The organism is Streptomyces sp. NPDC057616 (assembly GCF_042800575.1).
Taxonomy (GTDB): domain Bacteria; phylum Actinomycetota; class Actinomycetes; order Streptomycetales; family Streptomycetaceae; genus Streptomyces.
On sequence record NZ_JBHVGU010000048.1, the window covers coordinates 8,425 to 64,183 of the forward strand.

54 protein-coding genes and 2 riboswitches (1 of these 56 cut by a window edge) are annotated in these 55,759 nt (G+C 71.9%); of the genes, 31 read left to right on the plus strand and 23 right to left on the minus strand.

The window, feature by feature from the left end; translation table 11 throughout:
* The first annotated feature begins 197 nt into the window (after positions 1–197).
* Positions 198–314: riboswitch (SAM riboswitch) on the plus strand.
* Positions 315–475: 161 nt separating this feature from the next.
* On the plus strand, positions 476–1,837 hold the full coding sequence (locus tag ACFU97_RS39795) for an aminotransferase class V-fold PLP-dependent enzyme (RefSeq protein ID WP_384266488.1): 1,362 nt from the start codon (positions 476–478) through the stop codon (positions 1,835–1,837).
* A 54-nt stretch (positions 1,838–1,891) separates the two neighbouring features.
* On the opposite strand, the gene ACFU97_RS39800 is transcribed toward ACFU97_RS39795, so the two are convergent.
* Positions 1,892–2,173 carry an Lrp/AsnC family transcriptional regulator gene (locus tag ACFU97_RS39800; protein ID WP_384266490.1) on the minus strand — a complete coding sequence of 94 codons (282 nt, stop codon included), beginning with the start codon at positions 2,171–2,173 and terminating at the stop codon, positions 1,892–1,894.
* Positions 2,170–2,904: a rhomboid family intramembrane serine protease gene (locus ACFU97_RS39805; protein WP_384266493.1), complete on the minus strand. Its 735-nt coding sequence runs from the start codon at positions 2,902–2,904 to the stop codon at positions 2,170–2,172. Before ACFU97_RS39805 ends, ACFU97_RS39800 begins: the two co-directional genes overlap by 4 nt.
* 166 nt (positions 2,905–3,070) lie before the next feature.
* Here ACFU97_RS39805 and ACFU97_RS39810 point away from each other — a divergent pair, with 166 nt between their 5' ends.
* The 5 genes from ACFU97_RS39810 to ACFU97_RS39830 all read left to right on the plus strand — a co-directional run bounded on the left by ACFU97_RS39810 (position 3,071) and on the right by ACFU97_RS39830 (position 8,423).
* Positions 3,071–3,310, plus strand: a complete 240-nt coding sequence (locus tag ACFU97_RS39810; RefSeq protein ID WP_020137397.1) for a hypothetical protein — start codon at positions 3,071–3,073, stop codon at positions 3,308–3,310.
* A 34-nt stretch (positions 3,311–3,344) separates the two neighbouring features.
* Positions 3,345–4,688, plus strand: coding sequence for an NYN domain-containing protein (locus ACFU97_RS39815; protein ID WP_384266496.1), 1,344 nt, complete (start codon positions 3,345–3,347; stop codon positions 4,686–4,688).
* 223 nt (positions 4,689–4,911) lie between these two features.
* Positions 4,912–5,946, plus strand: a complete 1,035-nt coding sequence (locus ACFU97_RS39820; RefSeq protein ID WP_384266594.1) for an NlpC/P60 family protein — start codon at positions 4,912–4,914, stop codon at positions 5,944–5,946.
* A 236-nt stretch (positions 5,947–6,182) separates the two neighbouring features.
* A complete protein-coding gene (locus ACFU97_RS39825; RefSeq protein ID WP_384266498.1) occupies positions 6,183–7,199 on the plus strand; it encodes an NlpC/P60 family protein in 1,017 nt (338 codons plus the stop codon).
* 33 nt (positions 7,200–7,232) lie between these two features.
* Positions 7,233–8,423 (plus strand): hypothetical protein, encoded by a 1,191-nt coding sequence (locus ACFU97_RS39830; RefSeq protein WP_384266501.1) that lies wholly within the window; start codon positions 7,233–7,235, stop codon positions 8,421–8,423.
* An 18-nt stretch (positions 8,424–8,441) separates the two neighbouring features.
* Here ACFU97_RS39830 and ACFU97_RS39835 read toward each other — a convergent pair whose 3' ends face one another.
* Entirely contained in the window at positions 8,442–9,671 is a 1,230-nt protein-coding gene (locus tag ACFU97_RS39835; protein ID WP_384266502.1) for a glycosyltransferase 87 family protein, read from the minus strand.
* 146 nt (positions 9,672–9,817) lie between these two features.
* Between ACFU97_RS39835 and ACFU97_RS39840 the strand changes: the two genes are divergently transcribed.
* A complete protein-coding gene (locus ACFU97_RS39840; protein WP_384266504.1) occupies positions 9,818–10,960 on the plus strand; it encodes a glycosyltransferase family 4 protein in 1,143 nt (380 codons plus the stop codon).
* Between the two features lie 83 nt (positions 10,961–11,043).
* On the plus strand, positions 11,044–12,633 hold the full coding sequence (locus ACFU97_RS39845) for a GMC oxidoreductase (protein WP_384266596.1): 1,590 nt from the start codon (positions 11,044–11,046) through the stop codon (positions 12,631–12,633).
* Positions 12,634–12,652: 19 nt separating this feature from the next.
* Here the strand turns inward: ACFU97_RS39845 and ACFU97_RS39850 are convergent, their stop codons facing one another.
* The gene (locus ACFU97_RS39850) at positions 12,653–14,449 is read right to left on the minus strand and encodes an AMP-dependent synthetase/ligase (RefSeq protein WP_384266506.1); all 1,797 of its coding nucleotides are present in this window, start codon (positions 14,447–14,449) and stop codon (positions 12,653–12,655) included.
* Positions 14,450–14,743: 294 nt separating this feature from the next.
* Here ACFU97_RS39850 and ACFU97_RS39855 point away from each other — a divergent pair, with 294 nt between their 5' ends.
* From ACFU97_RS39855 to ACFU97_RS39880, 6 genes are all read left to right on the plus strand, one after another.
* A complete protein-coding gene (locus ACFU97_RS39855; RefSeq protein ID WP_384266508.1) occupies positions 14,744–15,541 on the plus strand; it encodes a metallophosphoesterase in 798 nt (265 codons plus the stop codon).
* 126 nt (positions 15,542–15,667) lie between these two features.
* Positions 15,668–16,111, plus strand: coding sequence for an SRPBCC family protein (locus ACFU97_RS39860; protein WP_384266510.1), 444 nt, complete (start codon positions 15,668–15,670; stop codon positions 16,109–16,111).
* Between the two features lie 70 nt (positions 16,112–16,181).
* Positions 16,182–17,351 (plus strand): ArsA family ATPase, encoded by a 1,170-nt coding sequence (locus ACFU97_RS39865; RefSeq protein WP_384266513.1) that lies wholly within the window; start codon positions 16,182–16,184, stop codon positions 17,349–17,351.
* 57 nt (positions 17,352–17,408) lie between these two features.
* On the plus strand, positions 17,409–17,906 hold the full coding sequence (locus ACFU97_RS39870) for a DUF5304 domain-containing protein (RefSeq protein ID WP_384266515.1): 498 nt from the start codon (positions 17,409–17,411) through the stop codon (positions 17,904–17,906).
* A gap of 118 nt (positions 17,907–18,024) precedes the next feature.
* The gene (locus tag ACFU97_RS39875; protein WP_384266518.1) at positions 18,025–18,978 is read left to right on the plus strand and encodes an ROK family glucokinase; all 954 of its coding nucleotides are present in this window, start codon (positions 18,025–18,027) and stop codon (positions 18,976–18,978) included.
* 76 nt (positions 18,979–19,054) lie between these two features.
* On the plus strand, positions 19,055–19,822 hold the full coding sequence (locus ACFU97_RS39880) for an endonuclease/exonuclease/phosphatase family protein (protein WP_384266520.1): 768 nt from the start codon (positions 19,055–19,057) through the stop codon (positions 19,820–19,822).
* Here the strand turns inward: ACFU97_RS39880 and ACFU97_RS39885 are convergent.
* Both ACFU97_RS39885 and ACFU97_RS39890 read right to left on the minus strand, forming a co-directional pair.
* Positions 19,819–20,391 (minus strand): hypothetical protein, encoded by a 573-nt coding sequence (locus ACFU97_RS39885; protein WP_384266522.1) that lies wholly within the window; start codon positions 20,389–20,391, stop codon positions 19,819–19,821. The genes ACFU97_RS39880 and ACFU97_RS39885 overlap by 4 nt on opposite strands.
* Positions 20,384–21,163: an alpha/beta hydrolase gene (locus tag ACFU97_RS39890; RefSeq protein ID WP_384266599.1), complete on the minus strand. Its 780-nt coding sequence runs from the start codon at positions 21,161–21,163 to the stop codon at positions 20,384–20,386. Before ACFU97_RS39890 ends, ACFU97_RS39885 begins: the two co-directional genes overlap by 8 nt.
* Before the next feature lie 157 nt (positions 21,164–21,320).
* Here ACFU97_RS39890 and ACFU97_RS39895 point away from each other — a divergent pair, with 157 nt between their 5' ends.
* From ACFU97_RS39895 to ACFU97_RS39915, 5 genes are all read left to right on the plus strand, one after another.
* A complete protein-coding gene (locus ACFU97_RS39895) occupies positions 21,321–22,082 on the plus strand; it encodes a lysophospholipid acyltransferase family protein (protein ID WP_384266601.1) in 762 nt (253 codons plus the stop codon).
* A 61-nt stretch (positions 22,083–22,143) separates the two neighbouring features.
* On the plus strand, positions 22,144–23,337 hold the full coding sequence (gene macS / locus ACFU97_RS39900; protein WP_384266603.1) for a MacS family sensor histidine kinase: 1,194 nt from the start codon (positions 22,144–22,146) through the stop codon (positions 23,335–23,337).
* Positions 23,334–24,011 carry a response regulator gene (locus tag ACFU97_RS39905; protein ID WP_384266524.1) on the plus strand — a complete coding sequence of 226 codons (678 nt, stop codon included), beginning with the start codon at positions 23,334–23,336 and terminating at the stop codon, positions 24,009–24,011. Before macS ends, ACFU97_RS39905 begins: the two co-directional genes overlap by 4 nt.
* Positions 24,012–24,120: 109 nt before the next feature.
* Positions 24,121–25,149: a 6-phosphofructokinase gene (locus ACFU97_RS39910; protein ID WP_384266526.1), complete on the plus strand. Its 1,029-nt coding sequence runs from the start codon at positions 24,121–24,123 to the stop codon at positions 25,147–25,149.
* Between the two features lie 94 nt (positions 25,150–25,243).
* Positions 25,244–26,239, plus strand: coding sequence for a 2-hydroxyacid dehydrogenase (locus tag ACFU97_RS39915; protein ID WP_384266528.1), 996 nt, complete (start codon positions 25,244–25,246; stop codon positions 26,237–26,239).
* Here ACFU97_RS39915 and ACFU97_RS39920 read toward each other — a convergent pair.
* Both ACFU97_RS39920 and ACFU97_RS39925 read right to left on the minus strand, forming a co-directional pair.
* Positions 26,191–28,086, minus strand: coding sequence for an anthranilate synthase family protein (locus ACFU97_RS39920; protein ID WP_384266531.1), 1,896 nt, complete (start codon positions 28,084–28,086; stop codon positions 26,191–26,193). The two genes, ACFU97_RS39915 and ACFU97_RS39920, sit on opposite strands and share 49 nt — an antisense overlap.
* A gap of 115 nt (positions 28,087–28,201) precedes the next feature.
* Entirely contained in the window at positions 28,202–28,258 is a 57-nt protein-coding gene (locus ACFU97_RS39925) for a trp operon leader peptide (protein ID WP_071528813.1), read from the minus strand.
* A gap of 96 nt (positions 28,259–28,354) precedes the next feature.
* On the opposite strand from ACFU97_RS39925, the gene ACFU97_RS39930 reads away from it, so the two are divergent.
* On the plus strand, positions 28,355–29,707 hold the full coding sequence (locus ACFU97_RS39930; RefSeq protein ID WP_384266533.1) for a class II 3-deoxy-7-phosphoheptulonate synthase: 1,353 nt from the start codon (positions 28,355–28,357) through the stop codon (positions 29,705–29,707).
* Positions 29,708–29,861: 154 nt separating this feature from the next.
* Positions 29,862–30,086 carry a bacterioferritin-associated ferredoxin gene (locus ACFU97_RS39935; protein WP_384266534.1) on the plus strand — a complete coding sequence of 75 codons (225 nt, stop codon included), beginning with the start codon at positions 29,862–29,864 and terminating at the stop codon, positions 30,084–30,086.
* On the opposite strand, the gene bfr is transcribed toward ACFU97_RS39935, so the two are convergent.
* Positions 30,083–30,562, minus strand: a complete 480-nt coding sequence (bfr, locus tag ACFU97_RS39940) for a bacterioferritin (RefSeq protein WP_384266537.1) — start codon at positions 30,560–30,562, stop codon at positions 30,083–30,085. The two genes, ACFU97_RS39935 and bfr, sit on opposite strands and share 4 nt — an antisense overlap.
* Before the next feature lie 172 nt (positions 30,563–30,734).
* Here bfr and ACFU97_RS39945 point away from each other — a divergent pair, with 172 nt between their 5' ends.
* A complete protein-coding gene (locus ACFU97_RS39945; protein ID WP_384266539.1) occupies positions 30,735–31,382 on the plus strand; it encodes a sulfite oxidase-like oxidoreductase in 648 nt (215 codons plus the stop codon).
* A 16-nt stretch (positions 31,383–31,398) separates the two neighbouring features.
* On the opposite strand, the gene ACFU97_RS39950 is transcribed toward ACFU97_RS39945, so the two are convergent.
* From ACFU97_RS39950 to thiO, 6 genes are all read right to left on the minus strand, one after another.
* The gene (locus tag ACFU97_RS39950) at positions 31,399–31,896 is read right to left on the minus strand and encodes a DUF4396 domain-containing protein (RefSeq protein ID WP_384266542.1); all 498 of its coding nucleotides are present in this window, start codon (positions 31,894–31,896) and stop codon (positions 31,399–31,401) included.
* Between the two features lie 78 nt (positions 31,897–31,974).
* Complete coding sequence (locus ACFU97_RS39955; RefSeq protein WP_384266544.1) at positions 31,975–32,844, minus strand: deoxyribonuclease IV; 870 nt, start codon at positions 32,842–32,844, stop codon at positions 31,975–31,977.
* Positions 32,845–32,878: 34 nt separating this feature from the next.
* The gene (gene pknB / locus ACFU97_RS39960; protein WP_384266547.1) at positions 32,879–34,798 is read right to left on the minus strand and encodes a Stk1 family PASTA domain-containing Ser/Thr kinase; all 1,920 of its coding nucleotides are present in this window, start codon (positions 34,796–34,798) and stop codon (positions 32,879–32,881) included.
* Positions 34,799–34,916: 118 nt separating this feature from the next.
* Positions 34,917–35,711, minus strand: a complete 795-nt coding sequence (locus tag ACFU97_RS39965) for a thiazole synthase (RefSeq protein WP_384266549.1) — start codon at positions 35,709–35,711, stop codon at positions 34,917–34,919.
* A gap of 3 nt (positions 35,712–35,714) precedes the next feature.
* A complete protein-coding gene (thiS, locus tag ACFU97_RS39970; protein WP_384266551.1) occupies positions 35,715–35,915 on the minus strand; it encodes a sulfur carrier protein ThiS in 201 nt (66 codons plus the stop codon).
* Positions 35,912–37,066, minus strand: coding sequence for a glycine oxidase ThiO (thiO, locus tag ACFU97_RS39975; protein WP_384266554.1), 1,155 nt, complete (start codon positions 37,064–37,066; stop codon positions 35,912–35,914). Before thiO ends, thiS begins: the two co-directional genes overlap by 4 nt.
* Positions 37,064–37,175, minus strand: a riboswitch (TPP riboswitch). Its footprint overlaps the gene before it by 3 nt.
* 53 nt (positions 37,176–37,228) lie before the next feature.
* Here thiO and ACFU97_RS39980 point away from each other — a divergent pair.
* The 6 genes from ACFU97_RS39980 to ACFU97_RS40005 all read left to right on the plus strand — a co-directional run bounded on the left by ACFU97_RS39980 (position 37,229) and on the right by ACFU97_RS40005 (position 42,148).
* Entirely contained in the window at positions 37,229–37,570 is a 342-nt protein-coding gene (locus ACFU97_RS39980; RefSeq protein WP_384266555.1) for a hypothetical protein, read from the plus strand.
* A gap of 45 nt (positions 37,571–37,615) precedes the next feature.
* Positions 37,616–38,857, plus strand: a complete 1,242-nt coding sequence (locus ACFU97_RS39985; RefSeq protein WP_384266557.1) for an NAD(P)/FAD-dependent oxidoreductase — start codon at positions 37,616–37,618, stop codon at positions 38,855–38,857.
* A gap of 66 nt (positions 38,858–38,923) precedes the next feature.
* Entirely contained in the window at positions 38,924–39,289 is a 366-nt protein-coding gene (locus ACFU97_RS39990) for an Rv2175c family DNA-binding protein (RefSeq protein ID WP_384266560.1), read from the plus strand.
* A gap of 140 nt (positions 39,290–39,429) precedes the next feature.
* Positions 39,430–40,086, plus strand: a complete 657-nt coding sequence (thiE, locus tag ACFU97_RS39995) for a thiamine phosphate synthase (RefSeq protein WP_384266562.1) — start codon at positions 39,430–39,432, stop codon at positions 40,084–40,086.
* Between the two features lie 137 nt (positions 40,087–40,223).
* Positions 40,224–41,147: a methylenetetrahydrofolate reductase [NAD(P)H] gene (gene metF, locus ACFU97_RS40000; protein ID WP_384266564.1), complete on the plus strand. Its 924-nt coding sequence runs from the start codon at positions 40,224–40,226 to the stop codon at positions 41,145–41,147.
* A gap of 56 nt (positions 41,148–41,203) precedes the next feature.
* Positions 41,204–42,148 (plus strand): hypothetical protein, encoded by a 945-nt coding sequence (locus ACFU97_RS40005; RefSeq protein ID WP_384266566.1) that lies wholly within the window; start codon positions 41,204–41,206, stop codon positions 42,146–42,148.
* Between the two features lie 50 nt (positions 42,149–42,198).
* On the opposite strand, the gene ACFU97_RS40010 is transcribed toward ACFU97_RS40005, so the two are convergent.
* From ACFU97_RS40010 to ACFU97_RS40025, 4 genes are all read right to left on the minus strand, one after another.
* On the minus strand, positions 42,199–43,677 hold the full coding sequence (locus ACFU97_RS40010; RefSeq protein ID WP_384266568.1) for a phytoene desaturase family protein: 1,479 nt from the start codon (positions 43,675–43,677) through the stop codon (positions 42,199–42,201).
* A 512-nt stretch (positions 43,678–44,189) separates the two neighbouring features.
* The gene (locus ACFU97_RS40015) at positions 44,190–44,825 is read right to left on the minus strand and encodes a TetR/AcrR family transcriptional regulator (protein WP_384266570.1); all 636 of its coding nucleotides are present in this window, start codon (positions 44,823–44,825) and stop codon (positions 44,190–44,192) included.
* Between the two features lie 47 nt (positions 44,826–44,872).
* Positions 44,873–46,957, minus strand: a complete 2,085-nt coding sequence (locus ACFU97_RS40020) for a YhgE/Pip family protein (protein WP_384266571.1) — start codon at positions 46,955–46,957, stop codon at positions 44,873–44,875.
* Positions 46,929–47,651, minus strand: a complete 723-nt coding sequence (locus ACFU97_RS40025; protein WP_384266574.1) for an ATP-binding cassette domain-containing protein — start codon at positions 47,649–47,651, stop codon at positions 46,929–46,931. The genes ACFU97_RS40020 and ACFU97_RS40025 overlap by 29 nt, the downstream gene beginning before the upstream one ends.
* Positions 47,652–47,812: 161 nt before the next feature.
* Here ACFU97_RS40025 and ACFU97_RS40030 point away from each other — a divergent pair, with 161 nt between their 5' ends.
* The 3 genes from ACFU97_RS40030 to ACFU97_RS40040 all read left to right on the plus strand — a co-directional run bounded on the left by ACFU97_RS40030 (position 47,813) and on the right by ACFU97_RS40040 (position 49,994).
* On the plus strand, positions 47,813–48,379 hold the full coding sequence (locus tag ACFU97_RS40030; RefSeq protein ID WP_384266576.1) for an SAV_6107 family HEPN domain-containing protein: 567 nt from the start codon (positions 47,813–47,815) through the stop codon (positions 48,377–48,379).
* Between the two features lie 174 nt (positions 48,380–48,553).
* The gene (locus ACFU97_RS40035) at positions 48,554–49,324 is read left to right on the plus strand and encodes a methyltransferase (protein ID WP_384266578.1); all 771 of its coding nucleotides are present in this window, start codon (positions 48,554–48,556) and stop codon (positions 49,322–49,324) included.
* Positions 49,325–49,601: 277 nt separating this feature from the next.
* On the plus strand, positions 49,602–49,994 hold the full coding sequence (locus ACFU97_RS40040) for a DUF3040 domain-containing protein (protein ID WP_232648209.1): 393 nt from the start codon (positions 49,602–49,604) through the stop codon (positions 49,992–49,994).
* Positions 49,995–50,094: 100 nt separating this feature from the next.
* Here the strand turns inward: ACFU97_RS40040 and ACFU97_RS40045 are convergent, their stop codons facing one another.
* The 4 genes from ACFU97_RS40045 to ACFU97_RS40060 all read right to left on the minus strand — a co-directional run.
* Positions 50,095–52,608 carry a DUF3488 and DUF4129 domain-containing transglutaminase family protein gene (locus tag ACFU97_RS40045; protein ID WP_384266580.1) on the minus strand — a complete coding sequence of 838 codons (2,514 nt, stop codon included), beginning with the start codon at positions 52,606–52,608 and terminating at the stop codon, positions 50,095–50,097.
* On the minus strand, positions 52,605–53,978 hold the full coding sequence (locus ACFU97_RS40050) for a DUF58 domain-containing protein (protein ID WP_384266582.1): 1,374 nt from the start codon (positions 53,976–53,978) through the stop codon (positions 52,605–52,607). Before ACFU97_RS40050 ends, ACFU97_RS40045 begins: the two co-directional genes overlap by 4 nt.
* The gene (locus tag ACFU97_RS40055) at positions 53,978–55,018 is read right to left on the minus strand and encodes an AAA family ATPase (RefSeq protein ID WP_384266584.1); all 1,041 of its coding nucleotides are present in this window, start codon (positions 55,016–55,018) and stop codon (positions 53,978–53,980) included. Before ACFU97_RS40055 ends, ACFU97_RS40050 begins: the two co-directional genes overlap by 1 nt.
* A 242-nt stretch (positions 55,019–55,260) precedes the next feature.
* Positions 55,261–55,759, minus strand: the 3' portion of a protein-coding gene (locus tag ACFU97_RS40060; protein ID WP_384266587.1) for a beta-class carbonic anhydrase. Its footprint extends 47 nt past the window's final position; only the last 499 of its 546 coding nucleotides appear in the window; its start codon lies beyond the right edge, outside the window; the stop codon is at positions 55,261–55,263.

Sequence of the window (55,759 nt, forward strand, 5' to 3'; positions counted from 1 at the left end):
GGTGGGTTCACTCCCCTCCACCCCAACAAGAGTGGTGTGGGGTTGTGGGGGGGCGCCAAACAGTCTGTGGCCCCTCCGCCCCCCCCCCCCCCTTCGTGCCTTCCCCCGCCCTCCCGCCCCCCCCACGAGCGGGATCGCGGTCCCGGAATCCGGACACGGGTTGCGGGACCGCGATCACTTCACGTACGTTTTTTCCAGGTCATGAGTGACAGTCATGAGGCCCCGGCCGACTGTCCGGCAACCCTCCGTCCGTGGCGGGGTGCCCCGGGTGAAGACCAGGCCGTAGGCAGCGAGGTCTACGGCAAGCGCGGATCCCTCGTACACCAGGGGTCCTGGTCGTCGAGGAGCCTTCTGTGAGTCAGCGAATGCGCTAGGGCGTCGAGCCCCGCCTCCGCGTACCCCTTTTCACCTTGTCCCGTGCTCGAGCCGTACCCGCTCGCACGGTGAATCCGCCGACCCCTCACAGGAGTTCGCCATGTCTGTCTCCACCGCTGCCTCCGCCCCCTCCGTCTGTGCCCCGCTGCCCGTCCTGGGCCGGGACGTCACCGTCCCGCTCGTCACCGGCGGCGAGGTCGGCTACGCGGCGCTCGACTACGCGGCCAGCGCGCCGGCCCTGCAGCGCGTCTGGGACGACGTGGCGGCCTACGCCCCCTACTACGGCAGCGTCCACCGCGGCGCCGGATACCTGTCCCAGCTGTCGACCGACCTGTTCGAGAACGCCCGCCGCACGGTCGCCGAGTTCCTGGACTGCCGCGGCGACGACCAGCTGGTCTTCACCCGCTCCACGACCGACTCGCTGAACCTGCTCGCCCGGGCGCTCCCCGCCGGCTGCCAGGTCTTCGTCTTCGAGACCGAGCACCACGCCGGCCTGCTGCCCTGGCAGGACGCCCGGGTCACCTACCTGGACGCGCCGCGCACCCCGCAGCAGGCCGTGGCGACCCTGGAGCGCGCCCTCGCCGACCGTGACCCGTACGGTCCGGCGCTGGTCTGCGTCACCGGCGCCTCCAACGTCACCGGTGAGCTGTGGCCGGTGCGGGAGCTGGCCGCCGCGGCGCACGCCCACGGCGCGCGGATCGTGCTGGACGCCGCGCAGCTGGCTCCGCACCACCCGGTCTCCGTGCGGGAGCTCGACGTCGACTGGGTCGCCTTCTCCGGACACAAGCTGTACGCGCCCTTCGGCTCCGGTGTGCTGGCCGGCCGCGCCGACTGGCTGCGCGAGGCCGAGCCGTACCTGGCCGGCGGCGGCGCCAGCCGCAAGGTCACGCGGCGCGAGGACGGGGGAGTGGACGTGGAGTGGCACGACAGCGCCGCCCGCCACGAGGCCGGCTCCCCGAACGTGATCGGCGCCTACTCCATCGCCTCGGCCTGCAAGGCCCTGACCGAGGCGGGCTTCGACTCCCTGGTCGCGCGCGAGCAGCACCTGATCGGCAGGGTCCGCGAGGGCCTGGCCGACGTCGCGGAGGTCGAGGTCCTGTCCCTGTTCGGCGACGACGCGCCCCGGGTCGGCGTGATCTCCTTCGTCGTCGAGGGCTGGAACAGCTCCCACTTCGCGGCCGCCCTCTCCGCCGAGTACGGCATCGGCGTCCGCGACGGGCTCTTCTGCGCGCACCCCCTGGTGCGCACCCTCCTGGGCAGCGACCCCCAGACCCAGGGCGAGTGCGGCGCCCCCGAGGCCGCGCCCGGCGAGAAGTCCCTCAACGCCATCCGGGTCAGCTTCGGCGCCGGCACTCCCGACGAGCACGTGGACCGCTTCGTCGCGGCCGTGCGGGAACTGGTCCAGCAGGGCGCGAAGTGGCAGTACCGCACGGAGGACGGCCGCTGCGTACCGGCGGTCTGACGACGCCGGGGCCCCGCGTCCGAGGATGACGCGGGGCCGGTCCGGTCAGGCCGGTCAGGAGTCCAGGCCGATGGCGAACGCCGCTTCCAGGTCGTGCTGGGAGTAGGTGCGGAAGGCCACGTGGGTGTCCGTGGCCTCGACGCCGGGGATCTTGCTGATGCTGCCCGGGATGACCTCGGCCAGGTCCTCGTGCTGCCTGACCCGGACCATGGCGATCAGGTCGTACGTGCCGGTGACCGAGAAGACCTCGCTCACGGACTCCAGCGCCGCGATGGACTCCGCGATCTCGGGGATCCGGTCCACGCTGGTCTTGATGAGGACGATCGCGGTGATCACGGCTGGTTCTCTCCCTCAGGGGCCGGAGCAGGGGCGGACTTCACTCTAGCCGTACGGCCGAACCGCACCCAGGCGTAGCAGAAGCCCAGCCCGAAGCCCACCAGGTGGGCCAGATAGGCGACCCCCGGCCCCTGGTCCGCGCGGCCCGCCGCCAGCCACTGCAGGCTCGCCCAGAAGGGCAGGACGACCCAGGCGGGAAAGCGCACCGGGAGGAAGAGGAGGAACGGGAGCAGGCTTGTGACCCGGGCGGTGGGGAACAGGTAGAGAAACGCGCCCAGGACGGCGGAGATCGCCCCGGACGCCCCCACCAGCGACTGCCCGGAGGCGGAATTGGCGGCCGCGTAGCCGAGCAGGGCCAGGTAGCCGCAGCCGAGGTAGAAGAGGGCGAACTCCGTGCGGCCCATCCGCTCCTCGGTCATCACGCCGAAGACGTAGAGGAACAGCATGTTGCCGAGCAGGTGCACCCAGTTGCCGTGGACGAACAGGGCCGTGGCAGGGGTCAGGGCGGCCCTCGGGGAGCCCTGGAACAGCTCGGCCGGAATCACCCCCCACCGGTGGAAGTACGCGCGCTGGGCGGCGAGCAGCGCGTCCCCGGAGCCGTAGGCGTGATTCAGGCCCGAGGCGGGGCCGATCACGAAGACCAGGCAGCACAGGACGAGCAGCGTGCAGGTCACGGGAGCCGACGGATGCCGGCTCGTTCCGCTGACGGTCGGGCTCCGGTGGCTGATCATGGATACAGAGCATGACGCAAGGGGGCGTACTCGCACAGAACGCCTCGCCGCCGTGGACAGGCGGGCGGCGGGTCGCCGCCAGGCCGTAGGGTTACGGCCACACGCTCCAGGGAAGCTGGCGCGTCGCGGACAATAGACGGCCTAGAAGGAAAAGGTACAAGTCACGATGACGGTTCCCCTGCCGACCGCCTCGACACGGTGGCGCTGCACCCTCTGCGGCAACCTCACGCGGTTCGACGTGACCCGCTCGTCGAAGGTGGTCGAGTACGTCCACCTCGATCTGGCCGGTGAGCCGAAGGTCGAGGAGCGCGAGGTGGTCAGTGAGACCATCGAGTCGGTGCGCTGCCGCTGGTGCAACGCGGTGGACCAGGTGGAACTCGTGGACAGGCCGGGCGCCGACTCCTGAGCGGAGCGGCCCCACAGGTAATGGGGTGTGACGGATGGTGGAGACCGCGGGCGGGGGGCCGGGCGACGGCACCGCCGAGGTGCTTGACCGTCCGCTGCCCGACGGAGTGCGCCGCAGGGTCGTCCAGATCGTCTCGGACGGGTTCGGCGGGCTGACCGTCTCCGAACTGCCCGCGCAGCTCAGGCAGTACGCCCGCTTCACCCCCAGCCGCCGGGCCAAGTTCGCGGGCAACGCGATGGCGGCCGCGCTGGAGACCGAGCCCCTGTTCCGGCAGCGGATCGGGGAGAAGCTCAGAGAGGCCCAGCCGGAGCTGGCCGGCGCCCTCGACTCCGGCTCGCCGCCCCCGGCCGCGGACCCGCTCGACGTGGCGGCCGCGGCCTATGTTCTGCGGCCCACCGGCTGGGTGAAGCTCGTGACCGCGGCCGGCGAGGAGGCCCTGCGGGCCGACGCCGAGCGCGCCGACGAGGAGAGCCGGGCCGAGCTGGAGCGGCTGCGCGAGGAGCTCGACCGGGCCCGTGAGCAGACCCGGCTCGACACCGAGCGGCTGCGCGCCGACCTGGACACGGCCCGCAAGGAGGCCGACGCGGCCCACCGCAAGCTGCGTGCGGCCCTCAGCGACGTCAAGCGGGGCGAGGCGGCCCTGCGCAAGGTCCAGGGCGAGATGGACGCCGCACGCGCCGAGGCGCAGGCGCAGGTGTCCGCCGCGGAGAGCGAGTCCCGGCGCCTGAAGGGGCGGCTCGCCGAGGCGGAGGCCGCCCTGGAGGCCACGCGCAAAGCGGCGCGTGAGGGGCGCAGTGTCGAGGACATGCGCGTGCGCCTGCTGCTGGACACCCTGCTGGACGCGACACAGGGGCTGCGCCGGGAGCTGGCGCTGCCACCCGTCTCCGTACGGCCGGCCGAGACCGTCGATGCGGTGGAACCGGGACGAATGACCCCGAAGGACATCGCCGCCCGGGCGCTGTCCGAGCACGACCCGGCGATCCTGGACCAGTTGCTCGCCCTGCCCCAGGCCCACCTGCTCGTCGACGGCTACAACGTCACCAAGACCGGCTATCCCCAAATGCCCCTGGAGAAGCAGCGGTTGAGGCTGCTCGGCCAGCTCTCGCAGCTCGCCGCGCAGACCGGCGCCGAGGTCACCTGCGTCTTCGACGGGGCCGAGCTGGCCGCGCCGGTGCTGCTGGCGCCCCCGCGCGGCGTGCGTGTGCTGTTCTCCAAACCGGGCGTGACGGCCGACGAGTTGATCCGCCAGCTGGTGCGCGCCGAGCCGCCGGGACGGCCTGTCATCGTCGCCTCCACCGACCGCGAGGTGGCCGACGGGGTGGCCAAGGCGGGTGCCCGGCCGGTCGCCTCCGCGGTGCTCCTGAAACGGCTTTCCTAGGGTGCTGTCCCTAAGGTCGAACTTCTAGGTTTAATGCCCGAATTGGTGGGATCGTCACGCAACGTAGTGTCAACCGCGCATCACCGCACGTGAGTTGTGTGTAAAGAATGCATGCTGTGACGAGATTTTGCTCCTGAGGATTTGATCTGATCACGATGGGGTCACTAGGGTCTGGCTCCGAACCTCCGAGCGGGTGATCACTCAGAAGAAGGAGTTCACCTTCGTGGCGACCCACCGTCGACCCAAGCAGCCGAGCCGTGCGCGCGTGACCGTGCTCACCACCGCCGCTGCTGCCGCCGTAGCCATCAGCGCCCAGGCCGCCAATGCCGCGCCCAGTGAGAAGCCCTCCAAGGACGAGGTCAAGGCGAAGGTCGACAAGCTGTACGAGGAGGCCGAGCAGGCCACCGAGAAGTACAACGGCGCCAAGGAGAAGCAGGAGAAGCTCCAGAAGGAGATCTCCACCATCCAGGACAACGTCGCCCGCGGCCAGGAGGAGCTCAACGAGCTCCGTGACTCCATAGGCATGGCGGCGGCCGCGCAGTACCGCTCCGGCACCATCGACTCCTCCCTCCAGCTCTTCCTGTCGTCGAACCCGGACGACTACCTGGACAAGGCGTCCACCGCGGACCAGCTCAGCGCCCAGCAGGTCGAGGCGCTGAAGAAGATCCAGGAGAAGCAGCGCGAACTCGCCCAGGAGCGCGCCGAGGCGTCCGACAAGCTCAAGGACCTCGCCTCCACCCGCACCGAACTGGGCAAGAAGAAGAAGCAGGTGCAGAGCAAGCTCGCCGAGGCGCAGAAGCTGCTCAACACCCTGACGGCCGCCGAGAAGGCGGCGCTCGCCGCCGCCGACCAGCGCGCCAGCCGCTCCGCCGCCGACCGCGTGGACCTCGGCAACACCGGCTCCGCCTCCGGCCGGGCCGCCGCGGCCTTCTCCGCCGCCCAGAGCCGGATAGGTTCGCCCTACGTCTACGGCGCCACCGGCCCGTCCTCCTTCGACTGCTCGGGCCTGACCTCCTGGGCCTACGCCCAGGCCGGCGTGTCCATACCGCGCACCTCGCAGGCCCAGGCCAACGCCGGCACGCGCATCTACAGCGAGAGCCAGCTCAAGGTCGGTGACCTCGTGCTCTTCTACGGCGACCTCCACCACATCGGCCTCTACGCCGGCAACGGCCAGGTGCTGCACGCACCGCACACCGGTGCCACCGTGCGCTACGAGTCGATCGGCAACATGCCGTTCCAGTTCGGCGTCCGGATCTGACACCCGGGCCCGCAGCCCGTATCAAGATCAGCACAGCGTGCCGCCCGAACGGGCGAATTGCGTGAACCCGCACTGACCCCGCGCCCCGCCGATGACCTGCGTCAGCGGCGGGGCGTCACGTTGTGTTGCCCCGGAGGTCTTTGGCCGCCGCCCCGCCGCGGGGCTACTGTCTGCCGCGTTTCCCCGCTCCGGCGGGGAGGCAGTCCTTGTCGCCAGCGGAAGGAGCGCGGCTTCCCGTGGGGTCCCATCGCCGCCTTGCACCGACGTCCGGGTTCAACCGGGGCGCCGGCGCCGCCCTGTGTGTCCTGTCCGCCGCGGCCTCCGCGCTCGGCGCGCTGCCGGCCACCGCCGCCCCGCACGACAACACCAAGGCCGAGGTGGACCGCCTCTACGCGGAGGCCGAGAAGGCGACCGAGGCGTACAACAAGGCAGGCGAGAACGCGAGTACGCTGCGCCGGCAGGTGAGCGAGGCACAGGACCGCATCGCGCGGCAGCAGGAGCGCATCAACACCATGCGGGAGTCGCTCGGTTCGCTGGCCGGCGCCCAGTACCGCTCCGGCGGCATCGACCCGGCCCTGGCCCTGCTGTTCTCCGACGACCCGGCCGACTACCTCGACAAGGCGGCCGCCCTCGACCGGATCGGCGCCCACCAGGCCGGCGAGCTCAGGGATCTGCAGTCCGCGATGCGCGAGCTGTCCCAGGAGCGCGCCGAGGCGGTCCTGAAACTGGCCGACCTGGACAAGAGCCGCAAGGCGGTCGCCGCCCACAAGAAGACCGTCGAGAAGAAGCTCGCCAAGGCACGCACCCTGCTCAACTCCCTTCCGTACGCGGCGCGTGCCGCCTACGACCGCGCCTCCCGGGACGGCCGCGGCGTCATCCCGGACTTCGGCAGCGCCCTGCCCGCCTCGGCCCGCGCGGCCGCCGCGATCGCCGCCGCCCGCTCGGTGCTCGGCATGCCGTACATCTGGGGCGCCTCGGGCCCCTCCGGCTTCGACTGCTCGGGCCTGATGCAGTGGTCGTACGCGCAGGCCGGGATCCATCTGCCGCGCACCTCGCAGGAGCAGCGGTACGCCGGCCGGCGGATCCCGCTCTCCGAGGCGCGCCCCGGCGACCTGATCGTCTACCGGTCCGACGCCAGCCATGTCGCGATGTACATGGGCAACGGCGAGGTGATCCACGCACCCCACCCCGGGGCCGCCGTGCGCTACGACCCGGTGAACATGCTGCCCGTGTCCTCGGTCACCAGGGTCTGACCAACCGCCTTGATCGGCCTTACGATCGGAAAGGTGGCTGGTCGTAGGCGGGCGTCGGGATGCGCGGTGGTGGCGCTCGTGCTGCTGCTCGTCTCCCTCGTGGGCTGCGGCGGCCCGGCCGCCGGTGCGGCCGGGCAGGCCGATCTCCAGCGGGTCCTCGACCGCCGGTCCACGGCCGTCCTCGACCGCGACCGGGCGGCCTTCGCGAGGACGGGCGCGCCCGGCTGGTTCGAGAACCTGCGCGGGGTGCCGCTGGCGTCCTGGTCGTACCGGGTGACGGCCCTGCACGGCAGCGGCGACCGGGCCACCGCCGACGCCGAACTGCGCTACCGCATCGAGGGATACGACAACGCTCCCGTCACCGTCGGGCGCATCCTGACCCTCACCAAGGACCGGGGCGGCCACTGGTACGTGGAGACCGACAAGCCCGCCAGGAAGTCCGCCCAGCAGCTGTGGGACCAGGGCCCGGTGACGGTCGTACGGGGCCGGCACAGCATCGTCCTGGGCACCGGGCAGTCCAGCGAGTCGCTGCACACCTACGCAGACCTCGCCGACGACGCGGTGCCGAACGTGTCCCGGGTGTGGGGCCTGGACTGGACCGGGCACGTCGTGGTGCTCGTGCCGGGTTCGGTGGAGGGCATGGCCGGGCTGCTCGGCTCGCCCGCCTCCCAGTACCGCGGGATCGCGGCGGTCACCACCGGCGAGGTCGGCGGCCCGCCGCAGGCGCCCGCGGACCGCATCGTGGTCAACCCGGACGCGTACGCCCTGCTCGGCCCGGTGGGCAAGCAGGTCGTGCTGACCCACGAGACCACCCATGTCGCCACCCGCGCCCACACCAACGCCGCCACCCCGCTGTGGCTGTCGGAGGGGTACGCCGACTGGATCGGCTACCTGAGCACCGACCGCACCCCGGCCGAGGCCGCGCCGGAACTGGCGCGTGCGGTCGACGACGGGCACGTGCCGTCCGCTCTGCCGACGGACAAGGACTTCGGGTTCAGCGGCGACCCCACGAAGCTCGCGGAGTCCTACGAGGGCGGCTGGCTGGCCTGCCGGCTGATCGCGGACCGGTGGGGCCAGGAGCGCCTCGGGCAGTTCTACCGGGCGGTCGGCGACCACACATCGCGCGCCGGCTCGGTCGAGGACGCGATGAGAAAGGTCCTCGGTACGGATCCGGACGAGTTCACCCGGCAGTGGCAGGACTACCTGCGGACCCAACTCGGCTGATCCGGGCGGCCGGTGGCCTCAGGAGGACGTCGACGCCTCGCGGGTGCGGGTCGCCTGGGCCGGCAGCGGCGGCACCGGCTCGCGCGGCACCGTCGACCGCCACAGCTCCACGGCGGAGAACACGGCGGCTGCGAGCAGCAGGCCGTTGCGCAGGACGAGGAGCGTGATGCCGAGGGTGTCGCTCGTGACGACGTGCTGGAACCAGACGGGGAACTCCAGGACCGTCACGAAGGCGGCCGCGACGACCAGCCACACCGGCAGCCGCATACGGCTGCCGCGGAAGCACAGGCACACGGCCGCCGTCCCGACCAGCCAGACCATGTACTGCGGGCTGATCACCCTGCTCGTGGCCGTGAACATCAGCACCGCCACGAAGGCGGCGTCGGCGAGCGTGTTCGGCAGGAACCGCGTCGCCATCAGCCGCCACAGCAGCAGCCAGCCGAAGGCGATCCCGGTCAGGAAGAGCGCGGCCGAGCTGACCAGGGTGACGTAGGGGCCCAGGAACTCCACCGAGCCGTAGTTCAGCAGCACCTGGCCGTTCCAGCCGAAGTGCCGGGCGACGTGGAAGACGAGGGAGCCCAGCGACTCCACCTCGGTGCCGCGGTTGCGCTGGAAGGTCAGGAAGGCGAGCGAGCCCGGCATGGTCAGCGCGAACAGTGCCGCGATCGCGAGCGCGGTCGCCGCCGCCCACGCCCATGCGCCGCGCCTGCGGGCGCCGACCAGCAGCAGCGCCGGCCACACCTTCAGCATCGCCCCGAAGGCCAGCAGGGCGCCCATCAGGCGGGGACGCCGGGCGCCCGCCAGCAGCCCGGCCACGGCGACGGCGGTGACCATCACGTCGTAGCGGGCGTAGACGGTCGGGCCGAGCAGCGGGACGCCCACCACCCACACCCAGGCGCCGCGCAGCGTCTTGCCGGGGCGCAGGCCCGCGTACAGCAGCAGGAGGAGGACGACGAGATCGGCCAGGAAGGCGAGCACGAAGAAGGCCTTCGCGTACGACAGGAAGCCCAGCAGCGCGGGCGAGAGGATCGCCAGGGCTGCCGCGGGCGGGTACTGCCAGGTGACGTCGGTCTGCGGGAAGGCGCCGTGGCGCAGCGTCTCGTACCAGCCCTGGTAGAACACCGACACGTCGGTGGTGACGTCCGGGCCCGGGAAGACGAACACCTTGAAGACGAAGAGCAGCAGCAACAGCCTGGTCAGGCCCCAGGTCCCCAGCAGCCCCGCCAGGGACCGCCTCGCCGCCGCCATCTCCACCGAGGCCCCCGTCCGTCCGTGTCCTTCTCCGGGAGCCGCGCTCCACCCTTGAGGAGAACATGATGTCCTGCCCGGCTGTGTGCTTGCCATAAACGTGGCCGTGACGAGCTGTGAGCGCCGGTTGGGTAGGGTCGGCGGCGATGCACAAGACCCTGATCGTGACGAACGACTTCCCGCCCCGCCCGGGCGGCATCCAGGCGTTCCTGCACAACATGGCGCTGCGGCTCGACCCCGAGCGGCTCGTCGTGTACGCCTCCACCTGGAAGCGCGGCCGGGAGGGCGTACAGGCCACGGCCGCCTTCGACGCCGAGCAGCCCTTCACCGTCGTACGCGACCGTACGACGATGCTGCTGCCCACCCCGGCGGCCACGCGTACGGCCGCCGGACTGCTGCGGGAGCACGGGTGCACCTCGGTGTGGTTCGGGGCGGCGGCGCCGCTCGGGCTGATGGCGCCGGCGCTGCGCAGGGCGGGCGCCGAGCGGCTGGTGGCCACCACCCACGGGCACGAGGCCGGCTGGGCGCAGCTGCCCGCCGCGCGCCAACTGCTGCGCCGGATCGGGGAGTCGACGGACACGATCACCTATCTCGGCGAGTACACGCGCTCCCGGATCGCCACCGCGCTGACGCCGCGGGCGGCCGGGCGGATGGTGCAGCTGCCGCCGGGCGTCGACGAGAAGACCTTCCACCCGGCGTCGGGCGGCGACGCGGTCCGGGCGCGGCTCGGGCTGACGGACCGGCCGGTGGTCGTGTGCGTGTCCCGGCTGGTGCCGCGCAAGGGGCAGGACACCCTCATCCGCGCCATGCCGCGCATCCTGGCCGCCGAGCCGGAGGCGGTGCTGCTGATCGTCGGCGGCGGCCCGTACGAGAAGGACCTGCGCAGGCTGGCGCACGAGACCGGTGTGGCCGGTTCCGTGCGCTTCACGGGCGCCGTGCCCTGGTCGGAGCTGCCCGCGCACTACGGCGCCGGCGACGTCTTCGCGATGCCGTGCCGCACCCGCCGGGGCGGGCTCGACGTCGAGGGGCTCGGCATCGTCTACCTGGAGGCCTCCGCGACCGGGCTGCCGGTCGTCGCGGGCGACTCCGGCGGCGCCCCGGACGCCGTGCTCGACGGCCAGACCGGCTGGGTGGTGCGCGGCGGCAGCCCCGAGGAGGCCGCCGACCGGATCACCGTGCTGCTGGGCGACGCGGAACTGCGGCGCCGTATGGGGGAGCGGGGACGGGAGTGGGTCGAGGAGAAGTGGCGCTGGGACCTTTTGGCGGAGAAGTTGAAGACGCTGCTCTAGGCGGAAGCGGATAATCCGCCGATGCTGCGCGCATGACAGCAAAACTGATGCAGCGTCAGCTGACGAGACGTCACATACTGGGCATGATGGCCCTCCAGACGGCCGCCGCGGCCGGTCTCACCCGCATCGGTCTCACCTCCGCGCAGGCCGCCGAGGAGGCGGCCGCGGTCGACAACGCGCCCGCCGTCGTGGTCGGTTCGGGCTACGGCGGCGCCGTAGCCGCCCTCCGGCTCGGCCAGGCCGGCATCCGCACCCTCGTCCTGGAGATGGGCCGGCTGTGGAACACCGCCGGCTCCGACGGGAAGATCTTCTGCTCGACGGACGCGCCGGACCAGCGCTCCATGTGGTTCCGCACCCGCACCGAGGCCCCGCTGGCCACGTTCCTGTGGCTGGACGTCGTCAACAAGGGCATCTCCCCCTACCCGGGCGTCCTGGACCGCGTGCACTTCGACAACATGTCGGTCTACCTGGGCCGGGGCGTCGGCGGCGGCTCCCTGGTCAACGGCGGGATGGCGGTCACGCCGCTCCAGTCGTACTTCACCGAGCAGTTCCCCACCGTGGACGCGGCCGAGATGTACACCACCTACTTCCCGCGCGCCCGCTCCATGCTCGGCGTCAACACCGTCGACCCCGCGTGGTTCGAGTCGACGGAGTGGTACCGGTTCACCCGGACCTCCCGGAAGGCCGCGGCCAACGCCGGCCTGAGGACCACGTTCGTGCCGAACGTCTACGACTTCGGCTACATGCAGCGCGAGGCCGCCGGCACGGCCACCGGGTCCGCGCTCGCGAAGGAGGTCATCTACGGCAACAACTACGGCAAGCGCAGCCTGGACAAGACGTATCTGGCCGCCGCGCTGGGCACCGGCAACGTCACCATCAACACCCTGGAACGGGTGAAGGCCATCAGCCGGGCCGGCGACGGGAGCTGGCTGCTCACCGCCGACCGGATCGACATCTCCGGGGCGGTCGTCGAGACCAAGCAGTACAGCTGCACGTACCTGTTCCTCGGCGGCGGCAGCGTCGGCACCACCGAACTGCTGGTCCGGGCCCGCGACACGGGCGCGCTGCCCGCGCTGAACTCCAGCGTCGGGGCCGGCTGGGGCACCAACGGCAACACCATGCTGGGGCGCGCCAACCACATCTGGGACACCGTCGGCGCCAACCAGTCGACCATGCCGGTCATGGGCATCGACGACTGGGCGAACACCGCCAACCCCGTCTTCGCCGAGATCGCCCCGCTGCCCATCGGGTTCGAGACCTGGGTCAGCCTCTACCTGGCGATCACCAGGAACCCGGAGCGGGCGACGTTCACGTACGACGCGGCGAGCGACGGGGTCAGACTCGGCTGGAGCGCCGCGCAGAGCGCCGTCTCGGTGGCGATGGCCAAGAAGCTCTTCGACCGGATCAACGCGGCCAACGCCACGATCTACCGCTACGACCTGTTCGGCTCGGCCGGCAAGGTCTTCGCGGACGACTTCTGCTACCACCCGCTGGGCGGCTGCGTGCTGGGGAAGGCGACCGACGACTACGGCCGGGTCAAGGGCTATCCCCGGCTCTACGTCACCGACGGCTCGCTGGTGCCCGGCTCGATCGGCGTGAACCCCTTCGTGACGATCACGGCCCTCGCCGAACGGACGATGACGCGGGTCCTCGCCGAGGACACCGCGCCATGACGCACCGCGAGCAGGCGTACTACTTCGCGTAGATCGCCTCGATCTCGCCCGCGTAGTCCTTCGCCACCACGTTGCGCTTGAGCTTCAGGGAGGGCGTGAGGTGGCCCGACTCCTCCGTGAACTGGGAGGACAGAATGCGGAACTTCCGCACCGATTCCGCCTTCGACACCGCGGCGTTGCCGTCGTCGATCGCCGTCTGGATCGCGGCCACCAGGTCGGGGTCCTCGCGCAGCGACGCCGCGGTGGAACCCGCCGGCTTGCCGTGCTCGTCGGCCCAGCGGCCCAGGAACTCGTCGTCGATGGTGACCAGCGCGCCCACGAACGGCCGCCCGTCGCCCACCACCATGCACTCCGCGACCAGCGCGTGCGCCCGGATGCGGTCCTCGATCACGGCCGGGGCGACGTTCTTGCCGCCCGCGGTGACGATGATCTCCTTCTTGCGGCCGGTGATCCGGAGGTAGCCGTCCTCGTCGAGGGTGCCGATGTCACCGGTGTGGAACCAGCCGTCGGTGAGCGCCTCGGCCGTCGCGGTCTCGTTGTTCCAGTAGCCCTTGAACAGGTGCTCGCCGTGCAGCAGCACCTCGCCGTCGTCCGCGATGCGGATCACCGAGCCCGGCAGCGGCTGGCCGACCGTGCCGATCTTGGTCCGGTCCCACGGGTTGAACGCGGTGGCCGCGCAGGACTCGGTCAGGCCGTAGCCCTCCAGGACCGTGAAGCCGATGCCGCGGAAGAAATGGCCCAGCCGCTCGCCCAGCGGGGCGCCGCCGGAGATGGCGTACTCGCCCCGGCCGCCGAGCACCGCGCGCAGCTTGCTGTAGACGAGCTTGTCGAACGTCTTGTGCTTGATCTTCAGGCCGAGCGAGGGGCCCGTGGGGGTGTCCAGCGCCTTGCTGTAGGCGATGGCGGTGTCCGCGGCCTTGTCGAAGATCTTGCCCTTGCCGTCCGCCTGCGCCTTGGCGCGCGCGGAGTTGTAGACCTTCTCGAAGACGCGCGGGACGCCCAGGATCAACGTCGGCCGGAAGGAGGCCAGTTCGTCGGTGAGGTTCTTGATGTCCGGGACGCAGCCGAGTTTGATCGGCGCCATCATCGGGGCGATCTGGACCAGCCGGCCGAAGACGTGGGCGAGGGGCAGGAACAGCAGGACGGAGCACTCGCCGGTGCGGAACAGGGGCCGCAGGCGCTCGACGATGTTGCCGCACTCGGCGAAGAAGCTGCGGTGGGTGAGCACACAGCCCTTGGGCCGGCCTGTGGTGCCGGAGGTGTAGACGATCGTCGCCGGGTCGTCGGCCCGCGCCAGCGAGCTGCGGTCCTCGACCATCCCGTCGGTGACGCCCTTGCCGAGGGTGCGCAGCTCCTCGATCCCGCCGGCCTCGATCTGCCAGATGTGCTTGAGGGCGGGCAGCCGGTCGCGCACCGACTCGACGGCGGCCAGGTGGTTGTCCATCTCGACCACGATCGCGCTGGCGCCCGAGTCGGAGAGGATCCACTGCACCTGCTCCGGGGAGCTGGTCTCGTAGACAGGCACGGTGATCGCGCCCGCGCACCAGATCGCGAAGTCCAGCAGCGTCCACTCGTAGCGGGTGCGGGACATCAGGGCGACGCGGTCGCCGGGCTGGATGCCGGAGGCGATGAGCCCCTTGGCGGCGGCGTGCACCTCGGTCAGGAAGGCCGCGGCGGTCACGTCCTGCCAGGCGCCGCCCACCTTGCGGGCGATGACGGCGACATCGGGATGCTGCGCGGCGTTTCTGCGGACGATGTCGGTCAGATTGCCGTCCGCAGGGACCTCGTACAAAGCCGGAAGGCTGAACTCGCGCAAGACTGCTGCTCCTCATAGGGCGCCGGCGCCACGACGTTGTGTGATGCGACGGGGGTCCACGGCTCGGGCAGGTGCTCAGGTGTTCAGAGGTTGAAATCCTGAGCACGACTGGACGGCCCGGACGTTACCCGCCGGTATGGCTTCTTCGACAGGGGGTTCCGGCGAGATGTTCGCTGCGTCACACAGGCTGGTGTTCCTTCGCGTACGGTAGTCCACCCGCTAACTGACTGGCCAGTAACCGCGGGGTCGCCCGCCACTGTTCACGTAGACCGCACACGCTTACTCTTGATCGCCATGGCATCCACACCGGCCGGCAACCGTAAAACACGTGTTCATGTGGTCAGCGACGTGCACGGCAACGTCCGTGACCTGGCCGCGGCCGGCCAAGGGGCCGATGCCCTGATCTGTCTCGGTGACCTCGTCCTCTTCCTCGACTACGCCGACCACTCGCGCGGGATCTTCCCCGATCTGTTCGGCCGGGAGAACGCCGACCGCCTCGTCGAGCTGCGCACCGCCCGCCGTTTCGAGGAGGCGCGCGAGCTCGGGGCCCGGCTGTGGCAGGGCATCGGCGCCGACCGGGCCGCCGTCATCGAGCAGGCGGTGCGCAAGCAATACGCCGAGATGTTCGCCGCCTTCCCCACTCCGACGTATGCCACCTACGGCAATGTCGACATGCCACCCCTGTGGCGCGAGTACGCCGGGCCGGGCACCTCGGTGCTCGACGGCGAGCGCGTGGAGATCGGCGGCCGCACCTTCGGCTTCGTGGGCGGCGGCCTCAAGACCCCCATGCGCACTCCGTACGAGATCGATGACGAGGAGTACGCGGCCAAGCTGGAGGCCGTCGGCGAGGTCGACGTGCTGTGCACGCACATCCCGCCGGAGGTGCCGGAACTCGTCTACGACACCGTCGCGCGCCGCTTCGAGCGCGGCAGCCGGGCGCTGCTGGAGGTGATCCGCCGCACCCGCCCGCGCTACGCCCTTTTCGGCCATGTCCACCAGCCGCTGACCCGGCGGATGCGGATCGGGACGACGGAGTGCGTGAACGTCGGGCACTTCGCCGGGACCGGAAGGCCATGGGCGCTCGAATGGTGAGTGAGCCCTCCCGCCGGAACGCAGGTGGGGGTGAACTCCGGTGCTCACGTGCGCGGTAGCCTTCACGCTGCACACACGTGCGCAGGACGACCTCTCTACCGGCCCGCATCTGGAGGAGCCACAGCGATGGCGGAACACACCAGCTCGAGCATCACGATCGAGGCGGCACCGGCCGATGTCATGGGGGTGATCGCCGACTTCGCCCGCTACCCGGACTGGACCGGCGAGGTGAAGGAGGCGGAGGTCCTCGCGTCGGACGCGCAGGGCCGCGCCGAGCAGGTCCGCCTGGTCATGGACGCCGGCGCGATCAAGGACGACCAGGTGCTCGCGTACACCTGGACCGGGGCGCACGAGGTCTCCTGGACGCTGGTCAAGTCCCAGATGCTGCGCTCGCTCGACGGCTCCTACATCCTGAAGCCGGCGGGCGCGGGCGGCACCGAGGTCACCTACCGGCTGACGGTGGACGTCAAGATCCCGATGCTGGGGATGATCAAGCGCAAGGCCGAGAAGGTCATCATCGACCGGGCCCTGGCCGGACTGAAGAAGCGCGTCGAGTCCGGGGAGAAGTAGGCCGCGGGAGCGCTGTACCGGAAGCCGCCCGCACACGCCCGCGGGCCGGCCTCCGTTACCGTTCAGCCTCATGCGCACCATCCTGATCACCGGCCCCGGCGGCAGCGGTCGTACCACGGTCGCCGCCGCCACCGCTCTGGCCGCCGCCCGCGAGGGAACCCGCACCCTCGTCCTGAGCGCAGACCGCACCGACACCCTCGGCGCGGCCCTCGGCGCGGCGACGGGGCCCGAGCCCACGCGGACCGCCCAGGACCTCACCGCCTGGCGCCCCGACGCCGCCGCCGGTTTCCGGGACGACCTCACCGCCTTCCAGGAACGGGCGGCCCGCGTCCTCGACCTGCTCGGCGCGGCCCGGCTGGACGCCGAGGAGGTCACGCCCCTTCCCGGCGCCGAGGAGCTCAGCTTCCTGCGGGCCCTGCGCGACGCCGCCCTCTCGGACCGCTTCGACCTGCTGGTCGTCGACCTGCCGCCGGTGGCCGACGCGCTCGCCCTGCTCTCCCTGCCCGAGGAACTCCGCCGCTATCTGCGCCGGCTGCTCCCGCCCGAGCGCCAGGCGGCCCGCGCCCTGCGCCCGGTCCTCGGCAAGCTGGCCGGCGTGCCCATGCCCTCGGAGTGGCTGTACGAGACCGCCGACCGCTGGGACACCGAACTCGCCGCCGTCCAGGCCGTGCTCGCCGACCCCGGCACCAGCGTCCGGCTGGTCGCCGAACCCGGCCCGGCCGGTACGGACGCCGTCCGGGGCGCCGGGCTCGGCCTCGCCCTGCGCGGTCTGCGCCCCGACGCCCTGGTCGCCAACCGGGTGCTGCCGGAGCAGGCGGCCGAGGGCTGGCTGGCCGCCCCCGTCGCCCAGCAGCGCAAGGCGCTGGAGGAGTGGCGGGAGTCGTACGACGTCACGGCCGTCGGCCACCTCGGCCGCGACCCGCGCGGCACCGAGGACCTGGCCGCGCTCCCGGTCCCCGGCGTCAAGGAGACGGGCTCCACGGTCGAGTGGACCGTCGAGGACCGGCTCGCCGACGACGGCGTGCTCGTCTGGCGGCTCCCGCTGCCCGGCGCCATACGCGACGATCTCGACCTCATCCGGCGGGGCGACGAACTCGTCGTCGCGGCGGGCCGGTTCCGCCGGATCGTGGCGCTGCCGTCCGTGCTGCGCCGTTGCACCGTCGAGGGGGCCGGACTGCGCGAGGGCGAGCTGCGCATCCGGTTCGCGCCGGACCCCGATCTGTGGCCCGGGACCCGGTGAAGCACATACGCCCGTTCGGGTAACGTCGTAGAGACGAACCGTAGTCAGGAGGTCGTCATGAGCGAAGAGCTCCCCCCGTCCGACGCCGAGGAGCACGAGGCGATCGACGAGGCGCGGGCGACCGACGCCGACGCCTGGTCGACGGCGTGCGCCGAGGATCTCGCGGCGGAGAAGGCCCGCCGCCGTGTCGAGTACGGCCCGCCGCCGGGCTCGGCCGCCGAGGAACTGCGCAAGCTGGTCGACGCCGTCTCGGACAAGCTGTCGTCGATCCAGTCCCCGCTGCTCGGCTCCGTCGCCGGACCCGCCGCGCAGCAGGTGGTGCGCCAGGTCGTCGAGCAGGCGAAGGCCGCCGTCGAACCCGTCATCGAGCGCAACCCGGACGTCTTCGACCACCTCGCCGCCGCGGGCGGCGAACTGCTGGCCGCCTACCGCTCCGCGGTCCAGGCCCAGGAGCAGCGCTGGACGACCCGCGCGGCGGACCTGCGCAAGGACCTCGACGAGCGCCGGGACGACGGCGAGGGCACCGGTCCCGGACAGCGCATCGACCTGGACTGATTCCTCCCTCCCGCACCACCGCCGGGCACCCGTCTGCCCGGCGGGTGGACGACGCGGATGTGACGGCAGGGCCTCGGGTACGGTTGCCGTAGCGGGGCTCGACCGAACTGAGGGATTCATGGGACTCACCATCGGCGTCGATATCGGCGGTACCAAGATCGCGGCAGGCGTGGTCGACGAGGAGGGCAACATCCTCTCGACGTACAAGGTGCCCACCCCGGGCACGCCTGACGGGATCGTGGACGCCATCGCCTCCGCCGTGGAGGGCGCGCACGCCGGGCACGAGATCGTGGGCGTGGGCATCGGCGCTGCCGGATACGTGAACCGGCAGCGCTCCACCGTGTACTTCGCGCCCAACATCGACTGGCGCCAGGAACCGCTGAAGCAGAAGGTCGAGGCCCGCGTGGGCCTGCCCGTCGTCGTGGAGAACGACGCCAACGCCGCCGCGTGGGGCGAGTACAAGTTCGGCGCCGGCAAGGGCCACCGCAACGTCATCTGCATCACCCTCGGCACCGGCCTGGGCGGCGGCATCATCATCGGCAACAAGCTGCGCCGCGGCCACTTCGGCGTCGCCGCCGAGTTCGGCCACATCCGGATGGTGCCGGACGGCCTGCTGTGCGGCTGCGGCTCGCAGGGCTGCTGGGAGCAGTACGCCTCGGGACGCGCGCTGGTCAGGTACGCCAAGCAGCGCGCCAACGCGACCCCCGAGAACGCCGAGATCTTGCTCGGCCTGGGCGACGGCACCCCCGACGGCATCGAGGGCAAGCACATCTCCATGGCCGCCCGCCAGGGCGACCTGGTCGCCGTCGACTCCTACCGGGAGCTCGCCCGCTGGGCCGGCGCGGGCCTCGCCGACCTGGCCTCGCTCTTCGACCCCTCCGCCTTCATCGTCGGCGGCGGGCTCTCCGACGAGGGCGAGCTGGTCCTCGACCCGATCCGCAAGTCCTACAAGCGCTGGCTGGTCGGCGGCAACTGGCGCCCGGTGGCCGACGTCATCGCGGCCCAGCTCGGCAACGACGCGGGCCTGGTGGGCGCGGCGGACCTGGCCCGCGAACCCGACCCGATCATGTAGGTCCGAGGACGCCCGTACGTGATGAGCCCGCCGTGCCCCGCCCCGGGGCGGCGGGCCTCGTCGTATGTTGATCGCCATGGCGACTTCGATCCCGCTGCCCAACTCCCGCACGGAACCCGACGGTTCCGCCGTCATCCGTGTGCTCAGCTACAACATCCGCTCCATGCGCGACGACACCACGGCCCTGGCCCGGGTGATCGGCGCCTGCGCCCCCGACCTCGTCCTGATCCAGGAGGCGCCCCGTTTCTTCCGCTGGCGCAAGAAACTGGCCCGGCTGGCGGCGGCCTCGGGCCAGGTGATCCTCACCGGCGGGGCGACCGCGGCGGGCCCCGCGATCCTGTGCACCCTGCGCGCGACCGTCGAACGCACCGAGGACGTGCTGCTGCCGCTCACGCCCGGGCAGCACCGCCGCGGTTTCGCCACGGCCGTCGTCCGGTTCGGCGGCGCCCGGATCGGCGTGCTGAGCTGCCACCTCTCGCTGCAGAAGGACGAGCGCCACGAGCAGGGCGGCATGCTGCTCGACCGGCTCGCCGGCCTCGGCGTGGACCACGCGGTGGCGGGCGGCGACCTCAACGAGCGCCCCGGCGGCCCCACCTTCCAGCGCCTCGCCACCGATCTCCAGGACTGCCGGGCCGTCGCGCCCTGGGGCGGCGAGAACACCTTCAACCCGGTCACCCCCTTCCAGCGCATCGACGCGATTTTCGCGACGAAGGGCGTCGAGGTGCTCGGCTGCGGGGTGCCGCTGGAGCAGCCGGGGGTGACGGAGACAGACCTGAGGGCGGCCACGGACCACCTTCCGGTGCTGGCCGCCCTCAGAATTCCCGCCGATGTTCCCGCCGCTTAGACGACCGCTCCGCGCCCCGGGTCGTCGTCCTCCTCGTCGTCCGTCTTCATCCGCACCACCAGGGTGACGAAGCCGCCGACGAAGCCGCCGATGCTGAGCGTGGCGAGCCACCAGGTCATCTCCCAGCCGAGCACCACCGCCAGCAGGAGCAGGATCGGGCCGCCGATCACGCCGAGCCAGGCGAACTTCGCGGTCGTGTCGGCGGCGGGCAGGTCGGGCGGCTCGGGCGGGACGAAGTGGCCCTCGTCGTCCTCGTCGAAGTCGTCCTCCGACGGCTCGGCGGCCTTGAAGTCACGGGGGCCCACGCCGGGCGCGAAGGAGACCGAGCCGCCCAGGGGCTGCGCGGGCTTCTCCGGCTTCGGCTTCGGGGCCTCGTCCTCCGGCTGGTCGTTGGTCTCCGCCTCGAGCAGCGCCAGGTCCTCGATCGGCTTGAAGGGCTTGGAGCCCGGCGGATCCTTCGGCTCCTCGCCGTAGCCCGCGACGATGGCGGCCCAGGCCGCCGCCTCGTCGAAGGGGACGTCCTGCTCGTCCGGCTCGCGGCCCTCGCGGTCCGAGTCGTGCTCAGCCACCTACGGCCGTCCCTTCCTTGCCGACACCAGGTGCGATCCGGCCGATGAACGCGACGCTCTCGTCGAAAATCCGGTCCGCGTCATGGTCCAACGTCGCGACGTGGTAGCTCTGTTCCAGCACGATCTCGGTCACGTCCCGCGACGAGACCCGGCTGAGGATCCGCGCCGAGTCGGCGGGCGGGACCACGTGGTCCCGCGGACTGCGCAGCACCAGCAGCGGCTGGGTGACCTGCGGCAGTTCGCGGTCGACCAGCCGGAAGAAGTTCCGCAGCGAGTGGGCCGCGTGCAGCGGCACCCGGTCGTAGCCCAGTTCGGTGCTGCCCTCCTTGGCGATGTCGCTCGCGATGCCCGGCGTCGTCCGTACGAGATGACGTGCCACCGGAAGGGCGTAAGGGGAAAGGCCGTGCATGCGGTTCGCCGGGTTGACGACCATCACTCCGCGGACCGCCTCCCCGTGCTTGGCGGCCAGCCGCAGCGCCAGGGTGCCGCCCATGGACAGGCCCGCCACGAACACCTCGGCGCAGCGCTCGCGCAGGGACCGCAGCTCGCGGTCCACCTCGGCGTACCAGTCCTGCCAGCCGGTGAGCTGCATGTCCTCCCAGCGGGTGCCGTGCCCGGGCAGCAGGGGCAGCGAGACCGTGAGACCGCGCTCGGCGAGGTGCTTCGCCCAGGGGCGCAGCGACTGGGGGGAACCGGTGAAGCCGTGGCAGAGGAGGACGCCGATCTCCCCGCCCTCATGGCGGTACGGCTCGGCTCCAGGAAGGACCGGCACCATCGGTCTCCTGTTCATGAGAGTCACGTGAAGTCCAGGTGTGCTTCACCGTACGCGACGGCACTGACACCGACCAGGGCCGTCGGCGCCTTTGGGGGCGGGCCGGGTTAAGGTCTGAGCGAAGGAATCAGGAGGCACTCGGTTGTTGTACGGCACGATGAAGGTCGCCATCGGGGGACCGCTGAAGGTCGCCTTCAGGCCCTGGGTCGAGGGCCTCGAGCACATCCCGGCCGAGGGTGCCGCCATTCTGGCGAGCAATCACCTCTCGTTCTCCGACTCGTTCTTCCTGCCCACGATGCTCGACCGCAAGGTCACCTTCATCGCCAAGGCGGAGTACTTCACCACCCCCGGCGTCAAGGGGCGGCTGACGGCCGCCTTCTTCAAGAGCGTCGGCCAGCTCCCGGTGGACCGCTCCGGGGCGCGCGGCGCGGGCGAGGCGGCGATCAAGAGCGGCCTGGAGGTGCTGGAGCGCGGCGAGCTGTTCGGGATCTACCCCGAGGGTACGCGCTCGCCCGACGGCCGGCTGTACCGGGGCAAGCCCGGCGGCCTCGCGCGCGTGGCGCTCGCCTCCGGCGCGCCCGTCATCCCGGTCGCGATGATCGACACGGAGAAGATCCAGCCGCCCGGCCAGGTGATGCCCAAGCTGATGCGTCCCGGCATCCGCATCGGCAAGCCCCTCGACTTCAGCCGCTACCAGGGCATGGAGCACGACCGCTTCGTGCTGCGCGCGGTCACCGACGAGGTCATGTACGAGATCATGAAGCTCTCCGGCCAGGAGTACGTCGACATGTACGCGACCGCGGCCAAGCGCCAGATCGCGGAGGCGGCGAAGGCCGACAAGGAGGCCGAGAAGGCGGCCAAGGCCGCACTCGCGCAGGAGCAGAAGCAGCAGGCGGATAAGGAGAAGTCCGGGTCGTAGGGGCCGGGGACAGGGCAGTCTGGGGCCGGGGGTGGGGGAATTGCCCAAGCGCGAGAAGATCATGAGGATGTCGGTCGAGCAGCCGCTGTGGCGTGCGCTCGCCGCCTACCGGGTGCTCACGATGCTGTACGCGGTCGGCCTGTTCGCCACCGCCTACGACGAGTACGACCGGGCGGGCATCGCCATCGTCTACTACGTCGTCCTGTTCGTGTGGACCCTGGCCACCCTGCCCTTCGTGCAGAACGCGGCCTCCTGCACCAAGCGCTTCCTCGCCGTCGACCTCGCCATCGCGCTCACCGGCATCCTGCTCACCCCGCTCGCCGTCAACGACCAGCACATCCACAGCGGCGGCCCCACCCTGCCGTCGATATGGACCGCCGGCTCGGTCCTGGCGTACGCGATCAAGGGCGGCTGGCGCTGGGCGGCGTTCGCCTCCACGCCCGTCGCCGTCGCCAACCTCATCGAGCGCGGCGCCCCGGCCCGCGACACCGTCCACAACGTGATCCTCGTCTGGGTCGCCTCCATCGCCATCGGCTACGTCGTCGAGGTCGCCCGCGCCTCCGAGCGCACCCTCGCCCGGGCCCTGGAGATCGAGGCCGCGACGCGCGAGCGGGAGCGGCTCGCCCGCGACATCCACGACGGCGTGCTGCAGGTGCTGGCCATGGTGCAGCGCCGGGGCGCGGTCCTCGGCGGCGAGGCGGCCGAGCTGGGCCGGATGGCCGGCGAGCAGGAGGTCGCGCTGCGCACGCTGGTCTCCGGCGGCCTGCTCCCCGTCTCCCGCGCGTCGCAGAGTCCGGCCGAGGGCGCGATCGTGCGGGCCGTACGGGAGGAGCCGTACGACGAGGACGCCCCGGTGGACCTGCGCACGCTGCTCGCGCCGTACGCCGCCGCGAAGGTCAGCTTCGCCGAACCCGGCGCCCCCGTGCTGCTGCCCGCGGCGGCCGCGAAGGAACTGGCGGCCGCCGTCGGCGCCGCCCTGGACAACGTCCACCGGCACGCCGGCGAGCACGCGCGCGCGTGGATCCTCGTCGAGGACGAGCCCGGCGAGGTCGTCGTGACCGTCCGGGACGACGGGCCCGGCATCCCCGCGGGCCGGCTCGCCCAGGCCGAGGGCGAGGGCCGGCTCGGCGTGGCCCTGTCGATCCGGGGCAGGCTGCGCGAACTCGGCGGCAGCGCCGAGCTGATCTCGGTGCCGGGCCAGGGCACGGAGGTCGAGCTGAAAGTACCCAAGGAAGCGAAGGCGGGGCATCGATGAGTGAGCAGCAGGGCCCGATCAAGGTCATGGTGGTGGACGACCACCCCATGTGGCGCGACGCCGTCGCCCGCGACCTGACCGAGTCCGGCTTCGACGTGGTCGCCACCGCCGGCGACGGCGACCAGGCCGTGCGCCGCGCCAAGGCCGTCGCCCCCGACGTGCTCGTCCTCGACCTCAACCTGCCCGCCAAGCCCGGCGTCCAGGTCTGCAAGGAGCTCGTCGGCCACAACCCGGCCCTGCGCGTCCTGGTGCTGTCGGCGAGCGGCGAGCACGCCGACGTGCTGGAGGCGGTGAAGTCCGGCGCGACCGGCTATCTGCTGAAGTCGGCGTCCACCGACGAACTGCTCGACGCGGTGCGCCGCACGGCCGTCGGCGACCCGGTCTTCACACCCGGCCTCGCCGGCCTGGTGCTCGGCGAGTACCGCCGCCTCGCCTCCGAGCCCGCACCCTCCTCGGACCCGGACGAGCCCAGGGCGCCGCAGCTCACCGACCGGGAGACCGAGGTGCTGCGTCTGGTCGCCAAGGGCCTGAGCTACAAGCAGATCGCCGAACGCCTGGTCATCTCGCACCGCACGGTGCAGAACCACGTCCAGAACACCCTCGGCAAGCTCCAGCTGCACAACAGGGTCGAACTCGTGCGGTACGCGATAGAGCGCGGACTTGACGACGAGTAAACACCGCGCCTGACAGTTCACCGGAATTGCCCTTCCTGCCCATCCCTCTGTGACGCGGCTCACCATTAGCGTGACTGTCACCAGGCAACCGCGGCGAAGGGACTTTTCCATGCGGGTCGGAGTACTGACCGGAGGCGGCGACTGCCCCGGGCTCAACGCCGTCATCCGGGGCATCGTCCGCAAGGGCGTGCAGGAGTACGGCTACGACTTCGTCGGCTTCCGGGACGGCTGGCGAGGTCCTCTGGAGGGCGACACCGTACGCCTCGACATCCCGGCCGTGCGCGGCATCCTGCCGCGTGGCGGCACCATCCTCGGCTCCTCGCGCACCAATCCGCTCAAGCAGGAGAACGGCATCCGCCGGATCAAGGAGAACCTCGCCAAGCTGGAGGTCGAGGCGCTCATCGCCATCGGCGGCGAGGACACTCTGGGCGTGGCGGCACGCCTCACCGACGAGTACGGCATCCCCGTCGTCGGCGTGCCGAAGACCATCGACAACGACCTGTCCGCCACCGACTACACCTTCGGCTTCGACACCGCGGTCGGCATCGCCACGGAGGCCATCGACCGCCTGCACACCACCGCCGAGTCGCACATGCGCGTCCTCGTCTGCGAGGTGATGGGCCGTCACGCCGGCTGGATCGCCCTGCACTCCGGGCTCGCGGGCGGCGCCAACGTCATCCTCATCCCGGAACAGCGCTTCGACGTCGACCAGGTGTGCGCCTGGATCACGTCCCGCTTCAAGGCGTCGTACGCACCGATCGTGGTCGTCGCCGAGGGCGCCATGCCCAAGGACGGCGACATGGTCCTCAAGGACCAGTCGCTGGACTCCTTCGGCCACGTCCGGCTGTCCGGCGTCGGCGAGTGGCTGGCCAAGGAGATCGAGAAGCGCACGGGCAAGGAGGCCCGTACGACGGTCCTCGGGCACATCCAGCGCGGCGGCACCCCGAGCGCCTTCGACCGCTGGCTCGCCACCCGCTTCGGCCTGCACGCCATCGACGCCGTCCGCGACGGCGACTTCGGCAAGATGGTCGCCCTGCGCGGCACCGACATCGTCCGCGTCCCGATCGCGGACGCCACGGCCCGGCTGAAGACCGTGGACCCGGCCCTGTACGAGGAGGTCGGGGTCTTCTTCGGCTGACCCGGAGGGCCGCGCGGACCGGCCGACCGGACCGGCACGCCAGGGTTGTGGGCCGTATATTCGGCCCATAACCCACCGGAAGGGATGCCGCTTCGTGGAGATCCTCGCCTTCGGCGTGCAGGCGGACGAGAGGCCACTGATCGAGCGGGCCTTCGCGGGCCACCACGAGGTCCACTGCCTCGACGTCTTCCTCAACGAGGACACCGCGCCCATCGCGGCCGGCCACGAGATCATCTCCACGAGCGTCAACGCCGATCTCGGCGCCGGCGTCCTGGAGCTCCTCGCGGCCGGCGGCACCCGGATGGTCGCCCAGCGCTCCACCGGCTTCAACAACATCGACCTCGACGTCGCACAGCGCCTGGGCATGACGGTCGCCCGGGTCTCGTACTACTCGCCGTACTCGGTCGCCGAGTTCGCCTGGACCCTCGCCATGGCGGTCAACCGCCGTGTCGTCCGCGCCTCCACCCGCACGCGCGACTTCGACTTCCGGCTGGACGGCCTGATGGGCCGCGACATGCACGGCCGCACCGCGGGCGTCCTCGGCACCGGCAAGATCGGCGAGGCGTTCACCCGGATCGCGCACGGCTTCGGCATGCGGCTGCTCGGCTGGGACGTCGCCGAGAACCCCGCGTGCAGGGACCTCGGCATGACGTACGTCTCCAAGGAGCGGCTCCTCGCCGAGTCCGACCTCGTCACCCTGCACGTGCCGCTGATGCCACAGACTCAGCACCTCATCGACGCCGCCGCGCTGAAGGCGATGCGCGACGACGCGATCCTGGTCAACTCCAGCCGCGGCGGCCTGATCGACACCGCGGCCCTCGTCGCCGAACTGCGCGAGGGCCGCTTCACGGGCGTCGGCCTCGACGTCTACGAGGCGGAGGCCGGGCTCTTCTACGTCGACCGGTCGCTGGAGGCGATCGAGGACGACACCCTGGCCCGCCTGGTCACCTTCCCGAACGTCCTGGTCAGCTCCCACCAGGCGTACTACACCGAGGACGCGGTCGGCCAGATCGTCGAGGCCACGGTGCGCAACGTCCTCGACTACCGGGCCGGCCGCCGCTCCGAGAACGTGCTGGTGCCGCGCAGCTGACCGATCAGCTCACGCACCACCGAGGCGCCGTCGAGCGTCAGGATCGACTCCGGGTGGAACTGCACGCCGGCGAAGCCCGGGCCGCGCAGCGCGTGCACCTCGTGCGACGGGCCGCGGCTGACGTCGACGCCGTGCGCGGCCAGCTCCGCCCGGGCCTCGTCGTCGCAGCGCGCCACGAAGCTGTTGTAGAAGCCGACGGTCTCGGTCCGCCCGAACAGGTCGATCGCCGTCTGCGCGCCCTGGTACGGCACCTCCTTGCGCACGATCTCCAGGCCCAGCTCGGCCGCGATCAGCTCGTGGCCCAGGCAGACCCCGAGCACGCCGTGCCGGTGGTTCCGGATCACCTCGGCGGTCAGCTCCCGCAGCAGCCGCATCTTGGGGTCGTCCAGGTCGGACGGGTCACCGGGGCCGGGGCCGAGGACCACCAGCCCCTCGTGCGCGAACACCGCCTCCCGCAGCCCGGGTTCGTCGAAGCGCCGGACGGTCACGTCCAGCCCGCCCGACCGCAGGACGTGCGCGAGCATCGCCGTGAAGGTGTCCTCGCCGTCGACCACCAGGGCGTGCCCGCCGAGCTCGGCGGACCGCTCCTGCATCCGCAGCCAGAACGGGGCGAGCGAGGCGCGGCGCCCGTCGAGCGCGGCACGCACGCGTGGGTCGTCGGCGAGCCGTACGCGCGTGTGCTCCTCGCGCGGCCGACCCGGGCGCACGCCCAGGGCCGCCAGCACGCCCGCCGCCTTCGCGTGCGTCTCCGCGACCTCGCCCGCCGGGTCCGAGCCGCGCACCAGGGTGGCGCCGACCGGGACCCTGAGGCGCCCGTCGGCGGAGATGTCGGCGGTGCGGATCAGGATGGGGGAGTCGAGGGTCTGCGCACCGCCGGAGTCCCGGCCGAGCAGGGCCAGCGCGCCCGCGTAGTAGCCGCGCGCCACACCGTCGCGACCGAGGGGCTCGTGGCGCTCGATGACCCGGCAGGCGTTCTGCACCGGCGACCCGGTGACGGTCGCCGCGAACATGGTCTCCTTCAGGACCTCGCGCACGTCCAGCGACGACTTCCCGCGCAACTCGTACTCGGTGTGCGCGAGATGGGCCATCTCCTTCAGCCGCGGCCCGACGACGACGCCGCCCATGTCGCCGACGGTGCACATCATCTTGAGCTCCTCGTCGACCACCATCGACAACTCCTCGATCTCCTTGCCGTCGGCGAGGAACTCGAGCAGGTGCTCCGGGGTCGGGCCCTCGGCGGGATAGCGGTACGTCCCGCTGATCGGGTTCATGACGACCGTGCCGCCGGTCATCCGCACATGCACCTCTGGGCTGGCCCCGACCAGCGTCCGCTCCCCGGTGTGCACGACGAACGTCCAGTACGCGCCCCGCTCGCCCTCCAGCAGCCGCCGGAAGAGCGCCAGGGCGTCCGCGCGCGAGAACCCCGGGATCTCCCCTTCGTACGTCCGCCGGATCACGAAGTTGGCGCCCTCGCCCCGCCCGATCTCCCCGCGCAGCACCCGGCCGACGATCTCGCCGTACTCCTCGTCGCCGACGTCGAAGCCGCCGCCCGTCACCCGCACCTCCTGGGCGGGGAGCTGCGTGAGTACGTCGGCGATCGGGATCTCGTACGACTCCTCGGGGGTGAGGAAGGCCAGGGGCGTGCCGTCGTCGCGGACGTCGAAGCCGCGCTCCCGGATCTGGCGGAAGGGGACCAGCGCGAGCCCCTCGCCGGGCAGGTCGGCGAGGCGGTCGTAGGTGCTGACCGGGCCGAGGAGGAGCTCGACGGTGTTCTCGTCATGGCCCGGGGCACGGCGCCGCAGCAGGGCGAACGGCCTGGGGTCGTGCAGCAGGTCCAGCAGGTTCATGGGTCCCGGTTCCTTCTCGGTCGTCGCCGACCGTGTCGACGGAGGAGAGGAACGACCCCGGGAACGCCGAAGGCCGCCCCTCGGGCGGCCTTCGCGAAGTCTTGCGTACGCGCAGTCAGTGGGCCGCCGGATGAGCGGTCCACCACCAGTTCTGGGTCGAGTGCGCGAACATGCGACGCACCTTACCGCATGTCCGGCAGTCGTACCCCGTGTCTCAATTGCTGGGCATGGGGCAGGACGCCCGACACGACCCCGTAATGTTGAGGTCGTGACCGTGAACGCTAAGACCAGCGCGAGCGCTGGCAACACCTGGCGAAACCTGCCCGCGGCGCAGCAGCCCGAGTACCCCGACACCGAGGCTCTGCGCGCAGTTGTTGCGGACCTCGCGTCGTATCCGCCGCTCGTCTTCGCGGGCGAGTGCGACCAGCTGCGCGCCCGGATGGCGGCCGTCGCCAAGGGAGAGGCGTTCCTCCTCCAGGGAGGCGACTGCGCCGAGGCGTTCGACGCGGTGTCCGCGGACCACATCCGCAACAAGCTCAAGACGCTGCTCCAGATGGGCGCCGTGCTGACGTACGCCGCCTCGGTGCCGGTCGTGAAGGTGGGCCGCATCGCCGGCCAGTACTCCAAGCCGCGCTCCAAGGGCACCGAGACCCGCGACGGCGTGACCCTGCCGACCTACCGCGGCGACTCGGTCAACGGCTTCGACTTCAACGAGGCCGCCCGCGTCCCGGACCCCGAGCGCCTGAAGCGGATGTACAACGCCTCCGCCTCCACGCTGAACCTGGTGCGCGCCTTCACCACCGGCGGCTACGCCGACCTGCGCCAGGTGCACGCCTGGAACCAGGACTTCGTGAAGTCGTCCCCGTCCGGGCAGCGCTACGAGCAGCTGGCGCGCGAGATCGACAACGCGCTCAACTTCATGCACGCCTGCGGGGCCGACCCGGAGGAGTTCAAGACGGTCGAGTTCTACTCCTCGCACGAGGCGCTGCTGCTCGACTACGAGTCCGCGCTGACCCGCGTCGACTCCCGCACCGGGCAGCTCTACGACGTCTCCGGGCACATGGTGTGGATCGGTGAGCGCACCCGGCAGCTGGACGGCGCGCACATCGAGTTCGCCTCGAAGATCCGCAACCCGATCGGCATCAAGCTCGGCCCGACGACGACGGCCGAGGAGGCGCTGCAGTACATCGAGCGCCTGGACCCGGAGCGCGAGCCGGGCCGGCTGACCTTCATCGTCCGCATGGGCGCCGACAAGGTCCGCGACAAGCTCCCCGAACTGATCGAGAAGGTCACCGCCTCCGGTGCCACCGTGGCCTGGGTCACCGACCCGATGCACGGCAACACCTTCGAGGCGGCCTCCGGCCACAAGACCCGCCGCTTCGACGACGTGCTCGACGAGGTCAAGGGCTTCTTCGAGGTCCACAAGAGCCTGGGCACCCACCCGGGCGGCATCCACGTCGAGCTCACCGGTGACGACGTCACCGAGTGCGTGGGCGGCGGCGACGAGATCTTCGTCGACGACCTGCACCAGCGCTACGAGACGGCCTGCGACCCGCGGCTGAACCGCAGCCAGTCCCTCGACCTGGCGTTCCTCGTCGCGGAGATGTACAGGGACCAGTGACGGGTTCGCCTGTTACCGGCGCATGAAGTGGGGCGCGGATCACATACGATCCGCGCACCACTCCACTTTTGCGCTTCCTGTCCGCCGGGTAAGGTTAGGTTAGCCTCACCGATCATCGGGGAGAGCACTTCGACCCCGCCGGGAGGTGAGCCGCGTGTACGTCTGCAGTTGCTTCGGGATCACCGAACAGCAGGTCAAGCAGCACGCGGAGAACGGCGCCTGCAGCCCCCGCCAGATCGCCTCCGCCTGCAAGGCGGGCACCGACTGCGGTTCGTGTGTGCGGCGCATCCAGGCGATGCTCGGCCGCGGCGCGCTTCCCCGCCGCGAGTCCGTCGAGCAGGACACGCCCGCCCTGGCCGGACTGGACGAGGCCGCCTAGCTCTCCGGCTGCTCGATGAGCTGCGCGATGTAGAGCGCCTCGCCGAGCTTCTCGACCAGCTCCAGCTGGGTGTCGAGATAGTCGATGTGGTGCTCCTCGTCCTCCAGGATCGACTCGAAGATGTTGGCGGACGTGATGTCGCCCTTGTCGCGCATCACCTTGATGCCCCGCCTGAGGCGGTCGATGGCCTCGACCTCGATCTGCCGGTCGGCCTCGAACATCTCCTTGACGGTCTGTCCCACGCGTACGTGGAAGAGCCGCTGGTAGTTCGGCAGCCCTTCGAGGAAGAGGATGCGGTCGGTGAGCACCTCCGCGTGCTTCATCTCGTCGAAGGACTCGTGACGCGTGTACTTCGCGAGCTTCGTCCAGCCGAAGTTCTCCTGCATCTTCGCGTGCAGGAAGTACTGGTTGATCGCGGTCAGCTCGCCGGAGAGCTGCTCGTTGAGGAATTCGATGACCTCGGGGTCGCCCTGCATCGCAGAGGCTCCTTCCGCGCGGGGGACTGGCAGGTTGGGCCGCATGATTGCACCGGCATCCAAGATCGTCCAGTAAGTCTTCACTTAGTAAGTACGTGCATGCTTGATGGCAATTGCCCATGTTTGCAGAGGCCGGTCAGGTGCACCGTTCCCGGTCTGTCAGGATGGAGGCATGGGTCAGCCGGTGGAGCGCGAATCGGGAGAACACGATTCGGGAAGAGCAGCACAGCCTGAGCTTCCGCCGGGACAGCGCCTGCAACGGGGCTGGCCGGTCACGCACTACGGACCCGTCCCCAAGTTCCGCCCCGAGCGCTGGGAGTTCCGGGTCTTCGGTGCCACCGAGGACGGTGGCAAGCACTGCTGGACCCACGAGGAGTTCGCGGCCCTGCCGTACACCACCGTCATGGCCGATCTGCACTGCGTGACGAAGTTCAGCATGCTCGGCGCCGAATGGGGCGGCATCCCGGCCCGGACGATCCTGCGGATCGCACCGCCCGCGCCCGCGGTCACCCATGTGATGGTGTGGGCCGAGTACGGCTTCAGCTCCAACCTGCGCCTCGCGGACTTCGCCTCCGAGCGGACCATCTTCGCCACCCACAAGGACGGCGAGCTGCTGACGGCGGAACACGGCTTCCCGCTGCGCCTCGTCGTGCCCCATCTGTACGCCTGGAAGGGCCCCAAGTGGGTCCGCGGCGTGGAGTACATGACCGCCGACCGCCGCGGCTTCTGGGAGGAGCGCGGCTACCACAACGTCGGCGACCCCTGGAAGGAGCAGCGCTACTCCTACCAGGAGGAGCCCGGGGACGGCCCCGAGCTCTGACTCCCGGCGGACGCCGTCAGTGGTGGTAGGCGTGCACCACCGCGTGGCCCTTGCCGCGGCCGATCATCCACTTGTTCACCGGTGTCGTCACGACGAAGGCGAGCACGAGCGAGATCGCCAGCGAGACCCAGAACAGCGGGTCGGCGAGGGTGGCGTCCATGGCGTCGGGCCACAGCACGATCACGCCGTTGTCGATCAGCTCCATCACGGCGATGGACAGGGTGTCCGCGGCCAGCGCCACCCGGAAGGCCGCCCGGAAGCCGACGCCTGCCTTGAGTACCCCGCGCAGGGTGAGCGAGTAGCCGAAGAAGAACGCGAGGACGATCGCCAGGACCGTCGTGGAGAGGTTGCCCCAGCCCAGCGCGGTGCCGATCACCATGCCCAGCACCTCGCCGATGGCGCAGCCGGTGAGGCAGTGCAGGGTCGCCTGTGCGGCCGTGCTCCAGGTGGCCCCGGCCGGGTGGTGGTGTGCGTGCGGCCGGGCCGGCGCGTGTGCGTGTGTCTCGTGGTCCATGCTGCTGCCCCCAATGTCAGGTCACGGTTCCTGCACCGAGCTGGAACCGCATACCCCCTGGGGGTATTCCCTCACGCGCTAAGAATCACGGAGTTTCTTCAGCCGCTCCACGTCCGCCGCGTGCCCCTCCTTGCCGCCGGGCGTCTCGATGATCAGCGGTACGCCCTCGGTCGCGGGGTGGGTCATCAGCGCCCGGAACGGGTCCTCGCCGATGTGACCTGCGCCGATGTTCTCGTGCCGGTCCTTGTGCGCGCCGACCACGTCCTTGGAGTCGTTGGCGTGGATCAGCTTCAGCCGGCCCTCGCCGACCGTGTCCACCAGCAGATCGAGGGTCTGGTGCATGCCGCTCGGCCCGGCCAGGTCGTGGCCGGCCGCGAAGATGTGGCAGGTGTCCAGGCAGACTCCCAGCCTGGGGTGAGCGTCCAGCGCCTCGAAGTACGGCCCGAAGTCCCAGGTCCGCGAGCACAGCGAGGCGCCCTGCCCGGCCGTCGACTCCAGCAGCAGGAACGGGTCGTCGTCATGGGTGAGCTCGTCCAGCAGCGGCAGCAGGTGCTCCCGTACCTGCTTCAGGGCCACCGACCGCTCCCGGCCGCCGGTCGCGCTGCCCGTGTGCACGACCACGCCGAGCGCCCCGATCTCCCGCCCGCGCCGCAGCGAGTGCCGCATCGACTCCACGGACCTCTCGACGGTCGCCGCGGTGTGCGAACCGAAGTTGATCAGGTACGGGGCATGGACGTACGCCGGGATGGACTCGGCCTCGCACACCGCCCGGAACTCCTCGTCCTGCCGCGGATTGCCGGTGGGCGTGGCCCAGCCGCGCGGGTTGGCGACGAAGACCTGCACCGTCTCGGCCTTGAGGTCATGCGCGTAGGACAGGCCGACGGAGCTCAGGCCGCCGGCCACGGGGACGTGGCCGCCGACGGGGTTGCGGGGCTGCTGACTCTTCACCGGTCCAGGGTGTCACGCGCTGCGACGTGCCCCGTCACCGGATCTTGATGGTGATCGTCGACCCCTTGGGCGCCTTGTCGCCGCCCTTCACGGACTGGTCCTTGACGGTGTCGCCGAACAGGCCCAGCAGGCCGCGGTCCTCGCTGACCTTGAAGCCGGCGCCCTCCAGCGTCTGCTTCGCGTCGTCGACGCTGTCGCCCTTGACGTCCGGGACCTCGACCATGACCGGGCCCTTGGACAGGGTCAGCGTGACCGTGTCACCCTCGGCGGCCTGGCCGTCGCCCGCGGGCGTCTGCGTGGCGACCTGGCCCTTGTCGAACTCGGAGTTGACCCGCCCCGGGGCGACCTTCACCGCCAGGCCCGCGTCCTCCAGGTCCGCCTTCGCCTCCTCCAGGTCCTCCCCGGTGACGTCCGGGACGTCCACGGGGGAGCCCTTGCTCACGACCAGCGCGATCGCCGAGCCCGCGTGCCGCGTGGTGCCCGCCTCCGGGGAGGTGGAGATCACGGAGCCCTTGTCGACCTCGTCGCTGAACTCACGGGTGACCATGCCGGGCTCCAGCGCGGCCTTCTTCAGCCGGGCCCTCGCCTCGGCCAGCGTCCGGCCCTCCAGGTCCGGCACCCGCACGGTCTCCGGGCCGTCGGAGATGGTGAGCGTCACGGAGGCGTTGTCGCGGATGCGCGTCCCCGGCACCGGGTCCGCGCTGATGACCGTGCCCCGCTTCACCGTGTCGCTGTAGGCGTGCTTGACCGTCCCGAGGTCGAGACCGGCCTCCCCGAGCTGCTTGCGCGCCTCCGTCTGGGTCTTCGCCAGCACCGGCGGGACCTTGGTGAACTGCCCGGAGTTGATGTACCAGACGCCCGCGCCGACCCCGAGGACCAGCAGCACGGCGAGGACGATCGCGACCGGACCGCGCCGGGCGCCCGCGCCACGGCGGCGCGGCGGCAGGGGCGGCGGACTCTCCAGCCGGCTGGTGCGCAGGACCTCGTCCTCGTTCACCGGCAGCGGCTGCTGCATCGCCAGCGCGCGCGGGATCACGCTCGTACGGTCCTGGGAGATGTCCAGGTGCGCCGGGGCGAGGGCCTGCGGCGGCATCGCGTCGAGCTGGTCCGCGTCGAGCGAGACCCGCACGTCCCGCACATGCGCGAGGAGCGCCACCGCGTCCTGCGGACGGCGGTCCGGGGTGCGCGCGGTGGCCACCGCGACCAGCTCGTCCAGCGCGTACGCCAGCCCCGGCACGGCGGCCGACGGCGGCGGGACGTCCTCGTGGATGTGCTTGTAGAGGACGGTGGCCGGCGAGTCCCCGCCGTGCGGGCGGTCGCCGGTCAGCATCTCGTACAGGACGACACCGCACGCGTACACGTCGACCCGGGGGTCGGCGATGCCGTGCTCGATCTGCTCCGGTGCGAGGTAGGAGACGGTGCCGAGGACGGTGCCCGTCGTGCTGGTGACGGTGTTCACCGCGCGGACCAGCCCGAAGTCGGCGACCTTGACCCGGCCGTCATCCCCTATCAGGACGTTCTCCGGCTTCATGTCCCGGTGCACGAATCCGGCCCGGTGCGCGGCACCGAGCGCGGCGAGGACCGGCTCCAGGATGTCCAGGGCGGCGCGCGGCTGCAGCGCCCCGCGCTCGCGCAGCACGTCACGCAGGGTGCACCCGGCGACGTACTCCATGGCGAGATAGACGTACGACCCGTCGGTGCCCTGGTCGAAGACCTGCACCACGTTCGGGTGGGCCAGCCGGGCGACCGACTTCGCCTCCCGGATGAACCGCTCGACGAAGGTGCCGTCGGCGGCGAGCGTCGGGTGCATCACCTTCAGCGCGAGCACACGGTCCAGGCGGGTGTCCAGGGCCCGGTAGACCGTGGCCATCCCGCCGACCGCGATCCGCGCGTCCACGCGATAGCGCCCGTCGAGCACCTGCCCGACCAGAGGGTCCTGAAGGGTCGTATCCACGCAGGTGAGTGTACGAGCCGTGACCGACAAGGCCGTCCGTTCCTGCCGGATCGGGGCGTGACTGCAGCCGACCTGTGACGGACCTCGCACCCGTTTCCGGGGCCCGTCGAACGCGCGTTCAGAAGGCGGGACGCTCGGGATCCAGGTGCGCGCGCCCCTGGTGCGGCGAGGACGCCTCGGCGAAGTGACGGCGCGGAATGCGGCCCGCCCGGTACGCCAGCCGGCCCGCCTCCACCGCGTGCTTCATGGCCTCGGCCATCAGCTGCGGCTCCTGCGCCCGCGTCACCGCCGAGGCGAGCATCACACCCGCGCACCCCAGCTCCATCGCGAGCGCCGCGTCCGAGGCCGTACCGGCGCCCGCGTCCAGGATCACCGGCACGCACGCGTGCTCGGTGATCAGCTGGAAGTTGTGCGGGTTGCGGATGCCGAGACCGGAGCCGATGGGCGAGCCGAGCGGCATGATCGCCGCGCAGCCGGCGTCCTCCAGCTTCCGGGCGAGGACGGGGTCGTCGTTGGTGTACGGCAGCACGGTGAAGCCGTCGTCGACCAGGGTCTCGGCGGCGTCGAGCAGCTCGATCGGATCGGGCAGCAGGGTGCGCTCGTCGGCGATCACCTCGAGCTTGACCAGATCGGTGCCGAGGGCCTCGCGCGCCAGCCGCGCGGTCAGCACCGCCTCCCCGGCGGTGAAGCAGCCGGCCGTGTTCGGCAGTACCCGGATGCCGAGCCGGTCCAGGACGGAGAGCACCGAGCCGTGCACCGAGGGGTCCACGCGCCGCATCGCGACCGTGGTCAGCTCCGTGCCGGACGCCACCAGCGCCCGCTCCAGCACGTCGAGGCTCGGGGCACCGCCGGTACCCATGATCAGGCGGGACGTGAAGGACGTACCGCCGAGGGCGAAGGGATCGTCGGCCATGGGTCAGCCTCCTTGGACGGCGGTGAGGACCTCGACGCGGTCCCCGTCGGAGAGGGGCGTCGCCGGCCACTGCGCGCGCGGGACGACGGTTTCGTTGAGGGCGGCGGCCACGCCGGAGGGGGCCGGGGTCAGCGTCCGCACGACGGTGTCGAGAGCGGTGCCGGAAGCGAACTCCCGGGGCTCCCCGTTGACGGAGATGTTCATACGGGCTGCTCCACGCGCGCGAAGCGCCTCGGGGTGAACGGGCGGGCCTCGTCCGGCAGTTCACCGGTGGTCAGGACGTGCGCCATGGCGTCGCCGGTGACCGGCGTGAGCAGCACGCCGTTGCGGTGGTGCCCGGTGGCCAGCAGGAGCCCGGGCAGCTGCGTCGGGCCGAGCAGGGGCGCGTTGTCGGGGGAGCCCGGGCGCAGACCCGCGCGCGTCTCCGTCAGCGGCAGCTCGGTGATGCCGGGGACCAGTTCGTGCGCGTCGCGCAGCAGCTCGTAGACCCCGCCCGCGGTGACCGTCGTGTCCCAGCCGAGCTCCTCGGTGGTCGCGCCGATCACCAGCTCGCCGTTCTCGCGCGGCACCAGGTAGACCTGGCTGCCGCGCACCACCGCGCGCACGGTGCGGCTCAGGAAGGGCGCGAACCGCCGCGGCACGGTCAGCCGCAGCACCTGCCCCTTCACCGGCCGCACTGGCGGCAGCACGTCGTCGGGGACACCGGGGAGCCGCCCGCTGAGGCTGCCGGCGGCCAGCACCACCTGGCCCGCGCCCAGTTCGGTGCCGTCCGCCGTGGTGACACCGCGGGCCCGGTCGCCCGCGACGTGGAAGCGCTCGGCCCACTGGCGGTGGAAGACCACGCCCGCGTGCTCGCACGCGGCGACCAGCGCGCGTGCCAGCCGCCGCGGGTCGATCTGGTGGTCGCCGTCGACCCGGAGCCCGCCGCGCACGCCCGGCGCGAGCATCGGCTCCAGGCGCCGGCAGTCGCGGCCCGACAGCCACTCCGACTCCAGCCCCGACTCCCGCTGCAGGGCGTGCAGTTCGCGCAGATGGGCGCGGTCGTCGGCGTCCAGCGCGACGGCGAGGGTGCCGCACCGGCGGTAGCCGAGGTCGTGGCCGGTGAGCTCGGTCAGCTCGGCCGCGAACTCCGGATAGCGGCGGGCCGAGGCGAGGTTCAGGCCGAGCAGGGTCTGCTCGCCGTAGTGCAGTTCGGTGACCGCGGCGAGCATCCCGGCGGCCACCTGCGCGGCACCGCCCCCCGGTTCGGGATCCACGAGGGCCGTGGCGAACCCGCGCTGCGCGGCGCGCCAGGCCGTGACCAGGCCGATGATTCCGCCCCCGACGACGAGGACGTCCGACATACGTGACGGCATGGGCGTCCAGCCCCTCCCTTCGCCGGCATGACCCGGATCAGGTTCGTACGGTCGGAGGCCGCCAGCCTCCCTCTCAGCCCGGTGCGTCCGGGCTCCCGCGAGTGCTTGTACGTTGGCCACCCTAGCCCGACCCTCCGCGCCTCTGTAAGGGAGCCTCCCGCCATGCCCCGCTCGCTGGACGGACTCGTCCTCGCCCCTGTCGCCGACCAGGCCCCAGGTCAGGTGGGTACGCGGACCCGGTTCACGTACCACGAGAAGGACGGCGAGATCTGGGCCGCGTACGCGGGCGGGGACGTCGTACGGGGCCATCTGGTGGGTACCCGGGACGGCGACCGGCTGGACTTCCGGTACGTGCAGCTCAAGCGCGACGGGACGACGTCCTCGGGGCACTGCGTGTCCACGGTGGTGGAGCTGCCGGACGGGCGCGTGCGGCTGGAGGAGACCTGGGAGTGGGAGTCGCAGAGCGGCAGCGGCACCAGCGTTGTGGAGCAGGTCACTGAGTGAGCACGACTGCTGACTGACATTTTGTCAGTTGGCTAGGGTGATCAGGTGAGCGAGCAGACGCAGGAGACGGGTGGATCGCCCTCGCGGCGCGTGGTCGTGGTGGGTGCGGGCATGGCCGGTGTGCAGTCCGCGGTGGCGCTGCGCGAGCAGGGCTTCACCGGCCGCGTGACCCTGATCGGCGCCGAGCCCCACCAGCCCTACGACCGGCCCCCGCTCTCCAAGGCCGTCCTGCTCGGCAAGTCCGAGGGCTCCGCCTTCGACGTCGACTTCGAGGCGCTCGGCATCGAGCTTCAGCTCGGGTGCGAGGTGCTGGGCCTGCGCCCCGCCGAGCACGAGCTGGACACCGAGGCCGGTCCCGTCCGGTACGACGTCCTCGTGCTCGCCACCGGTGCCGAACCGATTCGGCTGCCGGGCGCCGAGGGCGTCCCCGGCGTACATCTGCTGCGCACCCTGGACGACGCCGAGCGGCTGCGGCCCGTCCTCGCCCGGCAGCACGACATCGTGGTGGTCGGCGCGGGCTGGATCGGCGCCGAGTTCGCCACGGCCGCACGCGAGGCGGGCTGCGCGGTGACCGTCGTCGAGGCGGCGGACCGGCCGCTCGCCGGCGCCCTGCCCGCCGAGGTGGCCGCGCCGATGGCCCGCTGGTACGCCGACGCCGGTGTCGAACTGCGCACCCACGCGCGCGTGGAGCGCGTCGAGCCCGGCGCGGTCGTCCTCGACGACGGCTCGCGGCTGCCCGCGGGCGCGGTCGTGGTCGGCATCGGCGCCCGCCCCGCCACGGCCTGGCTGAGCGGCTCCGGCATCGAGCTCGGCAGGCACCACGAGGTCGTCGCCGACGCCCATCTGCGCACCTCGGCACCGGACGTCTACGCCGTCGGCGACTGCGCCTCCTTCCCGTCGGGGCGCTACGGCGAGCGCCTGCTCGTCCACCACTGGGACAACGCCCTCCAGGGGCCGCGGACGGTCGCCGAGAACATCGTCGGCGGCAGCACCGGGGTGCCGCCGGCCGTCTACGACCCCGTCCCGTACTTCTGGTCCGAGCAGTTCGGCCGTTTCGTCCAGTACGCCGGTCACCACGCCTCCGCCGACACGACCCTGTGGCGCGGCGACCCGGCCGGGCCCGCCTGGTCCGTCTGCTGGCTGCGCGAGGGCCGTCTGGTCGGCCTGCTCGCGGTCGGCCGGCCCCGGGACCTGGCGCAGGGCAGACGGCTGATCGAGGCCGGCACACCGATGGACGCCGAGCGCATCGGCGACCCGGCCCGGCCCCTGAAGGCCGCCACGGCGTAACGCGCGACCCCCGGGTCGGGCCAGCCTGGCTTCCGACTGTCAGTGCGGGATGGCAGGCTTGATTCCGTGACCGAGATTGACGCAAAGATCGATGCTCTCGTCCCCGCCTGGCTCACCCTCCCCGACATCGCAGAGATGCTCGATGTCGAGGTGACGCGAGTGCGGCAGCTGGTCAAGGAGGGCCAGCTCATCGCCGTACGCCGTGGTGAGAACCGCGCACTGCACGTCCCCGCCGCCTTCATCGACGGGAACAAGGTCGTCAAGGGCCTCAGCGGCACCCTGACGCTCCTGCGCGACGACGGCTTCACGGACGAGGAGATGCTCGAGTGGCTCTTCACTCCCGACGAGAGCCTGCCGGGCACCCCCGCCCAGGCCCTCAGCGAGAATCGAGGCACGGAGGTGAAGCGCCGCGCCCAGGCGCTCGCCGTCTGAGCCGAACTCGCTGATCCGAACACCGTCCGGCGTACGGGCCGGGGTCCGCGCGGGCCGCGGCCGTGGTTCACTGCGGCCGCAGCACCGAAGCTTCCCGCGGGCTCGCGGCCCGTACGCCACCGACAACGGGGGACACCCACATGCCCGGCACCGCAGCCACCGCACGCGCCCGCCTCGCCGACGCCCGCGTCTACCTCTGCACGGACGCGCGCAGGCGCCAGGGTGATCTGCCGCAGTTCCTGGACGCCGTGCTGGCGGGCGGTGTCGACATCGTGCAGCTGCGCGACAAGGGCATGGAGGCCGGCGAGGAGCTGGAGCACCTCGAGGTCTTCGCCGACGCCTGCGCCCGCCACGGCAGGCTGCTCGCGGTCAACGACCGGGCCGACGTCGCGCACGCGGCCGGCGCGGACGTTCTCCACCTGGGCCAGGGCGACCTCCCGGTCCCCGCGGCCCGCGCGATCCTCGGCGGCGACGTCCTCGTCGGCCGCTCGACGCACGCGGAGTCCGAGGCCGCCGCGGCCGCCGTCCAGGTGGGCGTCGACTACTTCTGCACCGGACCCTGCTGGCCGACCCCGACCAAGCCGGGCCGCCACGCCCCCGGCCTCGACCTGGTCCGGTACACCGCCTCCCTCGGCACCGACCGCCCCTGGTTCGCCATCGGCGGCATCGACCTCGCCAACCTCGACCAGGTGCTGGACGCCGGAGCCCGCCGGGTCGTCGTCGTCCGCGCGATCACCGAGGCGGCGGACCCGGGTGCCGCGGCGGCGGAGTTCGCCAAGCGGCTGCGGCAGGTCTGAGCGCCCTGGCCGTCCCTGAGCGCCCCGACCGGCCCCCGAGCGCGCCGACTGTCCGAGGCGTGGACAGCAAGTCGACAATTCGGGTAAAAATCCCGCGTTCGGTTGGGGGACCGTCGCCCCCTGGTTAACCTGCGAGTATGGCCCTCGGAACCGCATCCACAAGGACTGATCGCGCACGCACCGTGCGCGACATGCTCGCCACGGGCAAGACGACGTACTCCTTCGAGTTCTCGGCGCCCAAGACGCCCAAGGGCGAGCGGAACCTGTGGAGCGCGCTGCGCAGGGTCGAGGCGGTGGCTCCCGACTTCGTCTCCGTGACGTACGGCGCCGGCGGCTCCACGCGCGCGGGCACGGTCAAGGAGACCGAGCAGATCGTCGCCGACACCACGCTGACGCCGGTCGCCCACCTCACCGCGGTCAACCACTCCGTCGCCGAACTGCGCAACATCATCGGCCAGTACGCCGACGCCGGGATCCGCAACATGCTCGCCGTGCGCGGCGACCCGCCCGGCGACCCCATGGGCGACTGGGTGCCGCACCCGAAGGGCCTCGCCTACGCGGCGGACCTCGTCCAGCTCATCAAGGAGTCCGGCGACTTCTGCGTGGGCGTCGCGGCCTTCCCGGAGATGCACCCGCGCTCCGGCGACTGGGACACGGACGTCTCGCACTTCGTGGACAAGTGCCGGGCGGGCGCCGACTACGCGATCACGCAGATGTTCTTCCAGCCGGAGTCCTACCTGCGGCTGCGCGACCGCGTCTCCGGGGCCGGCTGCGAGACGCCCGTCATCCCCGAAGTGATGCCGGTGACGAGTGTGAAGATGCTGGAACGGTTGCCACAGCTCAGCAACGCCCACATCCCGTCCGTCCTGAAAGAGCGAATCCTCACAGCAAAAGACGATCCGGCGGCTGTACGCTCCATTGGCATTGAATTCGCCACGGAGTTCTGCGCACGGCTGCTGGCCGAGGGAGTGCCCGGTCTGCACTTCATCACGCTCAACAACTCCACGGCCACGCTGGAAATCTACGAGAACCTGGGCCTGCACCACCCCCCGCAGGCCTAGACCGGCCGCACCGGAGTACGACACACTGCGTAGCGGCGACTGGGAGAGGGGCGTACATGGGCTGGACGGTCCTCTATATCGCGTTCGGCATCGTCGCACTGTGGCTGCTCGGTGAAGTACTGCTGCAGTACAAGGCGCGGCTGCGCTGGCGGCTGCTTGCGTTCGCGGGATTCCTGGGTGTCGTCATCGGGGTGCTGATCCCCTCGGTGATCGTCATCGGACTGGGCGCGGCCGCGTTCGCGGTCGGCCAGACCTACGTCACCCTCTCCTTCCGCCGCGGCTTCTCGTCGGGCTGGGCGGTCAAGCGCCCCGAGGGCGAGGACGGCAGCAAGCGGCGCCGCGGCAGGGTGGAGCACCAGGACCCGACCCTGGAGGTCTCCGACCTCGAGGCGGGCGACGGCGGATACGACGAGCGGGCCGCCTACACCCGCGAGAACGTCGCCTACAACGACGACGACTACGACCGCGACGACGTCTTCACCCCGGCTCACCAGGCCCAGCCCACGGCCGCCGAGAGCACCACGGTGTACGAGCCGCAGCCCATGCCCGACGACACCGGTTCGTACGGCATCTACGACAACGCCGCCTACGCCGGCGCGGGCCAGGCCCAGGACCAGTACGCGGCGGCCGCCCAGGGCGCCGACCAGGCCTACGCCTACGACTACTCGGGCTACGACCAGCAGCAGTACGGCTACGACACCAGTGGCCAGCAGCAGTACGCCGCCTACTCCGACCCGTACATCGGCACGCAGACCTACGGCGGCGGCTACGACACCGGCTACGCGCAGCAGTACGGCCAGCAGGGCTACGGCCAGGACCAGCAGCAGTACGGCCAGCAGGGCTACGGCGGCGAGACCCCGTCCGGCGGGGTGTGGGTCCCGCAGCAGCGCACCGACGAGACCTATGGCGGCGAGCTCCCGCCGGAGCAGCCCTACCCCTACCAGGGCAACGGCCAGGGGCAGACCCAGGGGAACGGGTTCGACGAGCAGTACCGCTTCTGAGCGCCCTTCGCCCCCGCACTCCTCCACCCACTCAACTCAACGGACGAGGCTCACTGCGAGCCTCTGAACTCCGGTCCCTCCACGATGAGTCCGGCCACCAGCGCGCCGGACATGCCTGCGTGCGCGAGGCCGCCGCCGGGATGGGCCCAGCCGCCGACCCGGTACAGCCCCGGCAGGCGGGTGGTGTTGGCCGGGTGCAGGAAGCGCCCGCCCCCGGCGGCCAGCGACGGCGCGGACACCCCGCCGAAGCCGGACTCCGCCTCCTCGCGCCACACGATCCGCTCCCGCAGCCCTGGTATCGCCGCCTCCGCCGCGGCGACGAGCTCGCCCGCGAGGGCTTCGCGCCCTCCGGGCTGGTCCCGGTCGCCGTCAGGCGGGACCACCGCGGAAAGGACCACCGACTCGTGGTCGCCGTCCGGCCGCAGCGCCGGGTCGTCCGGCCGCAGCACGGTCACGGTGGGCCGGACGAGCTCGGGGGACGGGGAGCCGAGGGCGTCCAGCTCGGCCGTACGGTCCGGGGCGTGGACGATCGTGCGATGCACCGCGCCGGCCTCCCGCGCGCCGCGCAGCGCCAGCAGCACGGTGAACCGCCCGGGACGGGCGCCGGTGCCGGGCCGTACGTCGCCCTCGTCGTCGAGCCGGTGCTGCGTCAGCTGGCGCAGACGGGCGGGACGCACACCGGCGACCACGTGGTCCGCCTCCGCCGGCGCGCCGTCCGCCAGCTCCACACCCGCCGCCCGGCCGTCCTTCTCCAGCACGCCCGTCACCTCGGCGCCGAAGCGGAACTCGACCCTGCGGGCCAGGCACCGCTCGTACACCGCGCGCGCCAGCTCCCGCATGCCGCCGCGGACGTACCAGGTGCCGAAGGCGTGCTCCATGTACGGCAGCACGGCGGCGCTCGCGGGGGCGGTGCGCGGATCGAGGCCGTACGCGAGCGCGTGGCTGTCCAGGAGCGCGGCGAGCCGGGGGTCGCGCAGCTCCCAGGCGCCGATCTCGGCGAGCGTGGCCGCCTGCCGGGTGCGCAGCAGCCGCTTGTGCGGGACCGCCGGATAGGGCTCGCGGTCCGCCAGCACCGGCCAGTTGGGCCACAGGGGCTCCTCCAGGAGCGGGCGGCGGGTGCGGTCCCAGGCCTCGCGGGCCCGCACCAGGAAGTCGCCCCAGCGGCCGCCGGCGCCGGATCCGAGCGCCTCGTCCAGCGCGGCGACGACGCCCGCGCGCGACGCGTTGGGCAGCGCGGCCCCGGTGCCGTCCGCGAACACGTGCCGTGAGGACGGATCGACCTGGACCAGCTCGACGCACTCCTCCAGCGGCTCCTTGCCGGTCTTGACGAAGAGATCGCGCCAGACGGCGGGCAGGGTCAGCAGCCCGGGACCGGTGTCGAAGGCGAAGCCGTCCCGCTCGACGCGGCGCACCGAACCGCCGTACGTCTGCGCACGCTCGTACACCGTCACCCGGTGGCCCGCGACGGCCAGCCGGGCGGCGGCCGCCATCGCGCCCGTCCCGGCGCCGATCACCGCAATCCGTCCCATGCCTGCGACTTTATCGACCGCCACCGACAGTCACGGACGGCGCGGTCCGCCTCAGCGGAACCGCCGGGGGAGTACGGACGCGGGCGCGCTGGTAACCAGTCGGCAACGGAGCGTCCTGGGGGTGAGTGCGCAGGGCTGAGTATCCGTACCTAGTGACGGAGATGAGTAGCCGCGCGGATGGGCTGCGACCTGCGCGAACGAGACAGTGGAGACACGGAAAGGGGCTTGGCTCCGGCACCGGCGACACGGGGCGCCGGAACGGAGCCGCCCACGATCCGCTCCTTCCGCCGGCCGCGCGTCGGCGGGAGCGAGACACGGGGGAACCCGGGGGAACGACCGAGAACGGGGGCCCAACGGGGGAAGTGAAACGGGGGAGCACGAGAAGGCGCCGGTTCGAGGTGGCCCGCGGGGGACGCGGCCACATCGGACCGGCGCTTTCGTCGTCCGTGCCGTCTCTGTCCTCCTGCCGTGCTGGGCGGCCCTGAGGAGGGATCAGCGACCGGGACGGGTGCTCAGCGGCGGCCGGGCCCGCTCACGCGTCCCTGGAGCAGCCGGGACAGCGCCGCGTGCACGTCGTCCAGGGACCGCTCCGGCTGGAAGGACTGCCAGTCCAGCGCGGCCACCAGCACCATGCCGACCAGTGCCGACGCGGTCAGCGGTACGTCGATCTCGTCGCTGAACTCGCCGTTCGCCACGCCCTCGCGCAGCACGTCCTCGACGACCGAGACCGCCTGCTGCCTGACCACCATCAGGGTCGACTGCCAGGCGCGGTTGGTGCGCCACATCTCGGCCACGTAGAGCTGGGTGAAGGCGGGGTAGCGGTCGATGAAGACGAGACCGGCGCGGATCATCGCGTCCAGGGCGTCCACCTTGCTCCCGCCGTCCCTGGCCGTCCTCTCGGCCGCCTCCCGGAGGGAGGCGGCGAGGAGTCCGACGCCGTGCCGCAGCAGCTCCTCGAAGAGGACGGACTTGCTCGCGAAGTTGTAGTAGACGGTGCCCTTCGCGACCCCGGCCCGCTCGGCGATCTCGTCCACCGTGGTGGCGGAGAAGCCCTGCTCGGCGATGAGCGTGACGGCCGCCTCGTAGAGCTTCTGCCGGGTGGCCTCGCGGCGCGTGCTGCCGCCCGAGGCGGTGCTGCTGCTTTCCATGGCCCTGATTGTCACAGGAGCCGTGGCCCCGGACGGCACCGCGGCGCTCACAGCGTCAGCTCCGGGTGCAGCCGGTCCAGGGTCCACACCTGCCGGCGGCGGGCCGACAGCGCGGTGAGCGCGAGGGCGCCCGCGGTGAACGCGGTGAGCACCACGCACGCGTGCCACACCGGTCCCAGGCCGCCGCCCGTGATGAGCCGCCGCAGGGCCTCCACGACGTAGCTCATCGGCAGGAAGGGGTGCAGCGCGTTGAAGAAGCCCGGGCTCGTCTGCACGGGGTACGTGCCGCCCGCGGAGGTCAACTGGAGCATCAGCAGGGCGAGGACGAGGATCCGGCCCGCCGCTCCGAAGCGTGCGTTCAGCCACTGCACGATCGCCCCGAAGCACGCCGTCACCAGGAACAGGAAGCCGATCGTGCCGGCCGCCCGCACCATCTGCAGGCCGATCGCCCAGTGCAGCACCGCCATCAGCGCCACCGTCTGCAGCACACCGATCGCCACCACCGGCAGCCAGCCCGCGAGCGCGATCCGCCAGGCCGGGGCACCGGTGGCGAGCGCGCGCCGGTTCATCGGCGCGATCAGCATGTACGCCACCATCGCGCCCACCCACAGGGACAGCGGGATGAAGTACGGGGCGAACCCGGTGCCGTAGTTGGGCGCCTTGTGCAGGTCCTTGGAGACCAGGTGGACCGGGTCGGCCATCACCTCGGTGCGCCGGTCGCGGTCCTTCTTGTCGTAGTCCGGGATCTTCCCGGCGCCGTCGTGCAGCCCGCCCGCGAGCTTGCCCGAGCCGTCGACGAGCTTGAACATGCCGCCGTTGAGGTCCTCGGCGCCGGTCTTCAGCTTGCCGACGCCCTCGTCCAGGTCGGCCGCGCCGCCCGAGGCCGTGCCGAGCCCCTTGTGCAGCTTCTTGGCGCCCGCTGCGACCTTCCCGGCGCCGTCGTTCAGCTTGTTGACCTTGGAGACGGCGTCGTCGAGGTCCTCGGACAGGTGCGGCGCGCGCTTCGCCAGCGCCTCGGCCTGCCCCTGGAGGGTGGCCAGGTTCCGGTCGAGCTTCTTCAGATCGCCGTCCTGGTCGCCGATCAGGGTGTTGAGGTCGTCGGCGATCGTCGCCACGTCGTCGGCGGCCTCCTTCGCCTTCTTCAGGTCGGAGCATGCGGCGTCCGGCAGTACGGGCTGCTCGCAGCGCACCCGGTAGATGTCGTCCAGCGCCGCCGAGGCCTTGTGCGCGCCCTTGGCGGCCACAGGGGCCGTCCTGACCAGGGTGGCGAGGTTGTGGCGGATCGCCTTGGAGGAGTCGGCGACCAGCCGGGCGGTGTCCCCGATGGTCTTCTCGTTGTCCTTCAGGAACGGGCCGGCCTTCTGGTCGACGGCGTTGACCTTGTCGGCGAGCGTCCGGGTGCCGGCCGCGACCTGCTGCGAGCCGTCCTCCAGGGCGCCCGCGCCCGAGTTCAGCTTCTTCAGCCCCTTGGAGAGCTTGCCGCTGCCGCTCTTGGCGTCCTGGAGTCCGTCGGCGAGGTCCTTGGAGCCCTTCTCCGCCTTGCCGATCCCGCCGTTGAGCTTGTCCGCCCCGTCGGCGGCCTTCACCGTCGCGCCGTGGATGTCGGAGAACGAGATGAAGATCTTGTCCAGGAAGGACCGCGAGGCCTTGGTGGACGCGGCCTGGCGCACCTCGCTGAACACCGTGCGCGAGATCTGCCCGACGATGTAGTTGTTCGCGTCGTTGGTGCGCACCTGGAGCGCGCCCGTCTCCGGGGAGTCGCCCGCGCTGGACGCGATCCGCCTGCTGAAGTCGGCCGGCATGGTCAGCGACAGGTAGTACGTGCCGTCCTCCACGCCCGCGCGTGCCTGCTCGGCACTCACCTCGTGCCAGTCGAAGACGTCGCTGTCCCGCAGCCCCTTGGTGAGGTCGTCGCCCGCCGCGATCCGCTTCCCGTCGGCGCTCGCCCCCTTGTCGTCGTTGACGAGGGCCACCGGGATGCGGTCCAGGCGGCCGTACGGGTCCCAGAACGACCACAGGTACAGCGCGCCGTACAGCAGCGGCAGCACCAGGAGCGCCACCAGGGCGGCCCTGGGCAGCCTGCCCCGGGCGAACCGCCTGAGCTCAAGCGCGGCCAGTTTCGGCGAGCGCATCGGCCTTCTCCTTTCCCGTGGTGACGACGACGGCGCCCTCGGGGGCCTCGCTGCATACCGCCACGACCGTCGTGCCGGACTCGGCGACCGACCTCAACAGCGCCCAGACCTCGTCCCGTTCGGCATCCGAGAGCTTCAGGTCGGTGTCGTCGACGGCGAGCAGCCGGGGCCGGCCGAGCAGCGCGAGCGCGAGGGACAGCCGCAGCGCCTCCATGCGTTCGAGATCGCGTACGACCGTCCGCGTGCCCTTGGGCAGCGACTCCCGGTCCAGGCCCGCGGCGGTCAGCGCGGTGTCGATCCGCAGCTTCGCCTCGGCCACCCGCTCGGCGCGCGGCCGCAGCAGCCCACGCAGCGAGTCGCCGAACCGCCGCTGCAGCAGCGCCCGTTCGTGCAGGTGCTCGGCCACGGTCAGGGCCGGCTCCAGCTCGGCGACCCCGGCGACGTGCGCGAGACCGCTGATCCGCCGCACGGCCGCCATCTGCTTGGGCAGCCTGCGCTCGCCGACCATGGCCTCGCCCGCGGTCGGCCGCATTCGCCCCGTGAGCGCGAGCAGCAGACAGGTACGGCCGGACCCCGACGGCCCCTCGATCGCGATCAGCGAGCCTGGCTCCGCCGCGAACGTGACATCGCGGAAGGCCCAGCCACGCGGCCCCTCGAGTCCTAGCCCGCGGGCAGTGACACCCACACCGGACACGGTTCCCCCCACCCTGCTTTTTGAACTGACTGGTCAGTGCAAAAACTATCCCGAACCTTCGATCGAAGCAAAGCCGCAGGTCAGAACGGATTGTCAGTGGCATACCGCACGATGGACACATACGGCCACAGAGCCGTCACGCAGACGACAGGAGGATCGTCATGGCCACACACCACGCAGCAGCCGCCCGTCGGCGCCGCGCCACCGGCCCTGCCCCCTCACTGACCGGTCCGGCGAGCGACGTCCACCCCGTGCTCCGCCGGACCACGGCCCCGCCCGCCGCCCTCGACCTGCTCGCCCAGGCCCGCGCCGGGCTGGACGAGGCAGCCGTCCTCGAGACACCGAACGAGCGCTATGCCACGGCCCACCTCGCAGCGCTGCGCACGGCCGCCGCGGTGCTCGCGGCGCGAGGGCGCCCGGAGCCGTCGTCCCGACGGCGTGCCCGCATCCGGAGCGCCTGGGAAGTGCTCCCCGAGATCGCGCCCGAACTGACCGAGTGGAGCGTGCTGTTCGCCTCCGGGGCCCGGCGCCGCGCCCGCGCCGAGGCCGGCATCCAGGGCGCGGCCAGCCGCCGCGACGCCGACGACCTGATACGGGACGTGGCGATGTTCCTGCGCCTCGTCGAGCGGATGCTCGTCCTCCAGCCCGTCCTGCCGCAGCCGCGCCAGGACGCCGACCACCCGCACACCGAGGCGGAGAGTGACCGCGACTTACCGGACACCGGATGAGGGCGTCCGCCGTACGAGACGTTCGGCGGGGCACGCCACCGCAGTGACCAGGCGGGGCACCGGAGGCCATAGGGTGGAAGGCGCCTGAAGCCTTCCCTCCCGCGTCCGGGCCGGGGAGGCACCCCGTTCGCTCCGCCGTGCAAGGGGCGGTGCCGCGCCGAGGAGTCAACTGCCGTGTCGGACCCGATGCGCCCCCGAGCCTCTCTCCGTACCGCCGTGGTCTGGGAGGTCCTCCAGGAGGCCCTCGAACGCCGGGTCAAGTCCACGGGGCGGGAGTCGCTGGACGTCCTCGACACCGGGGGCGGCAGCGGCAACTTCGCGGTGCCCGTCGCACGGCTCGGCCACCGGGTCACCGTCGTCGACCCCAGCCCGAACGCGCTCTTCGCGCTGGAGCGCCGCGCCGCCGAGGCCGACGTCGCCGACCGGGTGAAGGGCGTCCAGGGCGACGCCCACGGCCTCTTCGACGTGGTCGAGCGCGGCGGCTACGACGCGGTGCTGTGCCACGGCGTCCTGGAGTACGTCGACGACCCGGCCGAGGGCGTGCGCAACGCCGTGGCCGCGCTGCGGTCCGAGGGCGTCCTCAGCCTGCTCGCGGCGGGCCTCGGCGGCGCCGTGCTCGCGCGCGCGCTGGCCGGCCACTTCAAGGAGGCCCGGCAGGCCCTCGAGAACCCGGACGGCCGCTGGGGCGAGGGCGACCCCGTGCCGCGCCGCTTCACCGCCGAGCAGCTCTCCGCGCTCGTCGAGCAGGCCGGTCTCAGGGTCGGCGCGGTGCACGGCGTACGGGTCTTCGCCGACCTCGTCCCGGGCGTCCTGGTGGACACCGAGCCCGGCGCCCTGGAGGCGCTGCTGAAGCTGGAGGAGGCGGCGGCCCAGTCCCCCGCCTTCCACTCCGTGGCGACCCAGCTCCACGTGCTGGGCGAGACGCAGGGGGCCACCGGGGCCTGAGCCGCCTCCTGCGGTGCGCCGCTGATCAGGGACTTGGCCGCACATGGAGTACGCCACAGGCCCCCCGATCGGACGCTCAGCGCCGTATGATCGAGGGAGACCGCCCGGCATGACGGGTCGGCCGTTGGGGAATGCAGGATTCAACGAGCCGGGGCGTGCATGGCGGACACCGGTTGGTCAATTGGCGCAGAGGGGCGGGTTTCACGGGGGCGATTCCCTGCCTATCCTGAAGGGACCCCCCGGGTCGCCCCGGCGACTGCACGATGAGGAGGACTCCGTGCCGCTCTCGGAGCACGAGCAGCGCATGCTCGAGCAAATGGAGCGAGCGCTGTATGCCGAAGATCCCAAGTTCGCGACAGCGCTTGAGGGAAGCGGGCTGCGTACGTACACCCGGCGACGGGTCTACCAGGCGGTCGCGGGCTTCCTCGTGGGTATCGCGCTCCTCATGGCTGGAATGGTCGCCAAGCAGGTGTGGCTCAGCGTGGTGGGCTTCCTGGTCATGCTGGGGTGCGCCGTGCTCGCCGTGACCGGCTGGCGCAAGGCTCCCAAGCCGGGCGAACAGCCCGCCGCCGGTGCCCCGCACGCGCGCCGTCAGGGACGGCAGAAGCGCTCGATGATGGACCGGATCGAGCAGCGCTGGCAGCGCCGGCGAGACGAACAGGGCCACTGACACCTCGACCACGTAGGTGAGGGGGTGACCACCCGGCGGGTGGTCACCCCCTCACCTGTGCCCGCGGGACGGGCCGCGCGCCGAGGCCGGCGCGCTCCCGTCACCCGCTCTGCTGCCCCGAGGGCCGTCGCACCAGCCCCGCCAGGGCCGACCAGCGCCCGGCCATGCGGGCCTTGACCGCCGTCCAGCGGTCCATGAGCTCCCACGCCGCCCGGACGGCCGAACGGGGTGCCACGACCGCCCGCACCCGGGTGGTCCTGCTGACCTTGGACCGCAGCGCCACCCGCATCCTGCGCACGTCGTCCGCGAGGCCCGGCTCGGCGTGCGGCTCCGGCGCGAACAGCACCTGTTCCACCGCGCTCGCCACCCGGTGCACGGAGTCGGCCGTGGCCGGGTCCAGCTGCCCGAGCCGCACGATGCGCGCGGCCGCCTTCCGCGGGGTCAGCGCGTCGTCCGGCACGATGCCGTAGTCCCAGGCGGTGTCCGTGAGCTCGCGCCAGACGGCGAGGACATGGCTCGCGGCCGCCTCGGCGGCGTAAGGGGCCGAGGCCTCGACCGGCAGGGCCGTCACATCCAGGTCGTCCGCGGCCCCTGTGCCCGGTCCGCGGGCTCTGCCGCCCCGCCGGGCCGGCGCCCGCCCGGACGCGGAGTGCTGGGCCGAGGCCAGTCGCACCGAGCGCCGTCGCACCCGCCACATCATGGGCAGCAGCGGCAGGGCGAGCACGAGGAGCCCGAGCAGCGCCCAGCCGGCGATCTTGTACCAGGCGAGACCGGCGTCGTGCGGCTTGGCCGTGTCGACCGGCAGCGCGCCCGCGCAGGCCTGGAGTTTCTTGTCCTCGGCCGAGCAGCTCGTGCTCGCCGACGGAGCGGACGAGGCCACCGAACCCGCCGACTGCGAGGGCCGCGAGACGTCGGGGAGGCTGCTGCCCGGCGTGTCCGTCTGCGTGTACGAGGGCGCCACGCCCCGGTTCGGGGTGGGCTCGAAGCGGGTCCAGCCCACGCCCTCGAAGTACAGCTCGGGCCAGGCGTGGGCGTCCTTCAGGCCCACCGACACCGAGCCGTCCGCCTGCGGCGTGCCCGGCGCGAAGCCCACCGCGACCCGGGCCGGGATGCCCAGGCTGCGGGCCATCGCCGCCATCGCGAAGGAGAAGTGGACGCAGAAGCCCTCCTTGTCCTTCAGGAAGCGGGCGATCGCCTGCGGGCCGCTGCCGACCTGCACCTGGGTGCTGTACTGGAAGCCGCCGTTCACCGAGAACCAGTCCTGGAGCTTGACCGCCTGGTCGTAGTGGGTGCTCGCCCCCTGGGTCACCTGGCGGGCGGTCTTCGCGACCACCGCGGGTACCGAGTCGGGCAGCTTGGTGTAGTCCCGCTTGATGGCGGCGGGCGGCGCCGGCGCGTCCGCGAGCTGCTCCGCCGTCGGCTGCACGTCGAGGCTCTTGACCAGGTACGTCTTGCCACGTGTGGTCTCGCCGTGGTCGCCGACCAGCGTCATGCCCACCGGCTCGTAGCGCCACTTGCCCGGGACGTCCACGCCGCTCGGCGGGTACGGCATCGGCAGCCAGTCCTGGGCGTACCAGTCGGCGGCCGAGATACGGGTCTCGATCTCCGCCCGCTTGACGTCCGCGCCGAGGCCGGACGGGGTCGGGAAGTTGTCCGGCACGCCGGTGACATGCCGCTTGGAGGGCCGCCAGGTGCTGCCGTCGAAGTCGTCCAGGGAGACGATCCGGATGTACAGGTTCGAGATGTCGTTGCTGTTCGACTTCAGGGACATGACCTGGCGGTCCTCGTCCACGTTCAGACTGTCGCGCAGCGAGACCAAGGGGTTGACCGCGGAGATCGTGCCGCCCCCGCCGTTGCCGTTGCCCACGCCCGTGCCCGTGGCGTCCAGCAGGCCGCCGTTCATCGCGGGCAGGGCCAGCGGCACCACCAGGGCGACGCCCAGCGCGACCACCCCGATGCGCCGGCCGGTGCGGACCGGCGCCACCGCGCCCGGCTCCCCGCCGGGCGAGCGTGCCGCGCCGGCGAACACCCGGCCCCACTGGGAGAGCCGCTCACGGCCCTCGGCCAGCAGCAGCATGAGATAGCCGCCCGCCGCGACCAGGAACCACAGCCAGTCGGCGCCGCCGTCGGACAGGCCCGCCGCGACGGAGTACAGCGCGAGCAGGGGCAGTCCGGCCGGGGCCGCGCTGCGGAAGGTCACCGCGAGGGTGTCCACCGCGAGGCCGATCAGCATGACCCCGCCCAGGAGCATCAGCCGGATGCCGTCGGACTCCAGGGGCGCCGGGATCGCGTACCGCGCGATGTCGTCGCCTCCCTGCCGGAGCAGGTCGGAGAGGTGACGGAACGCCTCGGGGCCCGGCACGATCCCGGCCAGGGCCTGCTGCCGGGCGAAGACCAGCGTCAGCAGCATCAGCGTGACCAGGGCCTGTGCCGCGATCGTCAGCGGACGCGCCAGCGGCACCCGGCGGGTCACCGCGCCGACGCCCGTCTGCACGCCCAGCAGGACGGCCGCCTGCAGGATCCAGGTGGCGGGGGTCACCAGGGGCAGCAGGGCGCAGGAGGCCATCAGCGTGGCCGCCCAGGCGCACAGCGCCAGTCGTGCCCGCCCGCTCATGAGCCCGCCCCCTCACGGCTCGTCCCCGTCGTCGCGGCGAGGCCCGTGCGCTCACGGTCCGCCAGCCGCCACAGCTCGCTCAGCGCGGCGCCCCGCGGCACGCTCAGGGCCGTCCAGCCCGCCTCCCGCAGCATCCGCAGCCGCTCCCCATGCTGGTCCAACGCCCCGGCCACATCGCTGGGTTCCCGCATCCAGGCGCCGGTGTCCAGCACGAAGGCGACCGCGCCCCCGCTGCGCTGGCGCATCTTGGCGGCCACTGCGGCCTGCTCCTCGTCCAGGTCGCCGAAGAAGGCCACCAGGAGCCCTTCGTTCCCGCCTCGCAGCACGTCGTAGGCCCGCGACAGGCCCGTGCCGTCCGAGTGGTCGACCACCGCGAGGGTGTCCATCATCAGCCCGGCCGAGTCGGCCGTCTCCTGGCTCGCGCCCGCGAAGCCGTCGGAGCCCTCGCCGGGCACCGAGTTGCCGGTGTCCGTCAGCAGCCGTACCGAGAAGCCCCGTTCGAGCATGTGGACCAGCACGGACGCCGCGCCCGAGACGGCCCACTCGAAGGCCGAGTCCGGGCCCGCGCCCTCGAAGGCGACGCCCCGGGTGTCGAGCAGCACCGTGCAGCGGGCGCGCTGGGGCTGCTCCTCGCGGCGCACCATCAGCTCGCCGTAGCGCGCGGTGGAACGCCAGTGGACGCGGCGCAGGTCGTCGCCGTAGCGGTAGCCGCGCGGGATCACGTCGTCCTCGCCGGCCAGCGCGAGCGAGCGCTGCCGCCCGTCGCCGTAGCCCTTGGCCTCGCCGGCCAGCCGCACCGGAGGCAGCGCCTCCACGCGCGGGATCACCGTCAGGGTGTCGTACGTCGAGAAGGACCGGGTCAGCTCGCACATCCCGAACGGGTCGGTCAGGCGCAGCTGCAGCGGGCCGAGCGGATACCGGCCGCGCAGGTCGGAGCGGACCCGGTAGGACACCTCGCGGCGGCCGCCCGGCTCCACCCGGTCCAGCACGAACCGGGGGCGCGGGCCGAGCACGTACGGCACCCGGTCCTGGAGCATCAGCAGGCCCGTGGGCAGCCGCGAGACGTTGTCCATCCGCAGATGGACGCGGGCCTCGCTGCCGGCGGGCACGCGGCCGGGGGACAGGCGGCGGCTGCCGGCCACCCGGTAGCGCGTGCGGTACAGGAACAGCGCGCAGACCAGGGGCAGGACGGCCAGCAGCAGGCCGACCCGCAGCAGATCGCTCTGCCCCAGTACGTAGGCGCAGACGGCGGCCGCGATGCCGGCCGCCAGGAAGGAGCGTCCGCGGGTGGTCAGACCGGCCAGCGCGGTGCGCAGACCGCCCTTATCGCCCCGGTCGGCGTCCGGCTGCGCCGTCCCGCCGAAGGACATCACAGCCTCCGCGGCGGTTGCTGGGGGTAGGACGGAGCGCCGCGGCCCAGTCCGCCGAAGCCGGTCTGCTGCTGGGGCGCCGCCGGGACCGGGGTGCGCTGCAGGATCTCCTGCACGACCTGCTCCGAGGTGCGGCGGTTGAGCTGGGCCTGGGCGGTGGGCAGCAGACGGTGGGCCAGGACGGCGACGGCGAGCGTCTGCACGTCGTCCGGCAGCGCGTACTCCCGGCCGCTCAGGGCTGCGGCTGCCTTCGCCGCGCGCAGCAGATGCAGCGTCGCGCGCGGGGAGGCGCCGAGTCTGAGGTCGGGATGGGTGCGGGTGGCGGCGACCAGGTCCACCGCGTACCGGCGGACCGTGTCCGCCACGTGGACGCCGCGGACCGCCTCGATCAGCTTCACGATGTCGTGCGCGTGGGCCACCGGCTGGAGGTCCTCCAGCGGCGAGACGCCGCCGTGCACGTCGAGCATCTGCAGCTCTGCCTCCACGCTGGGATAGCCCACCGAGACCCGGGCCATGAAGCGGTCGCGCTGGGCCTCGGGCAGCGGATAGGTGCCCTCCATCTCGACCGGGTTCTGCGTGGCCACCACCATGAAGGGGCTGGGCAGCTCGTAGGTCTGCCCGTCGATGGTGACCTGGCGCTCCTCCATCGACTCCAGCAGTGCCGACTGCGTCTTGGGCGAGGCGCGGTTGATCTCGTCGCCGATCACGATCTGCGCGAAGATCGCCCCCGGCTTGAACTCGAAGTCCCGGCGCTGCTGGTCCCAGATCGAGACACCGGTGATGTCCGAGGGCAGCAGGTCGGGGGTGAACTGGATGCGCCGCACCGAACAGTCGATGGACCGGGCCAGCGCTTTGGCGAGCATGGTCTTGCCCACGCCGGGGACATCCTCGATCAGAAGATGTCCCTCGGCGAGCAGTACGGTCAGCGAAAGCCGTACGACCTCGGGCTTGCCCTCGATCACTCCTTCCACCGAACTGCGGACCCTCTCCACAGTGGCAGTCAGATCAGTGAGGCTCGCTCGATCGTCATAGGTCGTCACCCGGCCCTCCTCGGCCCGTTTCTTTCTCCGGGCCGTCGCTCTGCGATGCGGACCGGCCCACCCCGAAACACGGACACCACGCGGCGTGAAGAGTTCCGCGTGACGTCACACCCGCATTCTTGCTGCCGTTACCGATTCGTGTCACTCGACTGTGGACAACTGGCTGCGATATGTCGGGTTTTACGACGCTTGGGCTCCAGCATGCGCGGGTTTTGCGAAAAACGAGAAGGGCCGGGTGGCGGTCAGGCGGGGTCGATCTCGCGCAGCAGGCCCGTCCGCACGTCGAAGACGAATCCCCGGACGTCGTCGGTGTGCTGCAGGAACGGCGACGTCCGCACACGCTGCATGGACTGCCGTACGTCCTGGTCGACGTCGGCGAAGGCCTCGGCCGCCCACGCGGGACGCTGGCCGACTTCCTCCTCCAGCTCGGTGCGGAAGTCCTCGGTGATCGTCTCCATGCCGCAGCCGGTGTGGTGGATGAGCACCACGCTGCGGGTGCCGAGCTTGCGCTGGCTGATGGTGAGCGAGCGGATCACGTCGTCGGTGACCACGCCGCCCGCGTTGCGGATGGTGTGGCAGTCGCCGAGCTGCAGGCCGAGGGCCTTGTGCAGGTCGATACGGGCGTCCATGCAGGCCACGACGGCGACATGCAGGACCGGGCGGGCGTCCATGCCGGGGTCGGTGAAGGCGGATGCGTACCGTTCGTTCGCCTCGACGAGGCGGTCGGTGACGGTGCCGCCG

Excerpts from the sequence above, each read along its gene's own strand:
- ACFU97_RS39950 (WP_384266542.1), bottom strand. The coding sequence starts at position 31,896 with ATGGACCACGAGACACACGCACACGCGCCGGCCCGGCCGCACGCACAC.
- thiS (WP_384266551.1), bottom strand. The coding sequence starts at position 35,915 with ATGAACATCTCCGTCAACGGGGAGCCCCGGGAGTTCGCTTCCGGCACC.
- ACFU97_RS39895 (WP_384266601.1), top strand. The coding sequence starts at position 21,321 with ATGAAGGTCGCCATCGGGGGACCGCTGAAGGTCGCCTTCAGGCCCTGG.
- ACFU97_RS40045 (WP_384266580.1), bottom strand. The coding sequence starts at position 52,608 with ATGAGCGGGCGGGCACGACTGGCGCTGTGCGCCTGGGCGGCCACGCTG.
- ACFU97_RS40030 (WP_384266576.1), top strand. The coding sequence starts at position 47,813 with ATGGCCACACACCACGCAGCAGCCGCCCGTCGGCGCCGCGCCACCGGC.
- ACFU97_RS39870 (WP_384266515.1), top strand. The coding sequence starts at position 17,409 with ATGAGCGAAGAGCTCCCCCCGTCCGACGCCGAGGAGCACGAGGCGATC.
- macS (WP_384266603.1), top strand. The coding sequence starts at position 22,144 with ATGAGGATGTCGGTCGAGCAGCCGCTGTGGCGTGCGCTCGCCGCCTAC.
- metF (WP_384266564.1), top strand. The coding sequence starts at position 40,224 with ATGGCCCTCGGAACCGCATCCACAAGGACTGATCGCGCACGCACCGTG.
- ACFU97_RS39815 (WP_384266496.1), top strand. The coding sequence starts at position 3,345 with ATGGTGGAGACCGCGGGCGGGGGGCCGGGCGACGGCACCGCCGAGGTG.
- ACFU97_RS39860 (WP_384266510.1), top strand. The coding sequence starts at position 15,668 with ATGGCGGAACACACCAGCTCGAGCATCACGATCGAGGCGGCACCGGCC.
- ACFU97_RS39920 (WP_384266531.1), bottom strand. The coding sequence starts at position 28,086 with ATGAACCTGCTGGACCTGCTGCACGACCCCAGGCCGTTCGCCCTGCTG.
- ACFU97_RS39865 (WP_384266513.1), top strand. The coding sequence starts at position 16,182 with ATGCGCACCATCCTGATCACCGGCCCCGGCGGCAGCGGTCGTACCACG.
- ACFU97_RS39835 (WP_384266502.1), bottom strand. The coding sequence starts at position 9,671 with ATGGCGGCGGCGAGGCGGTCCCTGGCGGGGCTGCTGGGGACCTGGGGC.
- ACFU97_RS39980 (WP_384266555.1), top strand. The coding sequence starts at position 37,229 with ATGCCCCGCTCGCTGGACGGACTCGTCCTCGCCCCTGTCGCCGACCAG.
- ACFU97_RS39965 (WP_384266549.1), bottom strand. The coding sequence starts at position 35,711 with ATGGCCGACGATCCCTTCGCCCTCGGCGGTACGTCCTTCACGTCCCGC.
- ACFU97_RS39795 (WP_384266488.1), top strand. The coding sequence starts at position 476 with ATGTCTGTCTCCACCGCTGCCTCCGCCCCCTCCGTCTGTGCCCCGCTG.
- ACFU97_RS39875 (WP_384266518.1), top strand. The coding sequence starts at position 18,025 with ATGGGACTCACCATCGGCGTCGATATCGGCGGTACCAAGATCGCGGCA.
- ACFU97_RS39845 (WP_384266596.1), top strand. The coding sequence starts at position 11,044 with ATGATGGCCCTCCAGACGGCCGCCGCGGCCGGTCTCACCCGCATCGGT.
- ACFU97_RS39840 (WP_384266504.1), top strand. The coding sequence starts at position 9,818 with ATGCACAAGACCCTGATCGTGACGAACGACTTCCCGCCCCGCCCGGGC.
- ACFU97_RS39910 (WP_384266526.1), top strand. The coding sequence starts at position 24,121 with ATGCGGGTCGGAGTACTGACCGGAGGCGGCGACTGCCCCGGGCTCAAC.
- ACFU97_RS40005 (WP_384266566.1), top strand. The coding sequence starts at position 41,204 with ATGGGCTGGACGGTCCTCTATATCGCGTTCGGCATCGTCGCACTGTGG.
- ACFU97_RS39805 (WP_384266493.1), bottom strand. The coding sequence starts at position 2,904 with ATGATCAGCCACCGGAGCCCGACCGTCAGCGGAACGAGCCGGCATCCG.
- thiE (WP_384266562.1), top strand. The coding sequence starts at position 39,430 with ATGCCCGGCACCGCAGCCACCGCACGCGCCCGCCTCGCCGACGCCCGC.
- thiO (WP_384266554.1), bottom strand. The coding sequence starts at position 37,066 with ATGCCGTCACGTATGTCGGACGTCCTCGTCGTCGGGGGCGGAATCATC.
- ACFU97_RS40010 (WP_384266568.1), bottom strand. The coding sequence starts at position 43,677 with ATGGGACGGATTGCGGTGATCGGCGCCGGGACGGGCGCGATGGCGGCC.
- ACFU97_RS39945 (WP_384266539.1), top strand. The coding sequence starts at position 30,735 with ATGGGTCAGCCGGTGGAGCGCGAATCGGGAGAACACGATTCGGGAAGA.
- ACFU97_RS40050 (WP_384266582.1), bottom strand. The coding sequence starts at position 53,978 with ATGTCCTTCGGCGGGACGGCGCAGCCGGACGCCGACCGGGGCGATAAG.
- ACFU97_RS39855 (WP_384266508.1), top strand. The coding sequence starts at position 14,744 with ATGGCATCCACACCGGCCGGCAACCGTAAAACACGTGTTCATGTGGTC.
- ACFU97_RS40020 (WP_384266571.1), bottom strand. The coding sequence starts at position 46,957 with ATGCGCTCGCCGAAACTGGCCGCGCTTGAGCTCAGGCGGTTCGCCCGG.
- ACFU97_RS39880 (WP_384266520.1), top strand. The coding sequence starts at position 19,055 with ATGGCGACTTCGATCCCGCTGCCCAACTCCCGCACGGAACCCGACGGT.
- bfr (WP_384266537.1), bottom strand. The coding sequence starts at position 30,562 with ATGCAGGGCGACCCCGAGGTCATCGAATTCCTCAACGAGCAGCTCTCC.
- ACFU97_RS39905 (WP_384266524.1), top strand. The coding sequence starts at position 23,334 with ATGAGTGAGCAGCAGGGCCCGATCAAGGTCATGGTGGTGGACGACCAC.
- ACFU97_RS39810 (WP_020137397.1), top strand. The coding sequence starts at position 3,071 with ATGACGGTTCCCCTGCCGACCGCCTCGACACGGTGGCGCTGCACCCTC.
- ACFU97_RS40015 (WP_384266570.1), bottom strand. The coding sequence starts at position 44,825 with ATGGAAAGCAGCAGCACCGCCTCGGGCGGCAGCACGCGCCGCGAGGCC.